Source organism: Bowmanella yangjiangensis, assembly GCF_017255015.1.
GTDB lineage: Bacteria > Pseudomonadota > Gammaproteobacteria > Enterobacterales > Alteromonadaceae > Bowmanella > Bowmanella yangjiangensis.
This window is the reverse complement of record NZ_JAFKCS010000026.1, coordinates 1-48834: the sequence shown is the minus strand read 5'-3', so window position 1 is coordinate 48834 and position 48834 is coordinate 1. Positions and strand designations below refer to the sequence as shown.

General features: G+C 48.3%; 50 protein-coding genes. 28 read left to right on the top strand and 22 right to left on the bottom strand.

What is annotated here, in order from left to right:
- Nucleotides 1–524: 524 nt before the first annotated feature.
- The 4 genes from J0A65_RS19070 to J0A65_RS19055 form a co-directional block, all read right to left on the bottom strand.
- Nucleotides 525–2087 carry a beta-N-acetylhexosaminidase gene (locus tag J0A65_RS19070; RefSeq protein ID WP_206595930.1) on the bottom strand — a complete coding sequence of 521 codons (1563 nt, stop codon included), beginning with the start codon at nt 2085–2087 and terminating at the stop codon, nt 525–527.
- 157 nt (nt 2088–2244) lie between these two features.
- Entirely contained in the window at nt 2245–3501 is a 1257-nt protein-coding gene (locus J0A65_RS19065) for a mechanosensitive ion channel family protein (RefSeq protein WP_206595929.1), read from the bottom strand.
- A complete protein-coding gene (locus J0A65_RS19060; RefSeq protein ID WP_206595928.1) occupies nt 3502–4398 on the bottom strand; it encodes an acyltransferase in 897 nt (298 codons plus the stop codon).
- Entirely contained in the window at nt 4392–5276 is an 885-nt protein-coding gene (locus tag J0A65_RS19055; protein ID WP_206595927.1) for an acyltransferase, read from the bottom strand. The genes J0A65_RS19060 and J0A65_RS19055 overlap by 7 nt, the downstream gene beginning before the upstream one ends.
- A 79-nt stretch (nt 5277–5355) precedes the next feature.
- Here J0A65_RS19055 and proB point away from each other — a divergent pair, with 79 nt between their 5' ends.
- Nucleotides 5356–6474: a glutamate 5-kinase gene (gene proB, locus J0A65_RS19050; protein WP_206595926.1), complete on the top strand. Its 1119-nt coding sequence runs from the start codon at nt 5356–5358 to the stop codon at nt 6472–6474.
- Nucleotides 6475–6478: 4 nt separating this feature from the next.
- Here proB and J0A65_RS19045 read toward each other — a convergent pair whose 3' ends face one another.
- From J0A65_RS19045 to J0A65_RS19030, 4 genes are all read right to left on the bottom strand, one after another.
- Complete coding sequence (locus J0A65_RS19045) at nt 6479–7675, bottom strand: Nramp family divalent metal transporter (protein WP_206595925.1); 1197 nt, start codon at nt 7673–7675, stop codon at nt 6479–6481.
- Nucleotides 7676–7776: 101 nt separating this feature from the next.
- Nucleotides 7777–7944 (bottom strand): hypothetical protein, encoded by a 168-nt coding sequence (locus tag J0A65_RS19040; protein WP_206595924.1) that lies wholly within the window; start codon nt 7942–7944, stop codon nt 7777–7779.
- 136 nt (nt 7945–8080) lie between these two features.
- Nucleotides 8081–9109 carry an AraC family transcriptional regulator gene (locus tag J0A65_RS19035; protein WP_206595923.1) on the bottom strand — a complete coding sequence of 343 codons (1029 nt, stop codon included), beginning with the start codon at nt 9107–9109 and terminating at the stop codon, nt 8081–8083.
- 7 nt (nt 9110–9116) lie between these two features.
- On the bottom strand, nt 9117–10010 hold the full coding sequence (locus J0A65_RS19030; RefSeq protein WP_206595922.1) for a GGDEF domain-containing protein: 894 nt from the start codon (nt 10008–10010) through the stop codon (nt 9117–9119).
- A 305-nt stretch (nt 10011–10315) separates the two neighbouring features.
- Here J0A65_RS19030 and J0A65_RS19025 point away from each other — a divergent pair, with 305 nt between their 5' ends.
- The 5 genes from J0A65_RS19025 (at nt 10316) to rplI (ending at nt 16407) form a co-directional block, all read left to right on the top strand.
- Nucleotides 10316–13024 carry a TonB-dependent receptor gene (locus J0A65_RS19025; RefSeq protein ID WP_206595921.1) on the top strand — a complete coding sequence of 903 codons (2709 nt, stop codon included), beginning with the start codon at nt 10316–10318 and terminating at the stop codon, nt 13022–13024.
- Nucleotides 13025–13077: 53 nt separating this feature from the next.
- Complete coding sequence (locus J0A65_RS19020; protein WP_206595920.1) at nt 13078–14991, top strand: phytase; 1914 nt, start codon at nt 13078–13080, stop codon at nt 14989–14991.
- Between the two features lie 319 nt (nt 14992–15310).
- Nucleotides 15311–15679, top strand: a complete 369-nt coding sequence (rpsF, locus tag J0A65_RS19015) for a 30S ribosomal protein S6 (protein WP_206595919.1) — start codon at nt 15311–15313, stop codon at nt 15677–15679.
- 19 nt (nt 15680–15698) lie between these two features.
- Nucleotides 15699–15926 (top strand): 30S ribosomal protein S18, encoded by a 228-nt coding sequence (gene rpsR, locus J0A65_RS19010; protein WP_102798780.1) that lies wholly within the window; start codon nt 15699–15701, stop codon nt 15924–15926.
- Between the two features lie 28 nt (nt 15927–15954).
- Nucleotides 15955–16407, top strand: coding sequence for a 50S ribosomal protein L9 (rplI, locus tag J0A65_RS19005; protein WP_206595918.1), 453 nt, complete (start codon nt 15955–15957; stop codon nt 16405–16407).
- Nucleotides 16408–16480: 73 nt separating this feature from the next.
- On the opposite strand, the gene J0A65_RS19000 is transcribed toward rplI, so the two are convergent.
- The gene (locus J0A65_RS19000) at nt 16481–16999 is read right to left on the bottom strand and encodes a DUF2244 domain-containing protein (RefSeq protein WP_206595917.1); all 519 of its coding nucleotides are present in this window, start codon (nt 16997–16999) and stop codon (nt 16481–16483) included.
- A gap of 182 nt (nt 17000–17181) precedes the next feature.
- On the opposite strand from J0A65_RS19000, the gene J0A65_RS18995 reads away from it, so the two are divergent.
- Both J0A65_RS18995 and J0A65_RS18990 read left to right on the top strand, forming a co-directional pair.
- On the top strand, nt 17182–17496 hold the full coding sequence (locus J0A65_RS18995) for a DMT family transporter (RefSeq protein WP_206595916.1): 315 nt from the start codon (nt 17182–17184) through the stop codon (nt 17494–17496).
- Between the two features lie 11 nt (nt 17497–17507).
- Nucleotides 17508–17915 (top strand): ACT domain-containing protein, encoded by a 408-nt coding sequence (locus tag J0A65_RS18990; RefSeq protein ID WP_206595915.1) that lies wholly within the window; start codon nt 17508–17510, stop codon nt 17913–17915.
- Here the strand turns inward: J0A65_RS18990 and J0A65_RS18985 are convergent.
- A complete protein-coding gene (locus tag J0A65_RS18985) occupies nt 17912–19600 on the bottom strand; it encodes an NAD-dependent malic enzyme (RefSeq protein ID WP_206595914.1) in 1689 nt (562 codons plus the stop codon). The two genes, J0A65_RS18990 and J0A65_RS18985, sit on opposite strands and share 4 nt — an antisense overlap.
- 244 nt (nt 19601–19844) lie before the next feature.
- Here J0A65_RS18985 and J0A65_RS18980 point away from each other — a divergent pair, with 244 nt between their 5' ends.
- The 4 genes from J0A65_RS18980 (at nt 19845) to dnaB (ending at nt 23467) form a co-directional block, all read left to right on the top strand.
- Nucleotides 19845–20411 (top strand): RNA polymerase sigma factor, encoded by a 567-nt coding sequence (locus J0A65_RS18980; protein WP_206595913.1) that lies wholly within the window; start codon nt 19845–19847, stop codon nt 20409–20411.
- A complete protein-coding gene (locus J0A65_RS18975; protein ID WP_206595912.1) occupies nt 20404–20892 on the top strand; it encodes a hypothetical protein in 489 nt (162 codons plus the stop codon). The genes J0A65_RS18980 and J0A65_RS18975 overlap by 8 nt, the downstream gene beginning before the upstream one ends.
- A gap of 10 nt (nt 20893–20902) precedes the next feature.
- Entirely contained in the window at nt 20903–21850 is a 948-nt protein-coding gene (locus J0A65_RS18970; RefSeq protein WP_206595911.1) for a DUF4097 family beta strand repeat-containing protein, read from the top strand.
- A gap of 225 nt (nt 21851–22075) precedes the next feature.
- On the top strand, nt 22076–23467 hold the full coding sequence (dnaB, locus tag J0A65_RS18965; protein ID WP_206595910.1) for a replicative DNA helicase: 1392 nt from the start codon (nt 22076–22078) through the stop codon (nt 23465–23467).
- Nucleotides 23468–23514: 47 nt separating this feature from the next.
- On the opposite strand, the gene J0A65_RS18960 is transcribed toward dnaB, so the two are convergent.
- The 5 genes from J0A65_RS18960 to J0A65_RS18940 all read right to left on the bottom strand — a co-directional run bounded on the left by J0A65_RS18960 (nt 23515) and on the right by J0A65_RS18940 (nt 27258).
- Nucleotides 23515–24564 (bottom strand): OmpA family protein, encoded by a 1050-nt coding sequence (locus J0A65_RS18960; RefSeq protein WP_206595909.1) that lies wholly within the window; start codon nt 24562–24564, stop codon nt 23515–23517.
- 209 nt (nt 24565–24773) lie between these two features.
- Nucleotides 24774–25208, bottom strand: a complete 435-nt coding sequence (locus tag J0A65_RS18955) for a secondary thiamine-phosphate synthase enzyme YjbQ (protein WP_206595908.1) — start codon at nt 25206–25208, stop codon at nt 24774–24776.
- Nucleotides 25205–25672, bottom strand: a complete 468-nt coding sequence (locus J0A65_RS18950; protein WP_206595907.1) for a chemotaxis protein CheX — start codon at nt 25670–25672, stop codon at nt 25205–25207. Before J0A65_RS18950 ends, J0A65_RS18955 begins: the two co-directional genes overlap by 4 nt.
- Before the next feature lie 177 nt (nt 25673–25849).
- Complete coding sequence (locus J0A65_RS18945) at nt 25850–26284, bottom strand: transcriptional repressor (protein WP_206595906.1); 435 nt, start codon at nt 26282–26284, stop codon at nt 25850–25852.
- Between the two features lie 119 nt (nt 26285–26403).
- Entirely contained in the window at nt 26404–27258 is an 855-nt protein-coding gene (locus tag J0A65_RS18940; protein ID WP_206595905.1) for a PhnD/SsuA/transferrin family substrate-binding protein, read from the bottom strand.
- 209 nt (nt 27259–27467) lie between these two features.
- Here J0A65_RS18940 and dusA point away from each other — a divergent pair, with 209 nt between their 5' ends.
- The 12 genes from dusA (at nt 27468) to J0A65_RS18885 (ending at nt 37571) form a co-directional block, all read left to right on the top strand.
- A complete protein-coding gene (gene dusA / locus J0A65_RS18935) occupies nt 27468–28511 on the top strand; it encodes a tRNA dihydrouridine(20/20a) synthase DusA (protein WP_206595904.1) in 1044 nt (347 codons plus the stop codon).
- A gap of 208 nt (nt 28512–28719) precedes the next feature.
- Entirely contained in the window at nt 28720–28992 is a 273-nt protein-coding gene (locus J0A65_RS18930) for a hypothetical protein (protein ID WP_206595903.1), read from the top strand.
- Between the two features lie 4 nt (nt 28993–28996).
- On the top strand, nt 28997–29131 hold the full coding sequence (locus J0A65_RS27735; protein WP_269813818.1) for a hypothetical protein: 135 nt from the start codon (nt 28997–28999) through the stop codon (nt 29129–29131).
- A gap of 466 nt (nt 29132–29597) precedes the next feature.
- Entirely contained in the window at nt 29598–30269 is a 672-nt protein-coding gene (gene pspA / locus J0A65_RS18925) for a phage shock protein PspA (RefSeq protein ID WP_206595902.1), read from the top strand.
- 44 nt (nt 30270–30313) lie between these two features.
- Nucleotides 30314–30514 carry a PspC domain-containing protein gene (locus J0A65_RS18920; RefSeq protein ID WP_206595901.1) on the top strand — a complete coding sequence of 67 codons (201 nt, stop codon included), beginning with the start codon at nt 30314–30316 and terminating at the stop codon, nt 30512–30514.
- A gap of 11 nt (nt 30515–30525) precedes the next feature.
- On the top strand, nt 30526–30861 hold the full coding sequence (locus tag J0A65_RS18915; RefSeq protein ID WP_206595900.1) for a hypothetical protein: 336 nt from the start codon (nt 30526–30528) through the stop codon (nt 30859–30861).
- 108 nt (nt 30862–30969) lie between these two features.
- On the top strand, nt 30970–31413 hold the full coding sequence (locus tag J0A65_RS18910) for a copper chaperone PCu(A)C (RefSeq protein ID WP_206595899.1): 444 nt from the start codon (nt 30970–30972) through the stop codon (nt 31411–31413).
- Between the two features lie 20 nt (nt 31414–31433).
- Entirely contained in the window at nt 31434–32426 is a 993-nt protein-coding gene (locus tag J0A65_RS18905) for a DUF2333 family protein (protein WP_206595898.1), read from the top strand.
- 3 nt (nt 32427–32429) lie between these two features.
- Nucleotides 32430–33173 carry a TIGR04219 family outer membrane beta-barrel protein gene (locus tag J0A65_RS18900; protein ID WP_206595897.1) on the top strand — a complete coding sequence of 248 codons (744 nt, stop codon included), beginning with the start codon at nt 32430–32432 and terminating at the stop codon, nt 33171–33173.
- Nucleotides 33174–33326: 153 nt separating this feature from the next.
- Nucleotides 33327–35135 carry an assimilatory sulfite reductase (NADPH) flavoprotein subunit gene (locus J0A65_RS18895; RefSeq protein WP_206595896.1) on the top strand — a complete coding sequence of 603 codons (1809 nt, stop codon included), beginning with the start codon at nt 33327–33329 and terminating at the stop codon, nt 35133–35135.
- The gene (gene cysI, locus J0A65_RS18890; protein WP_206595895.1) at nt 35135–36832 is read left to right on the top strand and encodes an assimilatory sulfite reductase (NADPH) hemoprotein subunit; all 1698 of its coding nucleotides are present in this window, start codon (nt 35135–35137) and stop codon (nt 36830–36832) included. Before J0A65_RS18895 ends, cysI begins: the two co-directional genes overlap by 1 nt.
- Entirely contained in the window at nt 36825–37571 is a 747-nt protein-coding gene (locus J0A65_RS18885; RefSeq protein ID WP_206595894.1) for a phosphoadenylyl-sulfate reductase, read from the top strand. The genes cysI and J0A65_RS18885 overlap by 8 nt, the downstream gene beginning before the upstream one ends.
- Nucleotides 37572–37591: 20 nt before the next feature.
- On the opposite strand, the gene J0A65_RS18880 is transcribed toward J0A65_RS18885, so the two are convergent.
- Nucleotides 37592–38356 carry a TIGR03899 family protein gene (locus tag J0A65_RS18880; protein ID WP_206595893.1) on the bottom strand — a complete coding sequence of 255 codons (765 nt, stop codon included), beginning with the start codon at nt 38354–38356 and terminating at the stop codon, nt 37592–37594.
- A 348-nt stretch (nt 38357–38704) separates the two neighbouring features.
- Between J0A65_RS18880 and J0A65_RS18875 the strand changes: the two genes are divergently transcribed.
- On the top strand, nt 38705–40945 hold the full coding sequence (locus J0A65_RS18875; protein WP_206595892.1) for a bifunctional diguanylate cyclase/phosphodiesterase: 2241 nt from the start codon (nt 38705–38707) through the stop codon (nt 40943–40945).
- On the opposite strand, the gene J0A65_RS18870 is transcribed toward J0A65_RS18875, so the two are convergent.
- The gene (locus J0A65_RS18870) at nt 40942–41565 is read right to left on the bottom strand and encodes a uracil-DNA glycosylase family protein (RefSeq protein WP_206595891.1); all 624 of its coding nucleotides are present in this window, start codon (nt 41563–41565) and stop codon (nt 40942–40944) included. The two genes, J0A65_RS18875 and J0A65_RS18870, sit on opposite strands and share 4 nt — an antisense overlap.
- 99 nt (nt 41566–41664) lie before the next feature.
- On the opposite strand from J0A65_RS18870, the gene J0A65_RS18865 reads away from it, so the two are divergent.
- On the top strand, nt 41665–41976 hold the full coding sequence (locus tag J0A65_RS18865) for a hypothetical protein (protein ID WP_206595890.1): 312 nt from the start codon (nt 41665–41667) through the stop codon (nt 41974–41976).
- A 66-nt stretch (nt 41977–42042) separates the two neighbouring features.
- On the opposite strand, the gene sthA is transcribed toward J0A65_RS18865, so the two are convergent.
- On the bottom strand, nt 42043–43473 hold the full coding sequence (gene sthA, locus J0A65_RS18860; protein WP_232850046.1) for a Si-specific NAD(P)(+) transhydrogenase: 1431 nt from the start codon (nt 43471–43473) through the stop codon (nt 42043–42045).
- 94 nt (nt 43474–43567) lie between these two features.
- Entirely contained in the window at nt 43568–44689 is a 1122-nt protein-coding gene (locus J0A65_RS18855) for an acyl-CoA desaturase (RefSeq protein ID WP_206595889.1), read from the bottom strand.
- 140 nt (nt 44690–44829) lie between these two features.
- Here J0A65_RS18855 and fabR point away from each other — a divergent pair, with 140 nt between their 5' ends.
- Nucleotides 44830–45429 (top strand): HTH-type transcriptional repressor FabR, encoded by a 600-nt coding sequence (gene fabR, locus J0A65_RS18850; RefSeq protein ID WP_206595931.1) that lies wholly within the window; start codon nt 44830–44832, stop codon nt 45427–45429.
- Between the two features lie 9 nt (nt 45430–45438).
- On the opposite strand, the gene trmA is transcribed toward fabR, so the two are convergent.
- Complete coding sequence (trmA, locus tag J0A65_RS18845) at nt 45439–46539, bottom strand: tRNA (uridine(54)-C5)-methyltransferase TrmA (protein WP_206595888.1); 1101 nt, start codon at nt 46537–46539, stop codon at nt 45439–45441.
- 160 nt (nt 46540–46699) lie between these two features.
- On the opposite strand from trmA, the gene J0A65_RS18840 reads away from it, so the two are divergent.
- Nucleotides 46700–48049: a DUF5610 domain-containing protein gene (locus tag J0A65_RS18840; RefSeq protein ID WP_206595887.1), complete on the top strand. Its 1350-nt coding sequence runs from the start codon at nt 46700–46702 to the stop codon at nt 48047–48049.
- Between the two features lie 45 nt (nt 48050–48094).
- Here the strand turns inward: J0A65_RS18840 and J0A65_RS18835 are convergent, their stop codons facing one another.
- The gene (locus J0A65_RS18835) at nt 48095–48550 is read right to left on the bottom strand and encodes an RNA recognition motif domain-containing protein (protein WP_206595886.1); all 456 of its coding nucleotides are present in this window, start codon (nt 48548–48550) and stop codon (nt 48095–48097) included.
- A gap of 53 nt (nt 48551–48603) precedes the next feature.
- The coding region (locus tag J0A65_RS18830; protein WP_206595885.1) for a hypothetical protein at nt 48604–48834 on the bottom strand (231 nt) is incomplete at its 5' end.

Below are 48834 nucleotides of genomic sequence, written 5' to 3'. Positions count from 1 at the left end.
AGTGTGGGGTCTCCCCATGTGAGAGTAGCACACCGCCAGGCTCCCAATACGAAGAAGGGCTATCCGATTGGATAGCCCTTTTTTATTGCTCCTGATTTACCCTTCACCGTTGTCTCGCAACATCAGACAGGTAGCCCTTCTTCAGAAAGCGCTAACGCACAAATTCCAAGCGCTGCTTGAATAACAATACCCTTCTGGCTTAAACGCTCGTCCTTATATGAGGCTGCCTAGCTCTTAGTCTTTTCTAACTGTTCAAGGCTAATCTTGGCTGCTGTGTTCAATCTTTCAGCTAAGCGTATGCGAAACAAAAGTTAAGCGAATAAGGCTTTTCTAAATGAACGCACCACCAATGCTCTCATTGTCCGATATTTATAAGTGTTAGGCCTCTGAGTCGATGCTTCGATGTCTCTGCGTGATAGACAGTTTCATTTATGTCTCTACGCTTCTGATTTTGAAAATAACACACGAAAGTGCACTGGCATAAAAAAGCCCAGCTAGGGCTGGGCTGCTGCTTAAACTTAATGTTATTGCCAGTTCAACTGGGCTTCCTTGTGATACTGGATGTTTAGTTGGTCAAGATGGCCGCGAAGTTCTGACAGTCGGCCAGTAAACTGCTCATAGTTGCGTTGCGCTTGTGGTGTCCAGGAAACCTCAGCAATAGCAGCCAGACGGGGCCAGTTTCTGTTATCTGCAGTTGCTTCGTCACGGACAAGCTCAGACCACATTGCTCCCTCTACACCAACTGCTTGGGCATAGTTTTCGGGCGTTAAGCTATATACCCTTTCTAGAGGAACGCCTTCTTTAGCACACCAGGTATAGGTTTCCGGCTGCCCGTTATAGTTACCATGATCAAGGTAGGTATAACTGCAGGGCGAAAGTACCAAATGAATACCTTTGTCCAAGGCTGGCTGAATATCGTAGTTATCGTTCCATAACTGCAATAACGAGCTAGGACGAATATCTCCCTTTGACGCTTCTTCCCAGGCTAATACTTCACGATCCAAAGAGGCAACAATCTTATCTACCTGGGTGATAAAACCGGCGAAACTAGTTTTCTCCTCATTCAGTACTTCATCTCCGCCTATATGCAGATACTTGGAAGGGAAAATCGCAGCTACTTCTGTTAGCACTTCTTCCACAAAGCGGTAGGTCAGATCAGGCTTCTCGCTAGTACATAGTGCGCTAAAGCCAACGCAGGTTCCTTCATAAAGACCTAGCCTGGCCTCTCCCACCATGTCTCTGCACTGGTTCTGAACCGGACTTTCTGTCACATAACCACATGCGAGCTCGTTGTAAGAGGCTATCGCTGCCTGGGTGTGGCCAGGTAAGTCGATCTCTGGAATGATTTCAACTTGATGCTGGGCTGCAAATTCAACCAATTCCCGCATCTGTTCCTGAGTGTAGTATCCACCAGGGCCACCGCCCACTTGGGTTGAGCCTCCTACCGTCGCCAGCTTAGGCCAGCTTTTAATTTCCAGTCGCCATCCCTGGTCATCGGTTAAATGCAGATGCAGTTTGTTAAGTTTGAAACTAGCCATCCGCTCGACATGTTGCTTTAGATAATCAAGGCTCTGGAAGTTACGGGCGACATCCAACATGCTGCCTCGCCATTCATATTGGGGTTGGTCCTCGATGCGAATATGCGGCAGAACATACTGTTCTTGTGCTTTAGCTGGTAATAACTGACGCAGGCTCTGTACTCCGTAAAATAGTCCTGCGTCGTTTGCAGCCTTAATCTCGATGCCTTGGTTTATAGCTAACTGGTACCCTTCATCACCTAGGGTCAAGGAAGGATCGATCACTAACCTGATGACAGCGTTGTCATTTTCGGTCTGCTTAATACCTAGCTGTGAGAGCAAAGCAGAAATGGCAGCTGCGCTATCTGGCGCATTGTCATCGGTAATCAGTTTAACGCTACCTGAAAAAGTAAAGTGACCAGCAGATTGCGTAATTGAGGTGGGGTAGGGCACTAAGTTTATTTGTGTATTTGCTACCTCGCTGACCGCTTGACCGGTTGCAGGTGCCTCATCATTTTGACAAGCCACGAGCAACACCGACATGGCAACGACTAACGTTCTTTTAATCATAATGACTACTAGCCTCAGTTGTTAGAAATTAGGTTTGCTATTCAAGCAGTTATATTTGAATAACGAATTTATTAAAGATTTTTTACACTACAGCAGGCTGTCTTTTAGTCAATGTATTTGAACGGATTTGTTATGCCTTCTGCCCATTGTCAGAAAACTACTGCATAGGAGGCCGGTCACTTACTCTCTGATAAGCGCGTAAGCCAAAACTCGGCAACATCGCGAGCAGATGGTCGAAAATATCTGACTGAATGCCTTCATAGTTCACCCAGTTCTTGTCGGCACTAAAGCAATAGATCTCTAGTGGCAGTCCTAGTTCTGTCGGTGCAAGCTGGCGAACCATTAAGGTCATATCTTGATTGATCTTCGGGTGATTCTGCAGATATCTGACCATATAGGCCCTGAAGGTACCTATGTTAGTCAGGCGCCTGGCGTTTAGTAGATCCTGCTCTGTGATGCTGTTGTCTTGATTGTATTTGGCAAGCTCACGCTTTTTTTCACTGATGTAATCTTTGATAAAGCGGATTTTTTCCCAATTATCCAGCATATCCTGGTCACAGAAACGTACGCTTTGAATATCTATGTTTATGGCCCTTTTTATTCTGCGGCCGCCAGACTCTTGCATGCCCCGCCAGTTTTTGACCGAGTCTCCAATCAGCGCATAGGTGGGTACCGTTGATATGGTGTTGTCCCAGTTGCGCACTTTAACCGTTGTGAGTCCCAGTTCTAAAACTGTGCCGTCCGCGCCATACTTAGGCAATTCTATCCAGTCACCGTTATTTACCATGCGGTTAGCAACGATCTGTACACCCGCTACAAAGCCGAGAATGGTGTCACGGAATACCAACAAGAGTATGGCGGCCGCTGCACCTAAGCCCGACATGATCAGTACTGGCGACTTTTCCAATAAGTTGGAAACAATCAGTATGATGGCGATAAGCGCAAGCGTGAGCTTGCCGACCTGAATAAAACCCGTAATAGGCACACGTTGAGCCAGTCTGGACGAGTCGTAAATATCCTCTATGGTGTTAAGCACAGCGCTCATCACCATGACTGTTGTAAGTAGGATATAGATGAAAGCCAGTTTCTGTAGTAATGCTAACAGCAGTGGAGCGTGGGCGAACAGCAATGGGCAAAGTACATAAAGCAACACCCCTGGAACAAGGTGCGCGCCACGCCGGAAAAAGTGATGCCGTTGTAATTCATCATCCCAAGTCGCCTTAGTGGCAAGAATCAGGCGGGCTATTTTGCCACTGAATAATCGGCGGGTGATCTTAAAGGCTAACCAACAAACACCTAACAGAATCAGCACAGAGAAGAGTGTAAAAAGCGGTGAGCCTGAATTAATCTCTATGCCCCATTTGCTGGCGCTATCTAAAATTAACTGGCTGATTTGTGTTGGTTTCTCTTTCATTTAGCTATCGTCCCTTAGTTGTTGGATAAGGCTATCCTTGTCCTGCCAGAGCTGATTAAGCCAGCCTTGAAATTGGGCTCGGAAAATATCGTCTTCTTGGTAATTACCAACCAATTGCCTTGCCAAAGGAATGGCCTTGGCTCTCAGTACCACCTTGGCTAACCTGCCACATAACATGTCCATCATGACATGTTTGCTATTGTGGGGGTAAATCAATGTAACATCGATAATGTCATCAAACAGGTTACCCATTGAAGCCAAGGTAAAAGCTACCCCCCCAGCTTTTGGTGATAACAGGTGGGTATATGGACTGGCCTTAGTTCGATGCTTTTGCTCGGTAAAGCGTGTTCCTTCTACGAAATTAATAACCGTAGTCGGAATCGTGCTGAACTTCTCACAGGACTTCCTGGTTGCTTCCAGATCTTTACCTTTAAGGTGAGGATACTTGGCAATAAACTCGGCGTTGTAGCGACGCATAAAGGGCATGTCTAAAGCCCAGGCGCCAAGCCCAATAAAAGGCATCCAAATAAGTTCTTGTTTGATAAAAAACTTCGTTGCAGGAATACGTCCACATGAAAAGTGCATCAGTAATATGATATCCAGCCAACTAATATGGTTGGCCATAACCAAGTACCAGCCATCCTGTCTGAGGTCGCCTTCTATCTCGTAATCCCATTCAACCCTGTTAAACAGATTTATCAGCCACACGCCGCATATCGCAAATCCCCTCAGTGCAGCGTTCAGTAACCGGTTTAGCAAGTGAGTCAAACTTTGGATTGGACAAATAAGCTTAATAACACCGAGTAGGATAATAAGCGAACCCCACCCCATCAGATTGAAGATCTGCAGCAAAGCGTGAAAAGGCAACAGCAATAAGCCGGGTAACATACTCAGCATTGTTGGCCTGCCGCTAACTGCTTAAGCGTGTTATCTTTATCCTGCCAGCGCTGGTTAAGCCATTGCTGAAACTCTTGTCGTTGCTCGGCGTTGTCAAAATAATTGGCCGGCATCAGGTTCTCTAAAGGCATAACCTTTACGCGAACCTGGATCTGTTTAACCTTGCCGCACACGAAATCCCAGAAGCTGGGTATACCTTGCGGATAATGAATGGTTACATCAAGCAGCTTGTGCAACTTGTCACCCATGGCATTAAGCACAAAGGCAATGCCTCCAGCTCTTGGTAACAATAAGTACTGGTAAGGGCTGGCTTGTGAGCGGAGTTTGCTTGGCGTTAAACGGGTACCTTCAACAAAGTTCATGACACTCACAGGAATGTGGCTGAATTTCTCACAAGCGCGCTGTGTGGTTTCGAGATCCTTACCCTTTAAGTGTGGGTGTTTCTCCAGAAAACTGCGCTTATAACGACGCATAAAAGGAAAATCTAATGCCCACCAGGCTAGCCCCAAAAAGGGCACCCACAGCAGTTCTTTTTTAAGGAAAAATTTAAGGAAGGGAATGCGCCCGCTGAAAACTCGTTGTAAGACCAGGATGTCGACCCAAGACTGATGATTAGCAATCACCAGATACCATTCTTTACGTTTTAGCCCTTCCAGCCCTTGAACATCCCATTTTACCCGGCTGCTGAGGTTTTGGTTAAGTGTATTAACCTTAACCCAATTAGATGCACAACCATCCAACCAACGACTTAGCGCACGTTGCCACGGAGCGATGGGAATAAGCTTGAGCACTGACAGCAACATAATGGGTACAAACCAGAACAGGGTGTTCAGGGTATAACCAACTATCGATAACACGCCTATAAAATTTCGCCACATTTGATATTGCCTTAGACCGAATAAGCAACGTATTTTATGCGCACCCTCGTCATATCTCAAAGTTAATCCAGGCAGGCCAATGAGTCAGGCAGAAGCAGTAGTAACAAAATTTAACTGGCAACGTGCCGTCATCAAAGTCGGGAGTGCGCTTATTGCTCCGGATGGCGCGGGCTGCAGAACCGAATATTTGCTGGCGCTGGCGCAGTTTATTAATGCCAGCCGTCGCCAGGGAAAGGAGCTCGTGCTGGTGTCGTCCGGTGCGGTTGCCGCTGGCCGGAATGCAATGAGTGCAGAGCAGAAGCCTACTCTGGCGCAAAAGCAGGCAATGGCGGCAGTAGGGCAGACCCGAATGATGGCCAATTGGGCCCGTTTATTTGATTTTCCTACGGCACAGATCCTACTGACCCATGGTGACATTCGAGATCGTGATCGCTATTTGAATATAAAAAGCACTATACGTGAACTGCTGGCGCATCAGATTCTACCCATAGTTAACGAGAATGACTCGGTAGCCACTGAGGAGCTGAAGTTCGGTGATAACGATAACTTAGGGGCCTTAGTCGCGCTGGTTGCCGATGCCGACACCCTGATTATCTGTACTGATGTAGACGGCTTGTATGACGCTGATCCCCGAAGCAACCCCCAGGCTAGGCTGTTGACCTCGGTTGAGTCGGTGAGCAAAGAGATAATGGCGCTCGCCGGTGGCAGTGGTTCGTCGGTAGGAACAGGTGGTATGCAAACCAAGCTACAGGCGGCTCAGAAGGCCAGTGCCAATGGCATTCAAACCTTAATAGTGAATGGCTACAAGGCGGCGTCTTTTGATGCTCTCTCTAAAGGCCTGGTGCCGGGCACGCTGTTTTCTCCTGCTCTGTCGAGAAGCGGCGCGAAAAAACAGTGGTTGCGGCATAGTTTGAAGGCCAAAGGCAAAATCCATATTGATGCAGGAGCAAAGCAGGCCCTTGTTCAGCGCGGGGCATCCTTATTGCCTGTCGGAGTCTCGTCTGTCGAAGGTCAGTTCGCCGCCGGCGACGCGGTGGAAGTCTGTTTTGAAAATGACTTATTGGCGATCGGTTTGAGTTTGTTCAGCGCCAGTGAACTCAGCAAAATTAAAGGTTTGCAAAGCCAGCAACTGGAAACTGTACTTGGTTATGCCGGCCATGAGGAAGTCGTGCATCGTGACGACCTGGTGCTGCTCTGAGTTATCAAAGCAGCGACCAAAGTTTGTAGCCACTAAGTCCGCAAAGAAATAAGACAACCGCAGCGCCGGCGAGATTGGCGAAGTGACTATTAACATGATCTGCCAACAGGGCTCTGCGGTTCATCAGCCATAATAAATACAGCGCCACCACAGGTAGCAACAAGCCGTTGGTAGCCTGGGCAAATAGAATGATGGCCAAGGGACTCATGGATAGGCTGGCGCCGATGACCCCGCATAGCAAAATGGCGAGCAATACCAGTCTAAAGGGACGCGAGTGCAGATCGGTTGACCAGCCCAGCATGCCACACACGGCATAAGCCCCAGCCAAGGGAGCGGTAATGGCACTGGTTAATCCGGCGGCAAACAGGCCAGTAGCAAAGAAAACCTGTGCAGCAGAACCTAACAAAGGTTCCAGCTGATTTGCCATGCTGGCTGCATTGTTTGGGATACCGGCCATGGCATTGCCGTAAAAGGTTGCACTGGCCGTAGCTACTATCGCCAGGGTTATCAACCCGCCTAAACCAATTGACAGACCATTATCAGCATTCATGCCGGGAAGGTCTTTCTGCCAGTCTGTACTGTTGCGTTTGGCCATTAAACTGGCATGCAGGAATAGATTGTAGGGCACGATAGTGGTGCCTATCAGAGCCAGCAAGGTGGTCAGTGACCCATCCGGGATTTGCGGTATCACCAGTCCGGATAACAGGGCCGCAGGGTCTGGACGGGACAAAAACATGGTAGTGATAAAGACGATGCTCATCATAATGACAAGTCCCATCAGCACCTTTTCCAATACATTGTGTTTGCCGCTGTATAACAACAGCGTGGCAATGCCTGCGAGCAATAAGGCCCAAAGTTGTACTGAACCTGAAAATATGGCATTCAGGCCCAAGGCTGCTCCGGTAAGATTTCCAGCCTCATAAGCGGCACTGCCTATGCCTATAGCGCTGACAACTAAAAAGGCACTTAAATAGCGGGGTATGCCAACGGGGAGTTGCGACCTGAGTGATTCAGCCAACCCTTGACCTGTTGCTAAGCCCAGTTTAGCGGCCATGCCTTGCAAAATAATGGTCGCAATCACGGCAAATAATAATACCCAGACCAAACTAAAACCAAAATTCGCGCCCGCCAGACTGGCGGTGGTAATAGTGCCGGGGCCGATAAAGGCTGCGGTGATCAGTAAACCTGGGCCAAATCGCATAGTACGCCTAGTCGTGAAAGCAGAAGATGAGGGACAGAATAACAGGCTGGTGAGGGAAGGAAAGTCCGCCGGGTTGAGCTACACCCGGCAGGAGCAAGACATTAGAACAACGAGTCGCCCATACGCAGGGCCTTTTTCTTCATAGACACGTTTGCACTCAGTGAATCTTCCGTATTACGAAAGTGCTTGGTGTTCTTGCCTTTGTCTTGAGCGAGAGAGTACAGCAACAGAAATACCACTACTGCAAAAAGTAACGTTAGCACGAGCATATACAAATCCTTTAATACTGTATGCCGAAGTACACTACGGCTGCATCAGCCTACCGACGCAGTATTTAACGAGTGTGAAAGTATAGTGAAGTTTTCACTAAACGGGCCGCAGATTTTACTCCTGACTGATGGTTTTTCAACCGGAAAAATCAATTAACTTCCAGCTTAATCTGGCTTGACTTGGCGTCGAGCCTGTCCATCGTTTGAAAGCTCGTCGAAAATTAGGGATGTCGTTAAATGCCATTTGCGCGGCAATATCCTCATTATTCAAACCCTTAACGTGCAGAAGATACAAGGCTTGCTGCCGGTTTACATCATCCTGTAACTGCATAAAACTGGTGCCGTGCTGTTTCAAACGGCGCTTCAGAGTGGCGGCACTGATGGCCAAAGTGTCGGCCATGTCCTGAAGGTTGGTGCTTTTGTTGTGGAGTAAGGTTTGGCGTATCACTTCAAGAAACCCTAAGCGTGGTGAACGTGCCGTTGAATAAAGTTGCTCTAATGCATGCCATTTCAAGGTTTGGCTTGCTTGGGGAAAGGTCTTTAACCAGTATTCCTGATCGAAGCGGATGCATAACAGCGGCTGTGAAAAACGTAACCTATAACCCAAATTTTCCTCAAATTCTTGAATGTAACGCGGTCGGGGAAAAGGAAAATCAAAACAAAAGGGAATACGCTGGCCAAGCAGCAAACGGCTGGCTGAGACTAAAGCTGCGCAATATGTCTCAATCACAAATTGGAATTCGTTTCCGCAACCTATGGCATCGTCCAGTAGCAAAAAACATTGTTGTTCGTGGTTGAACAAGCGTGCTTGAACAAAAGGAAAAAGCTGCATTTTCACCAATGAAAATAGCCGGAATGCATCCCGAAGATTTTGGCTGTGCAGCAATAAATTCGCGGCCTGCGAGTAACTTCCCGGGAACAAGCGTCGGCCAAGCTGGAAGGCCGCATCTTTACCTGGCATTAGTTGTCTGGCATTTGCCATCAATCGCAGCATTTGTGCCGCGCTCAGCAGTACTGTACCTGCTCTGATATCTTCATAAAAAATACCGGTGCCCCTTAGCAATTTGTTTCGGTCAACACCGCGGTTAGCCGCAAGGTCTATCAGGCTGGCTGCAAGCTGTTGAGCAGGAAAGTACTTGTCCTCCAAGGTAGCATAGGCCTTCACGGTTGGCTTAGCTCCCCTGCCTGCTAAGTTCCAACTGCCGGTTTAAACGCTGCAATAAGGGCTCTACCTGGTCGGTGTTTACCGCACTAACTAATGCACTGCTTAGTGTATGAAACACGGCTTCACCGGTGCCAAAAGTTTTAAAAGCAAAATGCCGTATCGATTCTTTGATTTGTGCGGACAATGTGATGGCCGTTGCACGGGGCGTATCTGGTAGCAGGATGATAAATCTATCCCCGGCGTAGCGGCAGACAAGATCGGATTGACGGATATTCATCAGGATCAACTCTGACATTTCGCGTAGCAGACGGTCGCCTTCCTGACTGCCATAACGACGATTGAACTGGTCAAAGTTGTCAATGTCCAGCATCAGCACAGACAGACTGTGGCTAGCTTGTAACTGCTTAGCTAAATTTTCTCGCAGGTAATCAGCGTCGTATAGTCTTGTTACCCAATCCACCTGATGATGCTGGCGGGACTGAGCTTCTCTGCGTCGGAGTTGCTCATTCAGAGTGAGTTGTTCCTGATGCCATTGATATAGAGCCCAGGTCATCATAATCATGCCAAAGGGCGCGGGAATGGACTCCACCACACTCAGCCAATGCCCGCTTGATTGCCGGATAAATTCATCCAACAAATCCAGTAAAGCGGAAAACATAAAGCAGCTTAGGCCAAGAACCAGCATGTCGGTGACGCGCCCGGGAGGACGGCTGACAAACAGAAAAAACAACCAAACCAGGGTTAGAACCGCCACGCCACCTTCACCGATAATATCCAGCCAGGATATTTCCTGCCAGGTTTTGAGCTCACCCTGAGACACACTCAAGAGAATAGCGGAAAGGGCAATGCATAACACCAAGCCAATACGCTTGCTGTGAAATGGCAAAAGAGAGTAATTCATAATGTATCCGACGCCTGGGAAAGTCCGGATGCTAATTCATGTCCGGTGCGTAATGCAGGGTCATTTTGGCTCAGGCAGATGACACAAATATGATGGTCCAATTTAGATTTGAGCCTTGAGTGAGTTGAAGCCCCGCGAATTTATCTATGGGAAGGGGGTCATATCAGCTCAATTTGACTGTTTAAAAGCGTCAAACCCCCTGCCAACCGCAGGTGTGTCTGATTCTGATTGTCTGTTTGTCATAAATGCGTCATGCATAAAATTTAGCTTGCCTGCGACACAACTCACATCAATGAGGCTCGCAGATGAAAATATATAAAAGCAAAGTGGCGCTGGCCTGTATGGCGGCCATGATCAGTGCCCAGGCAATAGCTGAAGACGGTAACTTGCTGGGACGTTTAGGTGACGTCAACAACAAAGCGTGGTTTGAAGGCGCCAGCATCCGTATTAAAGAACTCAATGTCAGCACTGTCACTAAAGGTGACGGATCGTTTCGCTTTAATGCCTTGCCTCCCGGTGACTATACCCTGGAAATTCGCTATCTGGGCGCCCCAAAAAGCGAACATAAAGTGCGTATTCTGGATGGTGAAACCCTACAGCAGCGCTTTAGCTTAGGGCTGAATGAGCCCAAACTGGATGAGTTGATCGTATACGGGCAACGTGCTGGTCAGGCTGGTGCATTGAATATGCAGCGCAGCGCCGACAATCTTAAATCCATCGTCTCCAGCGACGCGATAGGGCAATTTCCCGATCAGAATGCAGCAGAAGCCCTGCAGCGCCTGCCTGGTCTATCGATTGAACGCGATCAGGGCGAAGGCCGTTTTGTCGGTATTCGTGGTATCGATCCTAACCTCAATAATGTCACCATCAACGGTATGAATATTCCGTCGCCTGAAGCCGGCGTGCGGTCTGTGGCGCTGGATGTGATCCCTTCCGAATTAATTGAAGGGTTGGAAGTTACCAAGTCTGTAACCCCCGACATGGATGCCGATGCCATCGGTGGTTCGGTAGAAGTAAAAAGCCTGAGTGCCTTTGACCGTGCAGGTCGCACTGCCAGCCTGACAGTGCAGGCCAGTCGCAATGAACTGCGCAGCGAAACCAGTCCCAAGGTCTCTGGTAGCTATACCGATGTGGTTGATTTTGCCGGGTTGCAGGATTCTTTGGGGGTGGCTGTGGCGCTGTCCTGGTTTGACCGGGATTTCGGCTCGGACAATATTGAAAGCAATGGTGATGATGAAATAGAACAGCGTTACTACGCCATTAACCGTGAACGTATCGGGGCGGCATTGAATCTGGATTTCCGGCCGGATTTCAACAATCAGTACTATTTACGTACCCTGTACAGTCGCTTTTCTGACGATGAGTACCGCCAGGCCAACACTTTTACGTTTGATGGTGATGATTCAGAAATCGAGCGGGGCAGCAAAGACAGATATGAAGTACAAGAAATACTGTCGCTCACTGCTGGTGCCGAGCACCAGCTGCAACAATGGCATCTAAGTTATCAGCTTGGCTATGCTGAATCCTCTGAAGACGAGCCTGATGCGTTGTACTACAGCTTTAAGGGTGATGGTTTTAACATCAGTTCAGACTTCAGCGGGCAAATTCCAAGCATTGTGCAGGCTGCTGAAGCCAAATCCCTGTCTAACTATGAAGTGGATGAAATCTCTTTTGAAGATAACCTGTCAGAAGATCAGGAATTGAGCTTTAAGCTGGATATGAGCCGCGATTTCGACATGGCCGGCCATCCTGCCCAGCTTAAATTCGGTGGTAAGTATCGTAGTCGTGAAAAGCAAACCAACGCCAATATCTATATCTATGACGGTGACTTTGATGAGCTGGATGCCGGGCAGTTCGCTGCTACGACACCTGACTGGGGATTGGGGGACTTTGGCAGCGGGCTGGAACGCCAGGCCATGCGTAACCACTTTAACAGCAACAGAAGTAGCCTTGAGTTAGCTGAGCTGGATTCAGAACTTGAGTCCAATGGCGCCTCATATCAAAGTGACGAGGACATCTTTGCCACTTATCTGATGGCCAAAGTGGACATCAACAAGTTACGTGTGGTGGCTGGGATACGCTATGAGCGCACCGACTTTTCCACTAGTGGTCAACGGGTGGAGCTGATCGAAGATGAACAGGCCGATGAAGAGAAAGTGGTCAATACTGCCTGGCAGGGCGACAAACAATACAGTCACCTTCTGCCCAGCCTCAACCTGCGCTATGAATTCAGTGATCAGTTAATTGGCCGTTTCGCCTACACACAGACCATTGCCAGACCTAAATTTGAAGATTCGGCGGCATTTCAGATTATCGAATCCAAGACCGAAGAAAATGATGATGGCGGCTTTGATACGGAGCGTGAAGCCGAAGTAGGCAACCCGCAACTCAAGCCCTTTGAGTCTAACAACATTGATCTGTCCATCGAATACTACCCGGGCAGTATTGGCGTGCTGTCCGCTGGGTATTTCCATAAGGACATTGATAACTTTGTGATCCTGGCCGATGTCTCGCATCTGGATGCCTGGCAGGGCTTTGCAGAAGTCACCCAGCCAATTAACGGCGAAAGCGCCAAAGTTCAGGGCCTGGAATTGTCCTGGGTAAAAAGTTTCGATAACGGTTTGTTGATTGCCGCCAATGCCACCTTGTCCGATTCTGAGGCGGTTACCTTGCTGGATGGTGAGCGCTTTGAAACCAGCCTGCCCAATCAGTCTGACAAAGTGGGCAATCTGACGCTGGGCTATGAGGACAATGACTGGAGTTTGCGCCTGACACTCAGCCACAAGAGTGAAAACCTGGAAGAAATTGATGGCGAAATGTTGCGTATGGAAGATGCGCATCAGCAACTGGACTTCAGTGGTAAATATTTCATCAATCCACAGATGCACATCTATTTTAACGCCGTCAACCTCAACGACGAACCTTACTACCACTACTTTGACCGCCGCAGTATCAACGCGCAGTACGAAGAATACGGTCGTACATTCGAGTTTGGTTTTAACTGGACGCTGTAACGTTTAGTAACGGCCGTGCGTCTGCACGGCCGTTGCATAGAGATGGGTAACATATGAAAAAGACGCTTAGTGCACTAATACTGACCATTACGGCTGGTGGTGCGTATGCCGCTGACGCGGTAATTCAGGCCGTGCCTTTTTATCAGGCCGACAAGCTGGAGGGGCAGCAGGTGCAACCTCTGGTTCGGGATACTGGTCAGTACTGGTTAATCAGCAGTGAAAGCCGTGGTTTGCTGTTGTTGGATGAACAGAAAAATGTCAGGGCTCGCTTTGCCGGAAACTTTGAGACGCTGGCCTGGCAACCAGCAGTTAAGCTGGATGGCAAATTAGTGGATTTGGTCGTCAGCATAGATAACGAGTCAGCCACGACCAAGCTGTTGGCTCTGGACTGGCAAACGCCGGAATTGCGCCTGTTGCAGGACTTACCAGCGGAGGAAGCACAGCTGGAGACTTTGTGTCTTTATGCACATCCACAAAGCGGTCACATGTCATTGTTCAGTGTGGACGTGCAAGGGATGGCACATGAGCGGATTATCTATGATGGCCAGCGTCAGCGATTGGTGAATGTAAAAGTCCGCGACTTTCCTGGCGTGCTCAATGCCAAGGACTGTGCGGCTGATACGGCTTCTGCCAGTTTGTATGTGGCGGAGGAGAATGTCGGCGTATGGCGTTATCCGGCCAGCATGGAGGCAGACCCTGTACGTGAGCCTGTGGCAATGCTTGCACCTTTTGGTGATTTGCGAGGCGAGATAACTGATCTGGCTCTGCTAAATGACGGCACTTTGCTGGTTATCAGTCCGAAAGGCCGCAGTTTGTCAATTTATCCCAAAGACGCTGAGGCAAAGCATTGGCAAATCAGCGGTGTCGAAGAACCCGAAGCCGTAGGTGTGCAAGTAGAGGAGCAGAGGCTACAACTCACTATTTATGACGAAGGCCAGGATGCTTATGTAAGCGCTCAAGTCAGTGGGTACTCACAAGCATCAAAGAGTAGCCACGAGGAGATTGCCGTGGTTAGCCCCAGCGCCCAAACCACACCTGTGGCTCGTTTCGGTGATGCAGCGGACGACCCAGCTATTTGGCTGAATAGCAACGCGCCTGAGCAGAGCCGGATTTTGGGCACCGATAAGCGGGTTGGCTTAATGGTTTATGGACTGGATGGCAGTTTGCTGCAGAGCCTACCTGTGGGACGACTGAACAACGTGGATGTCCGCCATGGCTTTTCGCTCAATGGTAAAACCCTGGATTTAGCCGTGGCCAGTAACCGCACGCTAAACAGCATGAGTTTGTTTGGCATTGACCCACTTTCAGGTCATGTCAGCCATTTGCTGGAAGCGCCAACCAGTCTTACTGAAGTCTATGGTTTGTGTATGTATCAGTCGGGTACCGGCACATATGTGTTTATTAACGATACCGATGGGCGCTTTCAGCAGTACCTTGTTACTGAGCATCAGCGGCAGTTGGCGGTTAATCTGGTCCGAGAGTTCGCCGTTGCCAGCCAGCCAGAAGGCTGCGTGGCCGATGATGTGAGCGGTATATTGTATTTGGGGGAAGAGGCTGCAGGAATCTGGCGTACACAAGCAGAGCCTAAGGATGCGCCACTGGAAAAAATGGCCACAACCGGTGAACTCTTGCATGCGGATGTCGAAGGAATGGGAATCTATCGTCAGAACCAACAGGCTATTCTGGTTGTTTCAAGCCAGGGTAATGATAGCTATCTGGCCTATGCTCTGGAGCCTGACTTTCGCTATCTAGGACGTTTTCGCATTGGCCTTGATTTACAGAAAGGCCTGGACGGCGTGTCGGAAACCGATGGGCTTGAGGTGAGCTCGGCAAGTTTTGGGGCTGAATATCCTAAAGGGATGCTGGTGGTTCAGGATGGCCGTAACCAAATGCCAGGGTCACCGCAAAACTTCAAAATCGTGGATTGGCGGGATGTTGAGTTAGCACTCAAAACCGTGTTTCACTAAGCGAATGGGCGAATCGGCCCGGCTGATTCGCCTTTTATCCTCAAGATGTAAAGATAACCTACTGAAGGCTCCATGACATGGCCTGACTGATAGCCCAAACAACCAAGCCATCCTCGATAATCCGATGCGACTCCCTTTTGATGCCTTTTATCAACAGTCCCCTGATACTGCGGCCTTTAACCCCTTAACACGCAGAATTAACTTGTGTCAGCAGTGCGCTTTATATACAATGCGCGCCCTTATTCAGCCTAACTATTTTAGTTCCTTGTCTTAAGCAGTCTGGCTGAGCTGCGAGAGGCTACAACCGTAAGGAGCACACATGCGTCATTACGAAATTATTTTCATGGTCCATCCAGACCAGAGTGAACAGGTTCCAGGTATGATCGAGCGTTATACCGGAATCATCAAGAACGATGGTGGACAGATTCACCGTCTGGAAGATTGGGGTCGTCGTCAACTGGCTTATCCTATCGAGAAGCTGCACAAAGCACATTATGTTCTGATCAACGCTGAAGCTACTGCTGCTGCGATTGAAGAACTGGAAACTGCTTTCCGTTTCAACGACATCGTGTTGCGTAACTTGGTTATGCGCACTAAGAACGCTGTGACTGAGCCATCACCAATGGCCAGAGAAGAGCGTCGCGAGAAGCGTGAAGACAGAGCAGCTGTAGAAGCTGACGCGGAATAACAGATTAGGAGACTAGAAGATGGCTCGTTTTTTCAGACGTCGTAAGTACTGCCGCTTCTCGGCAGAAGGCATCCAGCAGATCGATTTTAAAGACACTGGCCTGCTGAAAAACTACATCACTGAGAGCGGTAAAATCGTTCCTAGCCGTATTACCGGTACCAGTGCCAAGTATCAGCGTCAGTTGTCAACTGCCATTAAGCGTGCACGCTTCCTGGCTTTGTTGCCTTACACTGATTCTCACAAGTAATTGTTGGCGTAACTAAGAGGTAGCAAAGATGGAAATCATTCTACTAGACAAAATCGCCAACCTGGGCGGTTTGGGTGACCAAGTCACTGTAAAATCAGGTTTTGCCCGTAACTTCCTGTTCCCTCAAGGTAAGGCTGTGCCTGCCACTAAGGACAACGTTGAGAAGTTCGAGCAGCGTCGCGCTGATCTGGAAGCTAAGATTGCTGAGCAATTGGCTGCTGCACAAGCCCGTGCTGCTAAAGTTGCTGAGCTGGCTGAAGTAACTATTGCTTCTCCTGCTGGTGACGAAGGCAAGTTGTTCGGTTCTATCGGTACTCGTGATATCGCCGATGCTCTGACTGCTGCTGGCGTTGAAGTATCTAAAGCTGAAGTTAAGCTGCCACACGGCACACTGCGTGAGTGCGGTGAGTTCGAAGTGGATCTGCAACTTCACTCAGAAGTTGTTGCTCAAGTTAAAGTGATTGTTATCGCTGAAGCCTAAGCAGCACGCTGTTAAAAAAACCGCCTTACGGCGGTTTTTTTATGCCTGGGTTTTGTTGTCAGAACGCCTCGTCTTACCGCCAGTCCTGCATGGCAGTGATCTTTGTTTTTCCTGCCATGCGATAGGGAATTTCCAGGTGGGTAATGATATCGATAAGTTGTTCTTTATCCTGTTGATTGAGTTTTTCGCCAATGACGCAGGAATGGTGCTGGTCTTTTAGTTCCACCATTCTGGGAGACAGTGAATGAACCGGGGCAGAAATGACAAAGCAGCTTTGCGCACGTTTCAGCCGCCACTGTTTGACATTGTGATGTCGCCCTTGTACCAGCACCACATGGCTTGGCTCAATATGCAACACCTGTTGATTGTAAGTGTCTCTGCAGACCCTATAGGCCAGGTACGCGAGCAAACTCACTTCCAATCCGGCAAAAGGTAGGATTAGCCAAGCGCCGGCCAGACTCCAGGCAACAGCGACAATCAGTGCCACTGACCCAAGAACAACTATCAGTAACTTTGTTTGTCCCCAGGTGGCTGAACAATTAGGCCTTAAGCAAACCCGGCAGCGATCTTTTTGACGACGGACAGTAACCATTCAAGCTGACATTGAAATGGATGATACAGACAGGTATAGCAGGCAGTCTGGCACTCAACAATATTGACCCGTGCAATCCGCTTTGCTTTAATGGCCTCCCGCCTGACAGGGACGACCCTGTCTGCACTATTCGCACAAGGCTTTTTTGCAGGGACGACCCTGCCATGGTGGAGAAATCACTGATGGCTTGGTTGATTCTGTTTGTCGCCGGTTTACTCGAAGTTGTCTGGGCTGTTGCCCTTAAGCAATCCAAGGGCTTATCCGAGCCTGGTTATCTAATTATCGCTATTGTCTCTATGCTGTTCAGTTTGGGCTTGCTGGCTATGGCGTTACGCACACTTCCCCTTAGCGTGGGTTACGCGGTTTGGACAGGTATCGGCGTATTGGGGGCGGCTGTGGTTGGTATTCTTTGGTTGGGTGAAGGAATAGGGTGGATGAAAGCCTTGGCTCTGCTGTTGCTGGCCAGCGGTATTGTGTTATTGAAGCTCAGTCATTGAAGGAGAGAATTATGTCCGCCATCAGCAATTTAGATGTATTGATTAGTAGCATGCAGCCAGAGTTACAAGGCCCATGCTACGTATTTGCGTTTCTTCCTCATCATTCTCCCTTACCTGAAGGCGCTAAGATGCTGTTTGAAGAGCAGGAAGGTTGGACGGCAATTCTGCCAATAGAGCAAGCCAAGGTGCTTGGGCTCCACTATGAGTTTGCCTGCCGGATGATCACCCTAAACGTACATTCATCTCTGGATGCAGTGGGCTTTCTGGCGCGAATAACTCGTCATCTGGCTGCACTGGGGATGGGAGTGAATCCGGTCTCGGCATTTTTCCATGATCACCTATTCGTACCAGCGGAGCGGGCGGAAGAAGCTTTAGCGGCGCTCAGACAACTCAGTGCTGAGCGCCCCTTACCAAGTTAAATGCTGGTGCGTCGGTATTGACGATAAATTGGGGTCCAAAAGTTGGCGTTGATTTTGTCTTGCAGCATGTCATCGGACATTTCCAGCGCCAACCCTTGTTGCTGAGCCACCTTACCTACCGCAAAGGCAATGTCTTTACTCAACTGGGCCAGCTCGGTCAACGGTGGTAGCAGAGCGCCTTTACCCTTGTTTGCCAAAGGCGATGCTTCGGCCAGTGTGGTGCTGGCTGCCATCAGCATTTCATCAGAGATATGCTTGGCCTTTGTGGCCAGCACGCCCAAACCAATACCCGGGAAGATGTAACTGTTGTTACATTGGGTAATAGGGTAAGTCTTGCCTTGATAAGTAACTGGCTCGAACGGACTACCGGTGGCGATAATTACTTCACCTTCGGTCCATTCAATGACTTGTTCCGGCCGGGCTTCTACCTGTCTGGAGGGATTGCTCAGTGGGAATATGATGGGCAATTCACAACCTTGCTTCATCGCTCGGATGACTTGCTCGGTGAATAAGCCTGCCTGGCCTGACACACCAATTAGGATGTCGGGTTTGGCACAATGCATCACATCCAGTAACGAGGCATATTCGCCACTGAAGTTCCAATCGGCAATGTTATCCTCGGCCTGGCACAGCGCCTGTTGGAAATCACGCAGTCCTTCCATCCCGTCAGTAAGTAGGCCAAAACGGTCAATCATAAAGATCTGGCTTCTGGCCTGAGCATCAGAGATACCTTCTGCGCACATCTGCTGGATAACTTGCTCGGCAATTCCGCAACCCGCAGAGCCTGCCCCCACAAACACCACTTTTTGCTCGGAAAGCTTGGCGCCTTTGGTTCGACAGGCGGCCAACAAGGTACCTACAGTCACTGCTGCGGTGCCCTGAATATCATCGTTGAAGCAGCAAACTTCATTGCGATAGCGATTCAGCAACGGCATGGCGTTTTGCTGGGCGAAATCCTCAAACTGGATCATGGCATCCGGCCAGCGACGCTTCACCGCACGAATAAAATCTTCCATAAAGGCGTCATATTCTTCCTGGCTGATACGCTTATGACGCGCGCCCATATACATTGGGTCGGCGAGCAGTTTTTCGTTATTTGTACCTACATCCAACATCACAGGTAAGGTATAGGCGGGGCTGATACCCCCACAGGCGGTGTACAGAGAGAGCTTACCGATAGGAATACCCATACCACCTATGCCCTGATCGCCTAAGCCCAGGATACGTTCACCGTCGGTGACGACTATGACTTTTACCTTGCGCTTGGTGGCGTTGTGCAGAATATCATCCATATGCTGGCGTTCAGCATAGGAGATAAAAAGGCCGCGTGAACTACGATAAATATCAGAAAACTGTTCACAGGCATCCCCCACTGTGGGGGTGTAGATAATCGGCATCATCTCTTCCAGATGATCGGCCAGCAGGCGGTAGAACAGGGTCTCGTTGTTATCTTGGATCGCCCGCAGGTAAATATGTTTATTCAGGGGGGTATCAAAGCTGGAATACTGCATGTAAGCACGGCTTACCTGTTCTTCGATACTTTCATAACGGGGTGGCAGTAACCCATTAAGATTAAAGGCTTTTCTCTCTTCAGCGCTAAACGCACTGCCTTTATTAAGCAAAGGGGTTTCCAGCAAGGAAGGGCCGGCATAGGGAATATATAAAGGGCGTTTTTTAGATGTCATCAAACCAATCCTGCGTTCTGGCGCTGCCAGTCTCTGAATAATGTGGCGGATCATCCCCGATCCCGCGCGGGATTTCCAGTAAGACCAGTCGGATTGCCTGAATACTGAGGCTTTTTGTCTGGCTTTGAAAAAAAGTTTTGCCGCTTTAAACCTTGCTCCCTTACCCTGCGACATACAATCAACTCCATTAGATTGCTAATGGAAAAGAGACAACCAACAGAATAACAACAATGGTGGAAACACATTGCAAACTCAGGGACAGCTAATAGAAGCAAAGGAGCAATTCGCTGAGCGTGGATTGCTGAGTCTGGTGGAGGCTGTCAAACAGGGCGACCGTCAGGCTTACCATAAACTGTACCAGATGCATCTGGGGCAAGTTTACGCCCTGTGTTACAGGCTTACCGCTGATAGAGCGTTAGCCGAGGATGCGACCCAAGAGGTCTTCATCCAACTGTGGCGTAAGCTGGACAACTATCGGGGAGACGCCAAATTCAGCACCTGGTTGCATTCGGTAACGTCAAATGTTTGTGTCTCTTACATGCGTAAACAGCGGGGTTGGTGGCAGCGAATGTTTAATCTGGAAAGTACTGATGCCGTGCATGAAGTCGCCGAAGGCTCTGCCGGTGATGTCGACCTGGATACCTATATCCGGCGCTTACCAGAGAGGGCAAGAATGGTGTTTGTACTGCATGCAGTTGAAGGGTATCGCCATGAAGAGATTGCCCAACTGTTGGATATGGCAGTTGGCTCCAGCAAGGCACAGTTTCATCGTGCCAAGCAGCTTTTATCGGAGTGGATGGGTTATGAGTAATAAAGAATTTGAACAGCAGTTGCAACGCAACTTGAGTGCATTGCCTGATGATATTCAACCCGAACGCGACCTGTGGCCTGGCATTGAGCACGCTTTGGGGCAGACGCCTGAGAATAGCACTCAAAAGCGAGCAACTGGCTATTGGGGAATGGCGGCCGCCACAGCAACTATCGGTCTGATGGGATGGTTGGGGCTTTCTCAACTGCCTGTTACCTCAGATGCAGAGCAACTGGCGCAGGTTTTAAGTCAGCAGCATCAGCAGCAGAAGCAGGCATTATTGGCCTCCTTTGATGGCCAGCCCGCTCTGACCGACAATTGGCAGCAGCAAGTGGATGAGCTGGATGGTGCGGCTGCGGCGATTAAACAAGCACTGAAGGAAGATCCCAATAATCCGGCGCTGCTGAGAATGTTGCAGCAGGTTTATCAGCAGCAAATTGACTTAATTGAACGGGTACACGCACCCACATGGCAGAAAATATAGGATGTCGTATATGAACAGATTTTTAATTGCAGCAGGAATGTCGTTAGTCAGTCACCTTTGCCTGGCGGGCGAAAAAGTGGATCTCACCCTCGATGCGAAGGCGGATGGCCGTGTCAGCATCGAGCATCTCTCTGGTCAGGCGGTGATCAAAGGCTGGGACAAAAAGCAGGTGAAAGTTGTTGGTGAGCTGAGTGACCAAGCGGATAAGCTGATCTTTGAACGAGACGGTCATGAAGTTGTCGTTAAAGTTAAGATGCCTAACGGTAACTGGCATGATTGGAAAAACTCCGAAGGTGATGACTTGCAGATCTTTGTGCCTACCGGCAGTTTGGTGAGCTACGACACGGTTAACGCTAATGTCGAAGCGGAAAAACTCTCGGGAGGAGCAGAGTTATCTTCGGTCAACGGTAAAGTTAAAGTGCGGGATATCAAAGGTAGGATACGCATAGAAACAGTGAATGGCAGTATTGAAAGCAGTGGTTTACAAGGCGATATCAAGTTGTCATCGGTCAATGGGCACATTGTTGATAAAAACTCGCAAGGCGATGAGATTCGCTACGAGTCTGTCAACGGTGATATCGATGCCAGTACTTCTGCTCCCAGAGTGAAAATTGAGAATGTTACTTCCGAAGTCAAACTGGCGTTAGGGAAGGTTGAACGCCTATCGGTGCAAACTGTCAGTGGCGATGCCAACATCAGCTTAACCTTGCTGGAAGACGGTGAAGTGAGTGGCAGTACCGTGAGCGGCGATCTCGAGCTGGTTTTTCAGGATAAGGTATCCGCACGCTTTGACCTTGAAGGCCATGCAGGAGGCCATTTTGCTAATCACCTTAGCAGTGACAAAATGGAAAAAGCCAAATATGGCCCGAGTCGCTGGTTGAAGTTTCGCACTGGCGAGAGCTCTGCCAAAGTCAGGATTTCCACAGTGAGTGGCAGAATCTCACTAGACAGCAAATAACAACACAGGCCTGCGGGCCTGTTTTTCGTTGTCAGTATTAAACCACCTCCTTTGGAGGTAGTGATCCTTGGTAGGGCTGGCTTCTCAGCCAAGGAAGCTAAGAGCAAGGAATAAATTTCTTCCGCTAGGTCAAGTCAATAACCACACTTGTCTATGCTTTGGCTTCATTCCCGAAGCCTCTTCGCGCATAATAGCGATCATGGCAATTAATCTGGTCGGTAATAAGTGAAAGTTGTTTCTCACAAAGAGCGCGACAGCAAAGTCGAAAAGCTTAAAATCCCACCCCATTCGATAGAAGCTGAGCAATCGGTCATCGGTAGTATGCTGATAGCACCCGATTGTTGGGATAAAGTCGCCGAAATTCTGATCGAGCAAGACTTTTACAACCGTGCCCACCAGACAATTTACCGCACTATTCTCAAATTGTTGGGGGATAGTCAGCCGGTGGATCTGATTACTGTCTCTGACCAGCTTGAACAGCAAGAAGCGCTTGAGGCCGTGGGAGGCTTTGCTTATTTGGGTGAGCTGGCCAAAAACACCCCAAGTGCCGCAAACGTTGTAGCCTACGCGCAGATCATTAAAGAGCGTGCGGTATTGCGTGAATTGATTGGCGTAGCCCACGAAATTTCCGACACCGGCTACAATCCCGAGGGACGCACCAGCTCGGATGTATTGGATTTGGCCGAAAGCAAGGTCTTTGAGATTGCCGAGAAACGCTCTGGCAAGAACGAAGGGCCACAGAATGTTGAAACCATTCTAACCACCACTATTGACCGCCTTGAAGCCCTGATTAAAAACAATAAGGAAGTTACCGGGGTATCCACGGGTTATAAGGATCTGGATAAGAAGACCAGCGGCCTGCAGCCGTCAGACTTGATTATCGTGGCAGCGCGTCCGTCCATGGGGAAAACCACTTTTGCCATGAACCTCTGTGAAAATGCCATGTTACTGGAAGAAAAACCCGTACTGGTATTTAGTCTGGAGATGCCGGCCGAACAGATCATGATGAGGATGTTGGCCTCCCTGAGCAGGGTTGATCAAACCCGAATTCGTACCGCACAACTGGACGATGAGGACTGGGCGCGAATTTCTAATACCATGGCCATGCTGAAGGACAAGGACAACCTGTTTGTGGATGACTCTTCAGGGTTGACGCCGATGGAAGTGCGCACCCGTGCGCGCAAATTGGCAAGAGAACGTGGTGGGTTAGCGCTGATCATGGTGGACTATTTGCAGCTGATGCAAGTACCTGCATTGAGTGACAACCGTACCTTGGAAATTGCCGAAATCTCTCGCTCGCTTAAGGCCCTGGCTAAAGAGCTGCAGGTTCCGGTGGTGGCGCTTTCCCAGCTTAACCGAAGCCTGGAGCAACGTGCTGATAAGCGGCCAGTTAACTCAGATTTGCGTGAGTCAGGCTCTATCGAGCAGGATGCTGACCTGATTATGTTTATTTATCGTGACGAGGTTTATCACGAGAACAGTGAATATAAAGGCGTGGCTGAGATTATCATCGGTAAGCAGCGGAATGGTCCTATTGGTACCTGCCGTTTGACCTTTCAGGGGCAGTTCTCGCGCTTTGACAATTATGCCGGCCCTGAAATTGCCGACGAGTATTAAAGTCGCACAAAAGAAGGGCGCCAATTGGCGCCCTTTTTCGTCTTTGGTTATTTGGTAACCTTAACCTTTTCCATCGCACTAACCGTGGCGTGAATACGACGGTTACGCTGGTGGGCTTCTGCTGAATTGCTTGAATCCAGTGGGCGGCTCTCGCCATAACCTACGGCTTCCAAACGTCCAGCATCGATACCATAGCGGTCAATCAGCAACTGTCTGACGGCTTTAGCACGTTTTTCTGACAGACTCTGGTTGTAGGCACTGTCTCCAGGTGCAGAGGTGTGGCCCTCAATGACTGCCTGTGTATTGGGGAAGCGGCGCATAAACTGTGCGAACACCTGAATTTGTGCATCGTCCGGGTCAGTAATTTCGTAGCTGTTGTTGGCAAACAGAATATCCAGACGGGTTTCGACTTTCTCTTCCATAAAGATGCTGCAGCCTGTTGCATCCACTTTATCGGTGCTGGGCGTGTTGGCACAGCGATCCTGCGCGTCGTTAACACCATCGTTATCTGAATCTTTAGGCTGTTCGGCTACAGGTGCTGGAGTTTGTGCAACTACAGGCTCAGACGCTGGCATTGGCTTAGACTTATGACCAAAGGTATAAGCCAGACCCAGTTTTACACTGTAATCCTTGAAGTCCTGGCCGAAGTCATAATAGGCCGCGGCCTCAGTGACCAGTTTCCATTTCTCGGTAAGGTCCCAGTGACGACCTACACCCAAGTTCATCATGCGGTAATTTTCCTGCAGGTTTTCATGCTTGAAGCCACCAAAAACATAAGTCTGTTTCTGGTCAAGGAAATACAAAGCATCAATACCTACACGGTCGCCGGACTCATCGGTCAGACCTGACTCTGAATCAAGATTCAAATGAGACCATTCGATTCTGGCACCCCAATTAGGGGTAAATCTGAAGCCAAGTTCTGCGCCTATGCCGGTGCCGTCATCCAGTCCGCCTGAGGGCAACGGCTTGTCGCTGTCTACCTTGTAGTATTCGCCGAAGCTGGCTACCCAGCCTTCGTACTCGGTGGGCTCATTGGCCTGTGCCAGTGCTGGAATCAGGCTGAGAATAAGAGCAGTTGCTAAGGAATTATTTTTCATGGTGGTCCCTTAATGATAGATACGCCAATACAAGCGTAATCAAAAATTCAGCAGTTACTACTTATTCCTGAAGGTCAGTTGCCTTGCTGTTTGGGCAACGCTCCTCATTTGAGGAGAGGATATTATGATGGGCGCGCTCTAAATGGCTGCTGGTGCTGATTGTACCAAGTTCAATGACTAACTGGAAATACCAGTTTAAATGCTGGGGGTTAGTCGTCGAACTGGCCGGTTAGTGTGGCAATAATTGTGCGACCGCCTCCCTGATCGCGATGTTCCCCCAAGTAAATGCCCTGCCAGGTGCCTAGTGCTAAATGACCGTTGCTGACTGGCAGGGTTAGACTGGTGCCCAGTACACTGGCTTTAATATGGGCGGGCATATCATCTGGTCCTTCGTAAGTATGCTGAAAATAATTGGCATGCTCGGGAACCTGGCGGTTGAAGAAGCGTTCAAAATCGCCTCTGACAGTGGGATCGGCATTTTCATTCAAGGTTAAAGAGGCGCTGGTGTGCTGCAACAGTAGGTGCAACAGGCCAATGCGACAGCTGCGCAGGGCGCTGAACTGTTCAACAATCTCGTCGGTGACCAGATGAAATCCGCGAGATCTGGCCGACAAACGAATGAGCTGTTGTTGCCACTGACTCATAGTTTGTCGAAACAAATCTCCAGGTGGGCCTTACCGGCATCACTGGTGAAAGGCAAAATGATTTTCGGGCCGTCTACTTTGTGGGTAATTGTGTGTTGCTTGCCGGATACTACTATAGGGGTGGCCATATCAAAGTCATAGCCTTTACTGGACAATTCAAGTTTGGCGCCGCCTGTGACCATGTTGGTAATCTCACCTACCATATCGGTGACTTCCGGATTTATCTTGGATGGTTTTTCACCCAACATGCGCTGCATAATTTCCAGTGCCAGGGATTCGTCAAAAGAAATTGAGAACGAGCCTTTCACTTGTGGGCCTACCATGCCAATCAATCCTGACACATCGCCTACAGCTACTTCGTCACCCTTCTTTTTAGGTTTTCCTGGCTGCAGTTTAGTTTGTGCCATGGTTTCCAGCACATTGAGCAATGAGGATATAAAAGGGTTAATAAATTCAACATTCATAGTTGTTTTTCGACCTTGTCTGAAGCGCTCTTAGGCGCTGAATACATCAATGTCATCCTTTGCCGCTGTAGCACGCCACTATAACGATGGGGGAGTAGCCCATTAACTATGGTCAACAGTGCCGCTGATGTCTAGCTCAATAAAAAGATAACAGTTTGTTATTTATATTTATTTCGTTCAATTCTGACAGCTTGCACAAGTGCCGTGTGCTTCAATAGTCTGTGACTCCACCTTGAACCCATAAGCCTTCGCCTGGTTATCCAGAGTTTCCTTTAATCCTTCAGATTGTATTTCCTGCACTTCGCCACAGGTATCACAAATCAGGAATTGCACTGGGTGGTTACAGCCAAAATGATGGCAAGCTACAAACGCATTGGTGGACTCTAATCTGTGGACCAAGCCAAACTCGAGCAGAAAATCCAGGGTGCGATAAACTGTCGCTGGCTTGGCCGAACTCTCGGTCTCCTTGAGCTCATCAAGTAGTTCATAAGCACCAGTGGCTCCCTGTTTTTGCAGCAGAAGGCCATAAACCTTCTCCCGCAACAGCGTAAAACGGGCACCTTTCCCTTCACAGTATCGTCTGGCTTTTTCGATCAATTTTTGGTGATTCATCAGGTCATGTCAGCTATGCACACTGGCGCTAGTGTAGCATAGTAACACCCTGTGAAAAGGCGTGTTATCAGTGTGTTGTGTAATGAATAGTCTCTATAGCGGGAAACGGAACCGGGGCGTTAGGGAGAGGATATGACCTCAGCAAGCGACTGGTAAGTTGAGATGACTGGACTCACCAATTCGGTACTCTCAGAAAACTCTGACCAGCCCGTCTGCAGACCTTTTAGAATTAGACGCATACCATCTTTATCCTTGAGTATATCTTCTGTCAGAGTAGCGCAATCCAGTTGTTCTGGGTTGCAAAGCAAAGGGCCAAACGGGATTTGCGGCGACCGCCATAGTTCCTTTAATGGTGGGGTATGCTTAAGAAATTCCTGACTTGCCAATATGCCTATTGCACCTTCATCTTGGCTGACATGCTCTGCTACTTTTGCGTGACTGCCAACAAAGGTGAAATCTATACGAGCGTAGTGTTTGGTGATGTTTTGTTTCAACCAGCTTCGACCAATTAGGCCACCTGAGGCAGAGTTCGGCCATACAGCGTAAGCCTTCAGTGAACCTTGTTGCGACCACTCGTCGAGAGCAGGCACATGCAGCCCAATGATGCTGGAAGAGTAGCCACTGGCTGTGGGATGCTGATTAGGAACCAGTATTGGTACAGTTTGTGTTTCTGATATAACCAGCAGATATCCGGTCAAATTGGGTAGTGCAACGCTATAGTCTCCTTGGCTGATTCTAAGACGTAAATCATCCAAGGTTTTAAGCACGTCTATTTCAACGACGGCAGCATGCTTTTTCTCCAACCACATTGCAATGGGCGAAACTGCATTGGCTCTGTCGATATCAGGGTATGCGTAGGTGATGACTTTTAATGTTTGGGCACGGCAGGAAAAAATAGCAGAGAAGCTTACCAATAGGCTGATAAATAAAAGATTTCCAGCAATAAAACAGCGACATGAATGTGTTGTGGTCATTAGTCAGGCCCTTTTGGGCGCGTTATATCAATCCCGATTGCATGTTTGGGGTCACAACTGCAGTTATCCACGTTAAAATGGCAGCGTTTCAGGCTTGAGGGGTATCGTAGTGAGTTACGAGGGTAACCAGTCTGTTTCAGCCTTGGTAAGAGAGCTTACCGAAATTCTTGACTAGCGAATGCTAAATTAATGCTAAGTAACACTTTATGATGAATGACACATCAGCCGCTATACCTACACAATGTAAAGTCGACCATGGGGATAATTGTGATATTGCAAAGTATCGCAGAATTTCCATCGCGCCCATGCTCGACTGGACAGATCGCCACTATCGCTATTTTATGCGTCGGATAACCAGGAATACCCTGTTATATACCGAGATGGTGACTACAGGCGCGATTTTATTTGGCAAAGGTGACTACTTAGGCTTTAACAGTGAAGAACACCCGGTTGCTCTGCAACTGGGTGGCTCCGATCCCGCTGATATGGCAGAGTGCGCCAGGCGCGCCGAGGCACGCGGTTATGATGAAGTTAATATCAATGTAGGTTGTCCGTCAGATCGGGTACAAAATGGTCGCTTTGGCGCTTGCTTGATGGCTGAGCCTGATACCGTTGCAGCCTGTATCACGGCAATGCAAAAGGCGGTTGCAATACCTGTCACAGTGAAATGCCGCATCGGTATTGATGATATGGATGAATATGCCCATTTGGATGATTTTATTCGCCGGGTAGCCGACGCTGGCTGCGATACTTTTATCATTCATGCCAGAAAGGCCTGGTTGCAAGGTTTGAGCCCTAAGGAAAATCGGGAAATTCCGCCGTTAATGTACGACAGGGTGTACCTGCTTAAAGAGCATTTCCCCCAACTGCATTTGTCGATAAATGGGGGAGTGAAAACGCTGGAAGAGGCCAAGCAACATCTACAGTATCAAGATGGTGTCATGATTGGCAGGGAAGCTTACGCTAACCCCTACATGTTCGCCGAAGTGGACCGGGAGTTTTATGCCGACGCCCATGCTATTCCTAGCCGCGAAGCCGTGATTGAATCTATGGTGCGCTATGTCAACGAACAGGTTGCATCGGGAGCCCGGGTTTGGCACGTCGCCAGGCACATGCTGGGTATTTTCCAAGGGCAACCTGGTGGAAGAATCTGGCGGCGCTACTTGAGTGAAAATGGCACGCGAGCAACAGATGGACAGCTATTACTCGATGCATTAGAGGCTCGTCAGGCAGGCATCAAATACAGCGAATAGTCTTAGTTGGTTAATTTGACTACCAAATTGTGAATATGACCATTATTTGAGCGCGTGGTATTTTGAGAATTCATGCGCCTTCTGTTTTATTGGTGAAATATCCTTTAATTTCAGTGCCTTGTGATTTTTCTTCGAGTTGGCATGTGTCTCGCAACAACTATTTCGTCAGTTATTGCGACTTAACACATGAACCGATTTGGAGAACCTTATGTTTAGCAAAATGAAACTTACCGCTGCCACTGTGTTGTTGGTATCTTCAATGAGCGCCAGCGCTCAGTCAACCGAGGTATCATTGCAGGAGCTTGTAGCTCATGTGCTCAGTTCCGCCGTGAGTGCCACAACTCAGGAAATGAGCAACAGTGTGAAAGAGGCGGTGAGCAAAGCTGCCGATGTACTTACACTGCAAGAAGATACCCTGGAAATGCAGTTGGTTGAGCGCAATGAGAAAGCGCAACCAGAGCCAGCTAAGCAGGCAGAATAAGCTTATGTTAGATCAGATGCATTTGCTCAGCTTGCTGCTGATACCCCTGATGGCATTTTTGGTTGGTGCGCTGGTATTTAGCTACGTAGAACGTTTGCTGGTTAAGCCGCCAACTTTTTCTCCCCAAGACGGTCTTTAAGCTGTAGGACCGTCTTTTCTACTTTACTCTCTCTGTCTCATTACTATTCTGTTCCCTGTTCCCTGTTCCCTGTTCCCTGTTCCCTGTTCCCTGTTCCCTGTTCCCTGTTCCCTGTTCCCTGTTCCCTGTTCCCTGTTCCCTGTTCCCGTAAAAGTGGCATTACATTTTCTTCCCAGTGAAAGACTTTGGCAAACCCAATAGGCCCTTGCTCGTGCTTGCTTTAAGGCGCGTTTCAAATTCCGCCAAATTTTACTTGGTGGAATTAACCAGTGATGTGGTTGATTTGACCAAATTTTAAGTTTGGCGATTTTGTGTGTGAATAATCTTAGTTAAATGATTTGAATAAAATCATTTAAAAACAATGCGTTATTTGGTTTTGTTGAGTTGGCATAAGGCTTGTAATAGTGATTGGGAGTGATTTAGTCATAAGCCCAAAACTAAGGGCAACAAGCGTGGAGGAAGTGAAATGGGTGTCTTTTCAAGAATGAATGACATTGTACAAGCCAACCTGAATGCCCTGTTAGATAAAGCTGAAGATCCTAAAAAGGTGATCCGTCTTATCGTACAGGAGATGGAGGAAACCCTGGTTGAACTGCGTGCCATAGCCGCACGTAACCTGGCTGCGAAGAAAGATTTGCAGCGCAAGCTGGACCGTCTTAACGAACAGGTCCTGCAATGGCAAGACAAAGCGGAAATGGCCTTAAGTAAAGATCGGGAAGATCTAGCCAAACTGGCGTTGACGGAAAAGCACAAGTTTGAGATGCAAGCCCAACAACTGAGTGGCGAGTTACAACAAGCGGAAGAGGCATTGCAACAGCTTCAGCAGGACAGTGTACGTCTGCAAGAGAAGCTGAGTGAAGCACGCACTAAGCAGAAAACACTGCTAATGCGAGAGGAGTCAGTGGCGGCCCGTTTGAAAGTGCGGGTCAGTAATGACACGCAAAAAGTTGAGCAAGTGATGCAACGCTTTGACCACTATGAGCATCGTGTTGAGCAGTTAGAAGCTCAGCTTGAGGCATACGATTTGACCGCCGGACAGCCAGGATTGCACGCAGAGTTTGCGCAACTGGAAGCTGACGAAAAGATGCAAGCCGAGCTGGATGCGCTTAAGCAGAAAATCCAGAAGAAGGTTGCTTAAGGGGGCTTCGCCCCCTTATCCCCGGATATTGACAGGAGAAGAACATGACAACGTTGTACGACGACCAACGCATTCGTAAAGATAAGATTCGAGCCAAAGTGTCAGGTGTATGTGCAGGTTTGGCCAGACACTGGGGAACAGAGCCCTGGTTGATCCGTTTGGCAGCACTGGTGCTTTTCTTCCACCTGCCAATGGTGGTGCTGGTGGCCTACATTATTGCTGCCATGGTATTGCCGGCTCGATAAAGGGGTAACCCATGTTTAAGAACTTTATTGTCGCAATTTTAATCGCCACCTTGCTGGTCTATTGCTTAGGCATGGTGGCGGACTCTTGGGGACATGTTCATCTCTATCTGGACGATGATCTAATGTCCCCGGCAGTGACACTAGTTGGTGGCGTGCTGCTGGCGATTACTTTTATCGTGTTGGGGCTGATGTTAGCTGTCAGCCTTATTGGTGCATTAGCCTTTGTGTTTATTTGCGTATTGGGCGCCTTACTCATCGCAGGAATTGGGGCACTTTGGCCAGCCTTGCTAGGGGTCTTGATTATTGTCTGGCTGGTACGTGACGCGAAAACTACCGACCAAGTTTAAATTTTTGACCCGGCGATTCATGCGCCGGGTCATTGGCATTCGTACAGAATTCCTGAATAATTCCCTGCGTCGATGGATTTCCCTTGTATAAACAACAGGAGTTGCAGAATGCGTTTCATGTTAACCGTATTGCTGTGTGGTTTTTCCGCCCTTGCATTTGCTGAAGTCAAAGTTGATAACGCCATGGTCCGTTTGCTTCCCCCCGGTGTGCCTAATACAGCGGGTTATTTTTCACTAACCAATACAGGCAGCGAAGACCGGGTACTGGTTGGCGCCAGCTGCGCTGCGGTGAAAAAAGCAGAATTGCATGATCACCAAATGGTAGACGGTATGATGAAGATGGTTCATCAACAACAAGTAGTTGTGCCTGCAGGGCAGACCCTGACCTTTCAGCCCGGTGGTTTACACTTGATGTTATTTGGTTTGCAAGCACCGCTTAAAGAAGGGCAGCAGATTCCTTTCACCCTGATGTTTGCCAATGGTGAGCAAGTTGAAGTCAGCGCCGTGGTTAAATCAGCTGTGGCTGAGGTTGACCACTCTCACCATCACTAATGAAACTTTTGGGAGTGCCCATGAGACAGTATCTGAGTACAAGAACCCTATTGCTGGCATTGACCTTGTTGCTGGTATTTTTTTATTTGCTGGCGGTTTATTGGAGCAGTGAGCCTGATACCTTTGATGTAAAAGTGCATGCGGAGAGTGACGCCCAGTCAAAAGGAGTACAACTGGCTCCTGGCTATGTCACTACCGCCACCTTGATCCGCGTAAGCCGCACTTTGTTGGATAAACCAGGTGGCTACCTTTCCAACGATGTGATGCCGCCATCTGTAATGATGGACAATATGCCAGCCTGGGAATATGGCGCACTAGAGATGGTACGGGACCTCAGTCTGGCCATGCGCAAAGACCTGAGCCGTTCGCAGTCCCAATCAATGGAAAATCCGGATCTACTGGTGGCCCAACCAAAATTTAATACCGACAGCCGCAACTGGTTATTGCCGCCGGCAGAGTCCGAGTACGGCGAAGGTATCGAAGCACTGGAGCGTTATCTGAGCAAGTTGGCCAGTCCTCTGGATGATAGTGCACAGTTTTATGCCCGTGCTGATAATCTGAGAGATTGGTTGAAGCAGGCTGAGAAGCGCCTGGGCAGCTTGTCACAAAAGCTAAGCGCAAGTGTTGGTCAGGAGCGTCTGAATACCGATCTGGCTGGAGACCCTAATGCTCGTCAGTCTACACCATCCCGTAGCTCCCAATACCTGAAAACCAGTTGGTGGAAGCTGGATGACGTATTCTATGAAGCGCGGGGTGCTAGCTGGGCGCTGCTGCATTTCCTCAAAGCAGTGGAGGTCGATTTTGCCGACGTGCTGGAAAAGAAAAATGCCCGGGTCAGTCTGCAGCAAATTATTCGAGAGTTAGAAGCCACACAGCAGACAGTTTGGAGTCCATTGATTTTAAACGGCAGTGGTTTTGGTCTGGTGGCCAACCATTCGTTGGTGATGGCCAATTATATTTCCCGTGCCGATGCTGCCCTTATCGATCTAAACGAATTACTTAGCCAAGGATAAAACATGTTTAAAAAGTTATTGCCGCTCGCCCTTTGTTCTTTTGTGTTACCCGCACAGGCCGACACCTTGTTAGGTTTGTATGTTGGGGCGCAGGGGTGGCGTGCAGAGGCTGAGGGTGGCTTTGCCAATACCGAATCGGTCACAGATTTTTCCTTTAAGGATAAAACCTTAGCCTCTTATTATGTGGCCCTCGAACATCCAATCCCTTTGATTCCTAATATTCGTATCAGCCGCCAGAATATGGAAACCCAAGGAGATACCATACTGGCGTCTTCTTTTACTTTTGCCGGTGAAACTTTTGCAGCGGGTACCCAAATCGGCGCCGACCTTGATATGGACAGTACCGATTACACGCTCTACTACGAAATCTTTGATAATGACATTGTTAGTTTTGATCTTGGGATAACGGCTCGGGATGTCGATGGTGTGTTACTGACAACGGGTAATTCATTATCAGCGCAACAGAGCTTTTCCGGTATTGTGCCGTTGCTGTATGGCAGGGTCGAAGTTGGGCTGCCGTTAACCGGGCTTGGAGTTCAAGCGCAAGGAAACTTTCTGGCCCTGGATGACAATAAGCTATATGACTATCAGGCAGCCATAACTTATAGCCTGATGGATAATCTGGCGGTAGATATGACGTTGCAGCTTGGTTATCGCGTTTACATGCTGGAATTGGATGATATGGATGACATATACACCGATATGGAATTCAAGGGCGTTTTTGCCGGTGTTGAACTGCACTTCTAAATCTAATTAGGGCCGAGCCAGGGAAGGCTCAATAAAATTTTATATAAAAATCTGATTTTATCACTTTCTGTAATAACGAATTTGATTTAATTCTTTCCTGTTCTTAAGCCTCCTCGCTACCCTACGCTCATCGAGAATAGGGTTAGCATAATTATGTCTTCATCTACATCCCAGGCATCAGTGCCTGTTTCAGTCCTGAATGATGCACAGTGGTCCGCATTGCATCAGGCTATTGCACCACTCAATGGCAATCAGCTTACTTGGGTGAGCGGCTATCTGGCGGGACTGGCGCATGGTCATCAACCACAAGTGGCACAAGCAGCAGGAACTGCACCAGCAGGGCGGCTGACCATTTTGTATGGCTCACAGACTGGTAACGCCAAAGGGGTGGCAACCGAATACAAAGCTTTTGCGGAAGCGGCTGGCCTGAGCGTTGAATTGCTCAATATGGCCGACTTTAAGAGCAAACGCCTAAAGGAAGAAACACATCTGGTGATCGTGGTTAGCACTCATGGTGAAGGTGAAGCGCCTGATGATGCTGCCGAGTTACATGAGTTTTTGGCTAGCAAGAAAGCACCCAAGCTTTCTCAGCTCAAGTACGCGGTACTGGGGCTGGGTGACAGCAGCTACGAGTTTTTCTGCCAGACCGCTAAAGACTTTGACGAGCGTTTGGCTGCCTTAGGTGCCGTGCGTTTGGCTGACCGTGTCGATTGTGATGTTGATTATGACGGCCATGTAGCCACCTGGCGTGAAGGCCTAACCGAGCTTCTGAAAGACGAGTTGAAGTCTGCCAGTCAAGGGCAGGTCGTGCCTATGCCGGGCTTAAGCCTGGCAAGTCAGCAAGTCAGTCAGTTCAACAAAAAGAACCCTTTCACGGCTGAGCTTCTGGCATCTCAAAAAATAACTGGCCGGGATTCGGTGAAAGACATTCGCCACATAGAAATATCTCTGGAAGGTTCGGGTTTGCATTATCAGGCTGGTGATGCGTTGGGCGTTTGGTTCAGCAATGATCCGAAGCTGGCGGAAGAACTGCTTAGCAGCTTGAACCTGAACGGTGATGTTCCGGTGCAAGTAGGCGATGAGCTGCTAGCGCTCAGAGAGGCATTGGTTGATAAGTTTGAGCTGACCCAAAGCTATCCCACTTTTGTCAAAGGCTATGCGGAACTGGTGAAAAATGCGTCTTTGCTAAGCTTGACCGAAGACAAAGGGGCGCTGCGTGACTACCTGGCGAAGCATCAGATTGTAGATATCGTCAAAGCCTATCCAGGCAAGATAGATGAACAGCAATTCGCGTCTTTGTTAAGACCCATTACGCCCAGATTGTATTCCATCGCATCCAGTCAGTCTGAAGTTGAAGATGAAGTACATCTGACCGTTGGTTTGGTGGAATATGAAAAAGATGGGCAAATCCGGCAAGGCGGCGCGTCTGGTTTCCTGGCCTCTAGGCTGGAAGAGGGCCAAACGGTAAAAGTATTTGTCGAGGCCAATGATAACTTCAAGTTGCCTGCTGACCCGAATACCCCGGTAATCATGGTGGGTCCCGGCACCGGTATTGCGCCTTTCCGCGCTTTTATGCAAGAGCGTGAAGCACAGGAAGCCGAAGGCAAAAACTGGCTATTCTTTGGTAACCCCAATTTTACTCAGGACTTCCTGTATCAGGTGGAATGGCAGCGTTGGGTAAAAGAAGGTCTGTTAAACAAAGTGAGTCTGGCGTTTTCTCGTGATCAGGCAGAGAAAATTTATGTTCAGCATCGTTTGCTTGAACAAGGCAAAGAAGTCTTTGCCTGGCTGCAGCAGGGCGCACATTTGTATGTGTGCGGTGATGCTAACCACATGGCCAAAGACGTGCATGATGCCTTGCTAAAGATTATCTCGGCAGAAGGCGGATTAACCGCAGAGCAAGCCGAAACTTATTTGAATGACCTGCGCAAAGCGAAGCGCTATCAGAGAGATGTGTACTAATGAGTGACAATCAGGAACAAAAGCTTTCCGACAACGAGCGACTCAAGCGGGAGAGTAATTTCTTGCGCGGTACCATCGCGCAGGATCTTAAAGATGATTTGACCGGAGGCTTCAACGGCGACAATTTCCAGTTGATTCGCTTCCATGGCATGTATCAGCAAGATGATCGAGATATTCGTGCTGAACGTGCCAAACAAAAACTGGAGCCCTTGCATAATGTGATGCTGCGCTGTCGTCTGCCGGGAGGCATTATTTCTCCTCAGCAATGGCTGGCTATTGATGAGTTTGCCGAGCAGCACACCTTGTACGGCAGCATTCGTTTGACAACAAGGCAGACGTTCCAATTTCATGGTGTGCTAAAGCCAAATATTAAGCCTATGCACCAAATGCTCAATCGCGTTGGTCTTGACTCTATTGCCACCGCTGGAGACGTGAACCGTAACGTGCTGTGTACCTCGAATCCTGTGGAGTCCGAGGTTCATCAGCAAGCCTACGAGTGGGCGGTGAAAATCAGTGAGCACTTGCTACCCAAGACGCGTGCCTATGCTGAGATCTGGCTGAATGAAGAGAAGCTGGAGACGACAGATGAGGAACCCATTCTGGGCAGCACTTATTTGCCGCGTAAGTTTAAGACTACCGTGGTGATCCCGCCACAAAATGACGTTGACGTACATGCTAATGATCTGAACTTTGTGGCCATTGCCGAGAATGGCCAACTCGTTGGCTTCAATGTGCTGGTGGGTGGCGGTCTGGCCATGACCCATGGTGACAAGGCGACTTTCCCGCGCAAAGCTGACGACTTTGGTTTTATCCCGCTGGATAAAACCCTGGCAGTGGCTGAAGCGGTAGTGAGTACGCAACGCGATTGGGGTAATAGAAGCGATCGTAAGAACGCCAAAACCAAGTACACCCTAGAGCGAGTAGGCGTGGAAACGTTCAAAGCTGAGGTTGAAAAACGCGCGGGTGTCACTTTTGCCCCAAGTCGAGCTTATGAGTTTACTGGCCGTGGTGACCGCTTTGGCTGGGTGGAAGGTGTAGATGGCAAACATCACCTGACGTTATTTATTGAAAACGGCCGTATTCTGGATTTTCCCGGCAAGCCACTGAAAACAGGTTGTGCTGAAATTGCCAAAATTCATCAGGGCGATTTCCGCTTAACGGCGAATCAGAACCTGATCGTGGCCGGTGTTGCCCCAGAGCAAAAGGCGGAGATTGAAAAGATTGCCCGGGAGCACGGCTTAATTGAGCCGGATGTTAGCGTACAGCGTCAAAACTCTATGGCCTGCGTGGCTTTGCCCACCTGTCCTCTGGCGATGGCCGAAGCTGAGCGCTATTTGCCTGGTGCGGTGACTGAACTGGAACAGATTCTGTCAAAACACGGTATGGCTGAAGAGCATATTGTCTTTCGTGTGACTGGCTGCCCTAACGGATGTGGTCGTGCAATGCTGGCTGAAATTGGCCTGGTGGGTAAAGGTCCTGGGAAGTACAACTTGCATCTGGGCGGGGATAGCTATGGAACACGTATCCCCAAAATGTACCGGGAGAACATCAGCGAACAGGAAATTATGCAGGAGCTGGATAACCTGATTGGTCAGTGGGCTGCAAAGCGCCAGGCACAGGAAAGTTTCGGTGACTTTGTGATCCGCGCTGGCGTAGTGAAAGCCGTGGTGAATTCTGCTAAGGATTTTTATGACTAATGCCGCACTTAAAACCCAGGCAGGCTTGAGCACAGATATCAGCCGCGAAGAGTTGGCTGAAATAAATCTGCAATTGGAAGCCATGACAGCGCAGCAACGGGTGCAATGGGCGTTGACTCAGCTACCAGGGCAGGCGGTGCTGTCGTCCAGCTTCGGCATTCAGGCCGCTGTGATGTTGCACCTGGTAACCCAGGCGCAGCCAGATATTCCTGTGGTGCTGACTGACACCGGTTATCTGTTCCCGGAAACCTATGACTTTATTGACGAGTTGACGCAAACCCTGAATCTGAATCTGAAAGTCTACAGTGCCGATTTGTCACCAGCTTGGCAGGAGCGTAAGTTTGGTCAGTTGTGGGAGCAGGGGTTACCTGGCATTGAAGCCTACAACAAGTTGAACAAAGTAGAACCCATGCAGCGTGCCCTGAAGGAGTTGCAGGTAAACACCTGGTTTTCAGGTTTGCGGCGCAGTCAGTCAAGCAGCCGCGAAAAACTGCCTTATCTGCAATTGACTGGTGGACGCTTCAAGGTATTCCCCATTCTGGATTGGAGCAATAAGGATGTGCATTACTATCTGCAGGACAACGGTTTACCTTATCACCCTTTGTGGGAGCAAGGCTATGTGTCTGTTGGCGACTGGCATACCTCAAGGCCGTTAGAGGCTGGTATGACTGAAGAAGAAACGCGCTTCTTCGGTTTAAAACGGGAATGTGGCTTACACGAATTTGGTGATGGTATTTAAGCTGGAAGGCAACAAGGCAATCATTGAATATTGAACGCGTTGCCCAGTATCCGCTTCAGTGCCAAGATGTATTCGGGCTGGGCCTTGGTTGGCACCAGCCTGGATAACTCAGCGCCGGCGGCGGTGAATTTATAGTAATTCAGCAAAATTCCGCGGCTGCGCGGGTTCATATGTAAGGTTTCACTACCGATCCGCCATTCATTGCGACTGACTGTGCTAAGCTCACCCGATTCAATTTCACTGTTATAAATTAAACCCAAGTCCATTAAAGCCAATAAATCTGGATAGGTCAGGCCAAATTGCGCCAGATTTAATTGCGCCCCACGTTTAAATTGCAATAACGACAATAAGCTTGGCTTTTGATAGTAGCCAAAGAGTAATTTAGGGCTGTAGTCGCCTGTTCTACGACAGGAAATACTCACTGCAAGGGAGAATATACGGGCATCTCGTTGGGTTAACTGCTGCAATATGGTTAAACTGCGTAGAGAAAATGAACCCGGTTGGCCAACTTCGGTGGCAAATATTTTTGCCCACAACTCCTGCATTGCGGGTGAGTGAATGTTTTCCGCCATATTGATAAAACTAAAGAACCAGTCAGGATCAAGATTGTCATCTTGGCCCTGAGTCGGCGCATACTCGAGTGCTAGGTTAAGTATGCGCTCAAGGTTTTGCACCTTTCTCTGTTGCTGTATGGCTCTGCGTCTGATGGCTTTGCGACTCGCATCAAGCTCCAGTCCTGAGTTGCCGGTAAGGCTAATACCTGTTTGCGCAAACCAATGCAGCATCCTGCTTTTTAACGCCTTGCTGGATGGCCCTGATTGCGAATGCGTGGATGTTTGTGCGGTTGCTCTTTTAGGTGCAGTACTTGGTATATTCGCAACCAGGGGCGCTTGAGATGTAGGATCAATTTTGCTCATGAAACTTTGGCCGTCTAGCTACAAACTTCCTTTTCATCTTAGGGTCTTGTGGTGAGGATGGCTAGTATCAGATGTTACTTGGCTTTTGTTTTTTTGCGGCAAGAATTAGCTGATAGTTGCAGTGTGCTTTCTTAGAGTTTCTCTTTCCTGAATATTAGGATATTGTTAGTTAAAAGAGGATGATTTGGTCTCTTGGTTCGGGTCGCGGAAAGGCAGATGAGTCAAATAAATTACGAGAACGATGAACTGATTTTTCTGGAAGAAGATGAGGTTTCTGCAGAAGAGCAAGAATCAAGCGATGCTTGGAATGTCCTTATTGTCGATGACGATGAAGAAATTCACTCAGTTACGAGATTAGCATTAGCCGATCTAGCCTTGAATGGGCGACGTTTGAATTTCATGCATGCTTATTCAGGCGAGCAGGCCCTAAGTGTGCTCAGCGAGCATGGTAGTGACATTGCCATTGTGTTGCTCGATGTCGTGATGGAAACCGATGATGCGGGCTTGCAGGTCGCCAGACGTATGCGCGAAGAACTGCAACTCAACGAACCCCGAATTATCCTGCGAACCGGTCAGCCAGGGTACGCACCTGAAGAAAGTGTCATCAAAGAGTATGACATCAACGATTACAAAACCAAGACCGAATTGACCCGCAGTAAACTCGTCACCACCATCATCGCCTCCCTTCGTTCTTACCAACAAATATTAACCATTAATCAAAGCCGGGTCGGGCTGGAAAAAATTATTGCATCTGCGGCCAATCTGCTGGAAGAGCATTCTATCAAAGGATTTTGCGAAGGTGTTGTCACGCAGATTAGTTCGTTAATCGGGCTCGATGCTGGTGGAGTGGTGTGTGCCAGGGCCGGGTCGGTGTTGGATAAGGACGACGATAGCGTTTATGTTCTCGGCGCAGCCGGTCCATTTGCATCGTATATTAATGAGCGCCTGGACAGCATTCACGACGAAAAAATTGTCGAGCAGGTAGCGAAGTGTTTGAAACAACGGGATCACATCTACGAAAAAGATTTTTCCGTACTGTACATGAATAGCAGTGGTTATGAAGCGGCGGTATATGTACAGGTTGGCTTTGCCATCAATGTGCTGCATCGCCAGTTGCTTGAAGTGTTTATGTCCAGTATTTCTGTGGGCTATGAGAATGTGAATTTATTTCACCAGCTCAGAAATGCAGCGTTCAGGGACATGCTGACTAAGCTGCCTAATCGTAATGAATTTATCAATATGCTCGACCAGATGCAGAAAAGCAGTTTTGAACTGGATAACCAGGTTGCTGCGTTGGTGGACGTTAATCACTTTTCTGATATCAACGACGGTTTGGGTCAAGATGCAGGCAACTTATTATTGATTGCCATTGCGGAACGTCTGCAAAGTGCCATGGGTCAAGACGTAAAAATGGGGCGTATCGGCGCTGATGTATTTGGTTTGATTGGCTCTGATTCTAAGGTCAACCCAGAGCAAATCTCCAAAGTTTTCAATTCCCCTTTCAAAGCAGGGGATCATACCTTACCAGTCAACGTGACTGTTGGTCTGTGTCGTTTGCTGGATGAGGAAAACAATGGCCTGAATATTCTCAAGCAGTCCAATATTGCATTGAATAGGGCTAAGAAAAGCCTGACTGCCAATTACGAATATTATGCTCCCGAGATGGAGGAGAAGACCACTTGGCGGCTAGGCATGATTCGACAACTGCGTTCGGATTTTGCTGAGCGTAAGTTGGAGTTATGGTATCAGCCTCAGGTGGACTTGGTTAATGAGTCTGTGGTCGGGATGGAAGCATTGTTGCGTTGGCCAGCGAAGGAAGGAGGGTACGTTTCCCCAGCTGTGTTTGTTCCTTTGGCTGAGTATAGCGGGCTTATCATTGATATTGGTGCTTGGGTACTGGAAGAAGCCTGTAACAAATTGCGTTTGTTGCAGGAAAGAGGATTTCCTCATTTGCGGGTCGCCGTGAATATTTCCATGCCTCAATTTCGCGATCCCGAGTTTATTTCTCTGGTTAAACAATGCCTTATTCAAACCAAGATTGATCCCAAATCTCTGGAACTGGAAATTACCGAGAGCGTGGTGATGGATGAACCACAAATTGTGGTGGATTCTCTGAAGGCTTTGAAAGAGTTTGGCGTCACTATCGCTATCGATGACTTTGGTACCGGCTTTTCGTCTATGAGCTATTTGCAAAAACTACCATTGGATAGGTTAAAAGTTGACCGTTCATTTGTGAGTGAGGTCAATGCTGGCAAGAGCGCATTTATTGCGGAAACCATTGTTACCTTAGGTAACAAGTTAGGCTTGCAGACTATTGCCGAAGGGGTGGAGAAACGCGAACAGGCCAGTTACATGCTTCGTTTGGGCTGTGATGAAGCCCAAGGTTTCTTGTACGCCAAGCCGATGCCTTTCGACGAATTGACCGTGTTTCTTGATAACTATCAGGTAAGAAACTAATACGACGTTTGATCCGTAGCTAGTACAGCTTTGACTCTTTGCTGTAAATCTTCGAGTAAGGTCTCGGCAAACCAAGGATTACGTTTCAGCCAGATGTTATTTCTTGGTGAAGGATGCGGCAGCACAAAATACTCCGGCAGATACTGCCGGTAGTTTTTCAATCGCTCAGTCAGTGTTAGTTTGTCTTGCAGATAGTATTGCTGGGCATATTGGCCAATTAGCAAGGTGAGTCTGCGCTCAGGCAATGTGTCGAGTAAGCGTTGATGCCAGGTCGGAGCGCATTCTTTGCGGGGTGGTAGGTCGCCACTTTTGCCTTTCCCTGGATAACAAAAGCCCATTGGCATGATGGCTACCTGGTGCTGATCGTAAAATTTATCACTAGGAAGTTGCAGCCATTCTCGCAAACGTTCCCCTGATGCATCGTTCCAGGGAATAGAACTTTGGTGTACTTTAGTTCCCGGTGCCTGTCCAATGATAACTAATCTTGCGTGTTCAGTCCCTCTAACGACGGGGTTAGCGCCCAAAGGTAATTCAGGTTCACACAAGCGACATTGACGAATTTCTTGTAATACAGTGATGGTTTTATCTTTCAAACAGCCACCTTTTTGAATGGTTGTCATATTTCTGTCATAAAAATGTGCTTTGGATAAATTGCATTCAAGTCAGAAAACTGCAAATATGTATATACACTCTACGATGAGTTGTTGCAGGAGTCTGTTATGCGTAAATTTACAATACTGGTTTCATTGTTGGCGGCAAGCAGTATGCTGCAAGCAGCCGAACAGTCAAACAAGCTATTTGATTGTGTTGCCTCAGATACTCTGGCGATAAATAGCGACTGTGTTGAAAGTAAAATCAACCAGAATATGCAGTACCGTGATGTACAGCAGACTATTTATGAGCGCTCAGAGTCGCAAAGCAATAATGTGATGGCCACCATCAAATTCTACCCAGAGAAATACCTGATAGAGGTGGTAGCGCATCGTGATGCACTAGAGGGTGCTGCGCTGCTCGCCGCAAACCGCAAGTAGTCATTGATGACATATTAAAAAACCGGGTTAATCCCGGTTTTTTTGCTTATGTTCCTGACCAATCAACTAGAAGATTCTGTTTAAACCATTTATTGCCGCCACTCTGTATGCTTCGGCCATGGTCGGGTAGTTAAATGTCGTATTGATAAAGTATTCGATACTGTTAGCTGGACCTTTTTGCTGCATAATTGCTTGGCCGATGTGCACAATTTCTGAGGCACGCTCTCCAAAACAATGGATACCGAGTATCTCTTTGCTTTCCCGGTGGAAAAGTATTTTCAGGCTGCCCACCTGGGTGTTGGCAATCTGTGCACGAGCCAAGTGTTTAAATTGGGCTCTGCCCACTTCATAGGGCACCTTCATTGCCGTCAGCTCTTGTTCGGTTTTACCCACTGAGCTAATTTCTGGAATGGTATAGATACCGGTCGGAATATCTTCAACCAAACTTGATGGACATCCGCCGCTTAGCATGGCTTGGGCGGCAAAACGCCCCTGGTTGTATGCCGCAGAGGCAAGGCTCGGATAGCCGATTACATCTCCTACCGCATAAATGTTGTCGACCTCGGTCTTATAGTTTTCATCAACTCGGATCTGCCCGCGAGAATCGGCTTTAATGCCCAGCGCAGATAGATTCAGCATGTCTGTGTTACCGGTGCGACCATTAGCAAACAACAAGCAATCAGCCCGCATTTTCTTCCCTGAGGCTAAGTGCAAGATAACCGAATCATCACGTCCTTCAACTATCTCGTAGGTCTCATTGTGACGTATCACTACCCCGTTATTCCATAGGTGATAGCTAAGGGAATCTGAGATTTCTGCATCCAGGAATGACAGAAGGCGGTCGCGCATGTTGACTAGATCAACTTTGACACCGAGTCCTCGGAAAATACTGGCATATTCTGAACCTATTACCCCTGCACCATAAATGATAATGGACTTAGGGTCATGCTTGAGTGACAAAATAGAATCACTGTTGTAAATACGAGGGTGGTTGAAATCTATGTCTTTAGGCGTGTAGGGGCGAGAGCCTGTGGCTATCACCATCTGTTTGGCCGTGATTTGATCGATGGAGCCATCTTCCCGGGTGATTTTCAGCGTATGGGCGTCAACAAATGCCGCTTCACCGTGGATGATTTTTACGGCATTCCTGTCGTAGAAACTGCCGCGCAACCGACTTTGCTCGCGAATGACGGAACCAGCATGCTTAAGGATTTCGCTGAAGGTCAGATGGCGGCTGCGATCGGCATCGTTAAATAAGGGGTTAGCATTGTACTCAATAAGTCGGCTTACCGAATGCCTTAATGCTTTGGAGGGAATTGTTCCCCAATGTGTGCAGCCACCGCCCACTGACTCGTGACGCTCGATGACAGCAACCTGTTTGCCCGCCTTTGCCAATTGCATGGCTGCCCCTTCACCGCCGGGGCCGGTGCCAATAACGACGGCGTCGAATTGAAAAGAGGAATGGGTGTTTTTGTTAGGGATTTTGCTGGCTGGCAACGCTAAGCTCCGACAAACATATGAAGATTCATAGCGTTACCGAGATTGCGTTGGAAAGCAAGGCTTCCCTTTGGTAGGGAAGCCGACTTTAGTCTCATGCAAAGCGCAACGTGTGTACTTCCAGCCAGCGACGTTTTGCTAACTCCAATGTTTGTTTTAGCTCACGGTATCTGAAATCCAGTTCCAACTTCTCGTAGTTTGCCAGCAATTCGCGCTTCTTGGCGTCAAGACGTTGCTTCTTGATGGCGTAATAATCGGCCATTTTCTGAATTAGCTGCTCATATTCAATTTGGATGCGCTCCGTTAGCAGTTGTGCATCAGGTCTGCTGGCAATCTTTCGTTGCGCGTTTTTAAGTTGCATTTCAATTCTGGCTTTCTCAATGCGTTCCTCCGGGCAGCGTCGCAAACCATAAGTTAGTCCGCACCAGGAAAGTAAGCGGATTAGCCATTTGGTGGGGTCGAAATGCCACCATCTAACGCCATTTCTATAGTCATTTTCAAAGATATGATGAAAGTTATGGTAGCCCTCTCCGAAGGTAAAAAAGGCCAAAATGCCATTATCCCGGGCGCTGTTTTTGTCAGTGTAGGTTTGTCTGCCCCATATGTGTGCCAGAGAGTTAATGAAGAAAGTGACATGATGCACTATCACCAGACGCAGAACCCCAGTGATTAATAGCATGCCCCAGATGTCGCCGTTCAACCAACCAAGTAACAAAGGGATGCCGAAGTTAGTGGACAAGGTAATGGCGAGATAGTGTTTATGCTGCCACATCACTACTTTGTCTTTCTGCAGATCTCGACAGTTATTGTAATCATGATAGCGACTGGCCTGGTATTCTCGTAGCATCCAGCCGATATGTGAGTACCAGAAGCCGCGACCGGCTGAATAGGGGTCCTTGTCATTGTCATCTACGTGTTTGTGGTGAATTCGATGATCCGAAGCCCAGTGTAAAATGCTGTTTTGCAGGGCTAAAGCCCCTCCCAACGCCAGCACGACTCTGACAAGAGGGTGTGCATCATAGGCTTTGTGTGACCACAGCCTATGATAACCAGCCGTGATGGAAAGCCCTGAAAACCAGATAAGGAATATACAAGCGCCAACTTCTATGGCGTCAAAACCATGAAGATAGGCCTCCAGCGGCACCAGAATAAGACTAATCAGGCTGGTAATAATAAACAACAGAACATTGGTAAGAATCAGAGCAGGTTTTTGCATCAGTTAAAATTTTCAGCGTACAGTTGTGCGCTAATTTAGCCAGTTCGACTTGTCTTGGCAAGCCAATGCATTAAATCTGCTACTTTGAAGAAGCAAAATTGATGTTACACTCGTTAGCTTTTACACCTGTCCCGAATATGATGACTCGTCAGCAGCAGAAACAAAAAACTCGGCGCGCGATTATAGATGCTGCGTTTAACTTGTTGGATGAACAGCGAAGCTTGTCGAGCATTAGCTTACGAGAAGTTGCCAGGGTGGCTGGCATTGCACCGACGTCCTTTTACCGCCATTTTAAAGATATTGATGAGTTGGGGCTAACGCTGGTGGATGAAGCCGGTTTAGCGCTAAGGCAACTGATGCGCCAGGCAAGATCGAGAATAGATGCAGGGGGCGGTGTCATCAGCACTTCTGTAAACACTTTCATGGAGTTTGTCGTCTCCAATAGTAATGAGTTCAGGCTTTTATTGCGGGAACATTCAGGGACTTCGCCTGCGTTCAGGGCTGCCGTGTTGCGAGAGATCCAGCATTTTATTGAAGAACTGACTGACTATACTGCCAGCCATACCGGATTAAGCCGTCAACTTGCAAGCTTGCAGGCTGAGGCCATGGTGAAGTTAGTTTTTAGTGCTGGTGCTGAAGCTATCGACGCCACCGATGCACAACGAAAAGAGCATGCGCAAAGGCTAAATCAGCAATTGCGCTTTATTGCTAGAGGGGCGGCATTTTATGCTAGCAAGTAGAGGGCTGAATTAAGCTCTTTTTCTCAAAACAACACCACACTCGGCATGATGGGTGTAAGGAAACTGATCAAACAGGGCAAAGCGTGTCACTTCATGGGTTTGTCCCAGTATGTCCAGATTGTCCAACAGGGTTTGCGGGTTGCATGAGATGTACAAGATATTTGGGTAGTGGCTAACCAATTCGCAGGTATCAGGATCCAGTCCGGCTCTTGGGGGATCGACTAATACGGTTTGGCAGTCAAAGTCCTCAAGCTGTATCCCTTCAAGGCGTCTGAACTGGCGTTTCCCTTGCAGTGCCTCGGTAAATTCTTCACTTGAGATACGAATCACGGTGACATTATCGATGTGGTTCAGCTTCGCGTTGTAATTTGCTGCTTCAACCGACGCCTTTGAGATCTCTGTGGCTAATACCTTTTCAAAGTTTTGTGCCAGTGGCAGCGTAAAGTTACCTAGCCCACAATAAAGCTCGAGTAAGTCGCCATTGAGATTTCGGGTGGCATCAAGTGCCCATTCAATCATCTTGCAGTTCACTTGGGCATTAGGTTGAGTGAAGCTGTTTTCGATTTGCTTGAATTGATAGGTTCGGCCATTAATATTCAGCGCCTCAATGACATGGTCTCGTTCCAGAAGAACCATCTGCTTGCGTGACCGTCCCACCAGATCTAAACAGTATTTGTTGCGCAGAATGTCGCGAAGTTTTTGCGCTTCTTGCTGCCATTCTTCATCCAGCGGCTTGTGGTAGACCAAAGTAACCAGTATTTCGCCACTTAACGTACTGAGGTAGTCAATTTGGTAAAGCTTACGTCTTAGTGTGTCGTTGGGCTTTAACAGTTCAAGCAAATCGCCCATTACATCGTTAATCAGTTGGCTGGCTGGAGGAAAGTGATTGACGCGATATTTTTCTCTGGTTTGGCTGTCAAACATGATGTGATAAAGATCTTCCCCATCATGCCACACTCTGAATTCTGCTCGCATTCTGTAGTGTAACGATGCAGATGGATACAACTCCAGCGGGGGCATATTGTGATGCTCAAACAGGCCACGTAGTTGGTTGGCTTTGTCCGCCAATTGGGCGTCATATTGACGGCTATCTATCTCAGTTGGTCGCATGATACCTCCGCTTAAAGGCCGCAGATTGTAATGCCTTTAGTCCAGCACGCAAACCGCACCATGCTCAAAGTAGGATCTGTATTGATAAAATTTTAAGCTTTAGGCTAAAAGTTGTACAAAGTTAGCCGATAATAAGACGAGAGGTATTGAGGACATTGTTATGAATTTAGGCGAACTCAAGGCGCGGCTTGATCAGAACGCGCCTCATGTTGGCCGTTCTGAGCCCAATGGACCATCCAGGGATGATGGGGTTAGGCAATCAACGGATCAACATCAGAATGAAGTGACATTATCAAACTCGGAGCAATCCAGGCGGTTTATTGGGCAGAAGATTTTTTCCAGCGCCCTAAGCCAGTCGTTGGTACTGGATGAGCGCCGTCCGAGTTTGCCAGTGCGTAAGCCTGAGCAGGATAATAAGAGCTTATTCGATTTTGAAGAAGTTGCTAAAAACGTCTTACGCTTTGTTGGAGGGGCTATTAAGCACGCTCAGGCTAAAGGTATGGAAGATGAAAAGCTGGCTGAAATGTTTGAGCAGGCGCGCAGTGGTGTACTTAAAGGCGTGCAGATGGCAGAGAAAGATCTGGCCGGTTTTATGAATGAAGAGCTTTCCTCTGGCATTAAAAAGAGTAGGGAGCTAATAGAAGAAGGGATCAATAATCTCGAGAAAGAGATTTTTGGTACTGAAGATAAGGATAGCGATGAACAGCAAGTTGCACTTCGTTATTCAGATTCGGTCAGTTACAGCCGTCAGGATTCAAGTGAGCTCACAATACGGACTCAGGATGGAGATGAAGTTCGGATTAGTTTCGATTCTCTTCGTCAATTCGAGTTAAATCGCAGTTTGACCCTGGCACGTCAGTCTGAGCAAGCCGCAAAAGAAGACCGCAAAGATGCTCAGTCTAAGAATTCGGATACAGATGAAGAGCAGTCAAGGCAGGAAAAGTCGGAAGACAAGCTGCTGTTGAAGGCTGAGCAGCAAGTACTATTCTACGAAAAAAATGGCTTTGGGTTCTCTGTTGAAGGTGAGTTGGACGAAGACGAGCTAAGAGCTATTGGGGATCTTGTCGATAAAACCGCTGATTTGGCAGATGAGTTCTTTAACGGAGATGTAGAGTCAGCATTTGAGCAAGCGTTGAAGCTGGGATTTGATGAAACTGAGATTACCAGTTATGCGCTGCAGATGAGTCGACAGGAACAATTCAAAGTCACGCAGACCTATGAGTCAGTATTACTTGGCGACGAAAAGTTCAAGGAGATGGAGGGGTATGTAAAACCTGTCTCTCATTATCTGGACAGAATGCTGGAAGTTGTCGAGCAATCTAAGCAGGAGCTTTATGACAATTCTACCTATGACAATATTATAACTGGATTAGTTAATAAGATGCTGAAGGTGGATACGCCTGATCTACTTGATGCCATCACTAGATTCCATAACTTCAATCAGCGCTTGCAGGATAATCTGCCGCTGACACAACCTGTAGAGCCGAAAGATAAGGCACAGGATGCATAATAAAAAGGTTCGCAATGCGAACCTTTTTATTAATTGTTGTGCTGACTACTCTTCTTGTTTGTCTTTGGCCATGCGAACCTTCAATGTCCTATCCTGGAATTCTGTATCATTCAGGGTGCGGACGATGAGTTCAGTGTCACCAACCATTTCGACAAATCCGTAGCCTTTTCTTTTGCCGGTACGTCGGTCCTTCATTAGTCTCACTGAGATAACGGTACCGTGCGGAGCAAAATGCGCTTTCACATCTTGTTCGTTGACCCGATAGGGTAAGTTACCTACATATAAGGTTTTACTATCGGAGTGCTCATTGTTGTCTGTAGATGTTGATGACGAACTTTGGCGTAAAAATTGACTAGCTAATAGAGGTGTTAATATACCGCCAATAACAAGTCCTAGCGCTAATGCTTGGTTTGCATTCATTGTTTGTGCAGGCAGGAGAAAATAGCCCAGCACGGCCAGCAATCCTGCAATCACTATATAAAGAAGAACCGGTGATTTCATGTAACTACCTAAAATGTAATTAGAAAAATGATGTAGCGACCCTATGTTACCGATTAATTTACATAACGCCAACTAAACGACACACAACTAGGGAACCCAGTCAAAACCAGGGGTTTTCTTAAGTTTTGTTCAATATCTGCGCGAACGAAAAGTTTTTTGCAAAAACCAGTTGACGGCTTCGCTGAAATCTCTAGAATGCGCACCACTTCGACGGGGTAGCCCGGCAGGCCAGGAAGGCAGAAGGATTCAGGGAACGGCAAGCAACGAAAGAATAAAAAGTTGCT

Bases quoted from the DNA above. Each gene is read 5' to 3' on its own strand.
- J0A65_RS19070 (WP_206595930.1), bottom strand. From the start codon at position 2,087: ATGATTAAAAGAACGTTAGTCGTTGCCATGTCGGTGTTGCTCGTGGCT.
- J0A65_RS19065 (WP_206595929.1), bottom strand. From the start codon at position 3,501: ATGAAAGAGAAACCAACACAAATCAGCCAGTTAATTTTAGATAGCGCC.
- J0A65_RS19060 (WP_206595928.1), bottom strand. From the start codon at position 4,398: ATGCTGAGTATGTTACCCGGCTTATTGCTGTTGCCTTTTCACGCTTTG.
- J0A65_RS19055 (WP_206595927.1), bottom strand. From the start codon at position 5,276: ATGTGGCGAAATTTTATAGGCGTGTTATCGATAGTTGGTTATACCCTG.
- proB (WP_206595926.1), top strand. From the start codon at position 5,356: ATGAGTCAGGCAGAAGCAGTAGTAACAAAATTTAACTGGCAACGTGCC.
- J0A65_RS19045 (WP_206595925.1), bottom strand. From the start codon at position 7,675: ATGCGATTTGGCCCAGGTTTACTGATCACCGCAGCCTTTATCGGCCCC.
- J0A65_RS19040 (WP_206595924.1), bottom strand. From the start codon at position 7,944: ATGCTCGTGCTAACGTTACTTTTTGCAGTAGTGGTATTTCTGTTGCTG.
- J0A65_RS19030 (WP_206595922.1), bottom strand. From the start codon at position 10,010: ATGAATTACTCTCTTTTGCCATTTCACAGCAAGCGTATTGGCTTGGTG.
- J0A65_RS19025 (WP_206595921.1), top strand. From the start codon at position 10,316: ATGAAAATATATAAAAGCAAAGTGGCGCTGGCCTGTATGGCGGCCATG.
- J0A65_RS19020 (WP_206595920.1), top strand. From the start codon at position 13,078: ATGAAAAAGACGCTTAGTGCACTAATACTGACCATTACGGCTGGTGGT.
- rpsF (WP_206595919.1), top strand. From the start codon at position 15,311: ATGCGTCATTACGAAATTATTTTCATGGTCCATCCAGACCAGAGTGAA.
- rpsR (WP_102798780.1), top strand. From the start codon at position 15,699: ATGGCTCGTTTTTTCAGACGTCGTAAGTACTGCCGCTTCTCGGCAGAA.
- rplI (WP_206595918.1), top strand. From the start codon at position 15,955: ATGGAAATCATTCTACTAGACAAAATCGCCAACCTGGGCGGTTTGGGT.
- J0A65_RS19000 (WP_206595917.1), bottom strand. From the start codon at position 16,999: ATGGTTACTGTCCGTCGTCAAAAAGATCGCTGCCGGGTTTGCTTAAGG.
- J0A65_RS18995 (WP_206595916.1), top strand. From the start codon at position 17,182: ATGGCTTGGTTGATTCTGTTTGTCGCCGGTTTACTCGAAGTTGTCTGG.
- J0A65_RS18990 (WP_206595915.1), top strand. From the start codon at position 17,508: ATGTCCGCCATCAGCAATTTAGATGTATTGATTAGTAGCATGCAGCCA.
- J0A65_RS18985 (WP_206595914.1), bottom strand. From the start codon at position 19,600: ATGACATCTAAAAAACGCCCTTTATATATTCCCTATGCCGGCCCTTCC.
- J0A65_RS18975 (WP_206595912.1), top strand. From the start codon at position 20,404: ATGAGTAATAAAGAATTTGAACAGCAGTTGCAACGCAACTTGAGTGCA.
- J0A65_RS18970 (WP_206595911.1), top strand. From the start codon at position 20,903: ATGAACAGATTTTTAATTGCAGCAGGAATGTCGTTAGTCAGTCACCTT.
- J0A65_RS18960 (WP_206595909.1), bottom strand. From the start codon at position 24,564: ATGAAAAATAATTCCTTAGCAACTGCTCTTATTCTCAGCCTGATTCCA.
- J0A65_RS18955 (WP_206595908.1), bottom strand. From the start codon at position 25,208: ATGAGTCAGTGGCAACAACAGCTCATTCGTTTGTCGGCCAGATCTCGC.
- J0A65_RS18950 (WP_206595907.1), bottom strand. From the start codon at position 25,672: ATGAATGTTGAATTTATTAACCCTTTTATATCCTCATTGCTCAATGTG.
- J0A65_RS18945 (WP_206595906.1), bottom strand. From the start codon at position 26,284: ATGAATCACCAAAAATTGATCGAAAAAGCCAGACGATACTGTGAAGGG.
- J0A65_RS18940 (WP_206595905.1), bottom strand. From the start codon at position 27,258: ATGACCACAACACATTCATGTCGCTGTTTTATTGCTGGAAATCTTTTA.
- dusA (WP_206595904.1), top strand. From the start codon at position 27,468: ATGAATGACACATCAGCCGCTATACCTACACAATGTAAAGTCGACCAT.
- J0A65_RS18930 (WP_206595903.1), top strand. From the start codon at position 28,720: ATGTTTAGCAAAATGAAACTTACCGCTGCCACTGTGTTGTTGGTATCT.
- J0A65_RS27735 (WP_269813818.1), top strand. From the start codon at position 28,997: ATGTTAGATCAGATGCATTTGCTCAGCTTGCTGCTGATACCCCTGATG.
- pspA (WP_206595902.1), top strand. From the start codon at position 29,598: ATGGGTGTCTTTTCAAGAATGAATGACATTGTACAAGCCAACCTGAAT.
- J0A65_RS18920 (WP_206595901.1), top strand. From the start codon at position 30,314: ATGACAACGTTGTACGACGACCAACGCATTCGTAAAGATAAGATTCGA.
- J0A65_RS18915 (WP_206595900.1), top strand. From the start codon at position 30,526: ATGTTTAAGAACTTTATTGTCGCAATTTTAATCGCCACCTTGCTGGTC.
- J0A65_RS18910 (WP_206595899.1), top strand. From the start codon at position 30,970: ATGCGTTTCATGTTAACCGTATTGCTGTGTGGTTTTTCCGCCCTTGCA.
- J0A65_RS18905 (WP_206595898.1), top strand. From the start codon at position 31,434: ATGAGACAGTATCTGAGTACAAGAACCCTATTGCTGGCATTGACCTTG.
- J0A65_RS18900 (WP_206595897.1), top strand. From the start codon at position 32,430: ATGTTTAAAAAGTTATTGCCGCTCGCCCTTTGTTCTTTTGTGTTACCC.
- J0A65_RS18895 (WP_206595896.1), top strand. From the start codon at position 33,327: ATGTCTTCATCTACATCCCAGGCATCAGTGCCTGTTTCAGTCCTGAAT.
- cysI (WP_206595895.1), top strand. From the start codon at position 35,135: ATGAGTGACAATCAGGAACAAAAGCTTTCCGACAACGAGCGACTCAAG.
- J0A65_RS18885 (WP_206595894.1), top strand. From the start codon at position 36,825: ATGACTAATGCCGCACTTAAAACCCAGGCAGGCTTGAGCACAGATATC.
- J0A65_RS18880 (WP_206595893.1), bottom strand. From the start codon at position 38,356: ATGCTGCATTGGTTTGCGCAAACAGGTATTAGCCTTACCGGCAACTCA.
- J0A65_RS18875 (WP_206595892.1), top strand. From the start codon at position 38,705: ATGAGTCAAATAAATTACGAGAACGATGAACTGATTTTTCTGGAAGAA.
- J0A65_RS18870 (WP_206595891.1), bottom strand. From the start codon at position 41,565: ATGACAACCATTCAAAAAGGTGGCTGTTTGAAAGATAAAACCATCACT.
- J0A65_RS18865 (WP_206595890.1), top strand. From the start codon at position 41,665: ATGCGTAAATTTACAATACTGGTTTCATTGTTGGCGGCAAGCAGTATG.
- J0A65_RS18855 (WP_206595889.1), bottom strand. From the start codon at position 44,689: ATGCAAAAACCTGCTCTGATTCTTACCAATGTTCTGTTGTTTATTATT.
- fabR (WP_206595931.1), top strand. From the start codon at position 44,830: ATGACTCGTCAGCAGCAGAAACAAAAAACTCGGCGCGCGATTATAGAT.
- trmA (WP_206595888.1), bottom strand. From the start codon at position 46,539: ATGCGACCAACTGAGATAGATAGCCGTCAATATGACGCCCAATTGGCG.
- J0A65_RS18840 (WP_206595887.1), top strand. From the start codon at position 46,700: ATGAATTTAGGCGAACTCAAGGCGCGGCTTGATCAGAACGCGCCTCAT.
- J0A65_RS18835 (WP_206595886.1), bottom strand. From the start codon at position 48,550: ATGAAATCACCGGTTCTTCTTTATATAGTGATTGCAGGATTGCTGGCC.